We start from the raw sequence: 45,246 nt of genomic DNA, 5'->3' as shown, positions 1-45,246 counted from the left end.
GGTGACACTGCCCGACGCGCTGGACCGCACCGCAGTACCCGCCGGCACGGCACTGCGCCTGAGCGCCTGGGACGTACAGGTCTTCGTCGCCGGCGGAGAACTCGACCACCACCCCACACCCGACCACGGATACCTCCTCACCGCACGACTACCCTGGCCGAACCCCACCCACGAAAAGAGCGTATGAGTGGATACCGAGCGGGAGCCGGTGCGCGTCGTCATCGTCGACGACGACCAACTGGTACGCATGGCACTGCGGCTCGTCATCGACGGCGAACCGGACCTGACCGTCGTCGCGGAGGCCGCCGACGGGGACGCCGCGATCACCGTGGTCGACGAGCAGCGGCCTGCTCACACAGTCGCGGCAGGCCGGGCGGTGCGGGGACGGCCAGGCGGCGGTTGAGAGCCCCGGCGACCGTCACCACCTCGTCGCCGTCCTCGACCTCCGCCAGGGTCGACGACCGGCCCCGCTCCAGCAGCATCGCGAACCGCCCGTCGTCACGCTCATACAGCAGGACAGCGCCGCGCCCGCCCCAAGCCACGAATGCATCCGGCTCATGAACGTTGCCGGGATGCGGGAACGACACCTTCAGCACAGCGCTCTCCCCGGCCCGCCGCCGTACCGGGACGATGACGCCGACGCCCCCGTGCATGACCTCACCATCCGGCACGCACCCCCAACGCTCCAGCAACTCCTCCACGATGCCGGGCAGCTCGGCCAGCCACGCCGCCCCTGGCTCCCCCTCACGCTCAACGGTGCTCCGTGCGAACCCCTCCGGCGTCACGATCATCCCGGCACCCTACGCGCCGGCCCGCCGCAACCATCAAGCCCAAGCCGGCCACTGCCGCAGCCCGGCAGACCACCCACAGCGAAGCCGGCGCTCTGTAGGGACCCCGGTCACGCTTCGGCGGACCGGGGTTCCCTCTTTGCCGCGTGCTGCTCAGGGCTGGTTGAAGAAGATGTTCCTGCAGCTGTTGAAGTCGCGGTTGCTGTTGTAGTCGCACACCCAGGCGCTGATCAGGTCCTTGTCGTTGAAGTTCCAGGACGTTGTGCCGTCGCTCCCCGTACGCGATATGTAGGGGTCGACGATGTACCAGTAGCCGTCGCTTCTCAGCTCGTGGTAGGAAAGCACGAGAGCTGACCCGAGCCCGTTGTTGTTGATCACGTCCGTCAACTTGACGCTGGTGAACCTGCCGTCGTACTTCGGATAGCCGTCGGCGTCCGTGCCGTCCTGCCAGTACGAATAGGTACCTGTGATGTGACTGTTCCCGGAGTAGCTGTCATGGTTGAGGTTGATGGTGGTGACCGCCGGGGCGGAGGGCGCCGCGTGGGCTGACCCCGTCCCGGTAAGGGTTGCGGTCGCCAGCAGGCCCGCTGCCGCCAAGAATTTCGCTTTCATGTTTTCCTCTCGGGGTGGAATTCGGGAGTACGCCTCCGAGGCGTCTGGTCCACAAGGCTGGGCAGGAACCATCGGCGCGTCTAGGCACGTGACCTGTCCGGGACAGAGAAAACGCGACTGGCCTGGTCACAGAAGTGCGCCGTCCCTGTCCCGGACAGGGGCGTCCAGTGGCCGGGGCCGCCTCCGATATCGGCTCAGCGAACCGTCTGGCCGATGTGCACTTTCACGATCTCTCTACTGACGGCGAACTGCTCGGCCGCCTCCTGCGGGGAGCGACTCCTGCGGCTGCCTCCCGTCCCGTACGACGCGCCGTCCATCGGTCGTTGAAGGCCGTTCCGCGCGCATCTGGTGCGTGCGGAACGGAATGCCACTCTGTATGGCCCTCCCGCCCCTTCGCCGGCTCGTGGCCAGACAGTTCATCCGTTACGGGTACAACAGGCCCTGGGATACTGCTGTCATGGAGCAATCGAGGGGAAACACGCAGCCGACGCCGTGGTGGTATCGCGTCCCACCGGTCGCAGTAACACTCGTCATCTACGCCGTCACCGGACTGGTCATCTTCACCTTGGTGTCCGAAGCGGTCACCGCGTGGGCCCTGGGCGGTCTTGGACGCGGGCTGCTGGCCTCGTTCGCCTAGGGCGCGGTGAAGGCCGCATACGACGAGCGGAATCGGTAAGTCGGCCTGCTGCGAAGCCCTCTCGCCTGGCCGGGGTTGTCCAGCACCGTCATACGTTCCGGGCGGGATCGCTGAATCCGTCGCATGCCAGGGCAGTTGGCACCGTACGCTGCCGCGCATGACGGAGCAGCAGACCACCGCGGAACTCGTGCTGACCGCGCGGGCGGAGTACGACACCGACTGGCACATTTACGTCGACCACCCGCAGGAGGGGCCGCTCGGCTACTGCACCGGGATCGGCCCGGACGAGGCCTTCGACCCCGTCGCCGCCACCCAGACTCTAGAGAAGTAGGGCTGGCGGGTCCTTGGGCCCTGGACGGCCACGCCGCCGTCCGAGGTCGCCCCGTACACCACCACCATCACCCGTGCATTGACCTGACAGCCCAGCCCGGCATGGCCGAGCAGCGCAACTTCCCCTCCCACAGCCGCTGATGCCCCTGTGCTCGCTTTCCGGGGATCGTTACGGTGCCAGGCAGCAAGCAGCAGAACGAACAGGGGGAGTGGCCTTGCACCTACTACTCAGTCAACTCCTTTGCCAGGCACTATCGTTGCATGCCAAGTCTCAGGGAGATGGTAAGGAAGGACGCCACGGCGGTGGGGCCGGTGGTGGCGGTGGACACCGACGACATTGCGGTGCCGGACCGCTTCGGCTGGTGGAACGACATGGTCGGCCACGAGGTCATGCCTGTGTCGACCCGAAGTCCGCACGCAAACCGTTTCCGGGGATGGGTAGAGGCCGTGGGGCTCCCGCACAGCCAGGTCGCGGCCTTCGACTTCTCCCCCATGACCGCGCAGCGTTCCCCCGCCCACATCCGCCGTGGAGACCCCGAGGACTACTTCCTGCTGCTGGTCCGGGAGAGCGTGGTCCGCCTGGAGCAGGCCCGCGGCGTCGCGTGCCTCGGTCCCGGCGACATGGCCCTGCTCTCCAGTTCGAAGCCTTTGGCCTTCGACTTCCTGGACAATGGCGGCCCCGTCCGCCTAACCCTGCTGCGCCTCCCCCGCACTCTCCACCCCCTGGCCTACGGCCGCGCCGACCGCCTGCTGGCCGAGCCGCTGCCCAGCAAGTCCGGCTCCGGCGCCCTGCTTGGTCCCTATCTGACCTCCCTGCCGGAGGCCGCCCGCACCGCGGGCCCCGCCGAGCTTGCCCGGCTCTGCGCCATCGGGGCGGACCTGGCCGCGTCCCTTCTCGCGGCGGGGATAGGCGACCAACACTCGGTGCCCGCCGAGGCGCGCAGAACGGCACTCCTCGCCCGGATCAGCGCCTTTATCGACCACCACCTCACCGACCCGTTGCTGGACCCGGCGGCCATCGCCGCCCACCACCACATCTCGGTACGCACCCTCCACCACCTCTTCCGGGGCGAGCCGGAGTCCGTCGCCGCCACCATCCGGCGCCGCCGCCTGGAGCGTTGCCACGCCGATCTGACCGAGCCCCGCCTGCATCACCGCACGATCGGCGAGACCGCCCTGCGCTGGGGCTTCCGCCACCCTGCGGACTTCAGCCGAGCCTTCCGCAGGACCTACGGGGTCTCGCCGAGCGAGGTCCAGGCCACCGTGCGCTGAATGCACAGGATGTCTGCGCTCGCGGCTAAAGACCAGGCCGCCCGGCGGAGGTGACAGTGGAGCGTGCCACGCCGAATGTCGCGTGCATGGCGATAACGAAACCGGGGCGCGGAGCCTCGAGGGCGCCGAGCATCGGAACCGGGGGAGTGCATGGGGACATCTGAATTGGCGGCCATGGCCGTCGCGGTCATGACCGCGACGGCGACCGGAGCAGCGGGCGCGGTCGGTCAGAGCGCCGGAACCGCGGTCGCCGATGCCTTACACGCCCGGCTGGCCTCAACGGACCGGGGGCGGGTGGCACTGGACACGCTGAACCAGGCTCCGGAGGACCCGGCCGCACAGGACACGGCCCGGTCCGTGGTCCAGGAGGAGATCGAGGCGGACCCGGAACTGCGGCGTCAGCTGCAACTGCAACTGACCGCACCGGGAACCAACGCCACGGGCAGCCTGCTGATCACCGGCAGCCAGGTGACGCGCAGCTCCATCGCCCTCGGCCCGCTGACCATCAACAACACCCGGGGCGGGCAGGCACTCATCAGTCTGGGGGCCGCGCTGCTACTGGCCCTGGTCGTGCTGGCCGTGTACGGGGGCAAACAGCTGATCATTGTCGACGACTCCCCCGAATCATCGCAGGACGACAGTGCCCGCCATGCCGTGCGAGCCCTGAACGTCAGTGAGATCAAGCGGGTGGTTCCGGACCTGACGAGCATGCCGTCCGGCTGGGAGAGGTCCGGGCCTGTCAGGACAGGGAAAGACGAGGACAACGGGTGCTCGGGGGCCGATGCGAGATTCAACACGGCCTACGGGCGTGACAGTGAGGGAACGGTGGTCGCCGCTCTGTTCACCGTGTGGTCCTGCCCCAGCGTGACGCTGACCTCGAAGGGATTCGAGGAAACCCGGTCGGGCGTCGCCAACAACAAGGCGAAGGAGATCCCCCTTCCAGAGCTTGGCGACCAGCGCGCCGCGATCACCCACTACAACATCGACCTCGACGAGACGACAGCCCATGCTGTGCTCCGCGTCGGCACCGTCCTCGTCGAGCTGGAATACAATCCGGTGGTACCCGATGACCCGGAATGGAGCGCGGAGTTCGAGCAGCTGGCCTCGATGGTCGCCGCCCGCGCCCAGCAGGTTCAAAACGCCTGACCCGCCGAAGCCCTGGCTCTCGACCTGCCTCGCGAGCTTGTTCAGAACCTGTCTCCGAAGTCGGAGCATCGCGAACGATGCTCCGGCTTCGGTAGGGCGTGCCCGGCGGAGGTAAAGGGCCCGGACGACACACCCATGACGGCTCTTCCCTCTGATCGAAGAATCGTCCGACCACTCGAAGGACTGGGGGGCTCATGTTCGATGGCAGAAGCAGCAACACCAACGCAGCCTTAGGCGGCTGGAACGCCGGTATGAGCTGCAGCCCCGGTTGCGGATGTCTGTTCTGGTTGGTTCTGATCGGCATCTTCCTGTGGGGAATCTCAGCAGGGAAATGGTAACTGGGGCGCGAGAGCCTGTTCGAACTCCCCTGAGTGCCTATTCCCTCAGAATCCGCACCCGGGCGCCGGGCCGGTGGGCCGCTCGTTCTTGGGCGAGGGCCAGGCCCACCGCGCGCGCCGCCCAGTGCCCGACGAGGTCAACGGCCGGGTCCGGCAGGCCGCGGCCCATCGCACAGGACATCCCGTCCCACCGTCGCCGCTCGGGCCCGGGATCCAGCGAGGATAGCGCGAGCCAGGTCAGGGTCAGCCACAACCACATCCCGATCAGAGGATCGTCCGCGTCGACGGTCCCTGGATCGATGTCGACGGCCCCGGCCAGTTCGTCACCGACCACCCACCCAGCCAGCTCCCGCAGATGCGGCGCCGGCGCTTCCAGATGCCCCAGGAGCACCCCGGTCGGTACCCGCTCCGGGCCGCCGGCGCTCTGCCCGAGTGCCTGCAGGGCCACTGCGATCGAACTCGTTGATGGTGCCCTCGACTCCGGAGCGGACCGCGTAGCGGGTCTTCCAGTCGGGGGTCTGTTGCTCGGCGCGGACACGGATTTGCAGGTCGCGGAGTTCTCGTGGGGAAAACCCACGGTCCGGGCGCTGTCGGCGGTGCTGGTGCAGCGGGTGCGGACCGGGCAGGGGCGGCACTGGCTCTTGGTGAACCGCACCGCGATCAGCGGCGCGGCGGTGGGCGAGGACGTCGGGTAGGGGCCGTGCCAGCCCGCGCTGACCTGGCCCTGGGGGCAAGTGACCTGCTGGCGGTCGAAGTCGATGTGGAAGTCGTCCCGGTCGAAGCCCTCGTTCTGGCGGTGCCGGCGGGTGGGGGTTGTCCGGTAGTGGCCCGCTGACAGCGACCTGGTGTTCGTGCTCGCCTCGTTCCAGGTGGACCAGGGAGGTGGCCGTCGTTCGTGGCGGCAGAGGTGGTGGCCACGTCCGTGATCACGTTGGCGCTGTCGGAGGCACACGTCTCGGTGACATGCGCGGCGAACCCCTTCCAGCGGATGATGTGCCCGTGACGGACGTAGCGCGCCGTGGTGTCGTAAGGGGAGACGATCGCCGAGGAGGAGGGCGGCAGCCCACCGTCGTCGGCAGTCCGCCAGCGCAGTCGGCCTGCCGCGTCGCGGTAGTAGTTCTGCACGACTATCTGCCGCAGGGCCTCGGCCTGCGGGCCGGGCCGGTAGCCCGGTTCGTGCCGGTGGAGGCGTTCCAGCAGGTGGCAGGCGTCGTCGCCGGCGGCGAGGATCCTGGTTTTGGGCCGGGTGGGGTTCTTGCCCAGGCGGACCGGGCGGCCGTAGCGGCACCCCCAGTCTTCGTCGACCAGGACGGCCCAGGTGCCCGGCCGTGCGGGCGACTTCTTCCAGCGCGGCACGGACCGCCTCGGTGACCAGTTCCAGCCGGGTCAGGTCGCGCACCGCGGCCAGGACGTGGGTGGAGTCGGTGCGCTGCGTGGTGCGTTCGCGCACGAGTCCGGCCTCCTTCAGGCGGGCGAGTGCGAGGTCGAGGAGACGGTCGGCGCGGTCGCCCTGGGCGAGGCGCTCTCGGAAGGAATAGTCAGCGAAGTCCTCGTCGTGCCACAGCCCGTCCAACCGGTCCCGCACCCATACCGCCGTCGTACCGTCCGGATTGCTCGCCCGCGCGATCTGCGCGGTCAGAGACGGGACTTGCTCACCGGAACGGGGGCGAAGCGACAACGGACACCTCGACAACTGCATCGGCCTGCGGAACAGCCCCGAGCATGCCCGTTGATCATGCCGTTGCGCCGGGAAACTCCAAGAACCCCGACAGAGTCAAGCTCGGCACACGCATCTCCACTCCCCCGACGAGCCGGGCGGCTGGCGCCCGGCGGCGGAGGCGATCAACCGCTTCTACCGGCCCTTCGACGCGTGGTTCGGCAACAAGAGCGCCCCCCCCCGGAACGGGTTCCTCGACCCCAGTCCGGAGGCGAAGTTCGAGGACCGGCCGGAGTTCCGGCCGGAGTCGCTGCGCCGGACCTCGGTGATCGGGGCCCCGGCCGAAGTCGTCGAGCGGCTTCGCGCCTACGAAGAACTCGGGCGTCGACACGTACAGCTTCTGGATCGACACCAGCCTGCCGCACCACGAGAAACGCGCGTCGTTGGAGCTGTTCGTCAAGGAAGTCCTGCCGGCGTTCCAGTGATCGGTGGCGCTGCCCGGCCGCCCGCACCACGACGGCGTCAGTCCGGTACGGGTGAGTCCCCTCCGGACTCGCGCTCCGAGGGGTTCGCGGACGTGAGAAGCTCCCCGAGCTCGACCGGCGAGCGGTCCCGCGCCCGCGCCAGGGACCAGAACAGCAGCGCGACGCCCATCGCCCCGGGGTCCGGTGAGCCGAGGGCGCGCCGGCCGACGTAGGAGGCGCGGCCCCGGCGGGCGCGCAGGGAGGCGGTGACCCGGGCGCCGTTCAGGGCGGCGAGGGCGACGTCCCGCAGGTCCGCGCCGGCGTCCAGGGCGTCCCGGGCGGGGGCCAGGGCGTCCACCATCGTGCGGTCTCCGGGTTCGGCCTCCCCGACCCGTTGGATGGCGGCGAGTCCTTCGCGGACACCGGCGCGCCAGGCCTCGTGGTCGTCGTCGTGAGCGGCGAGGGCCCGTGCGATCTCCTGGAACAGGAGCCCCAGCAGGGGGCCGCTGGTGCCGCCGACCTCGTCGAGGAAGACCTCGGCGGCCACGGCGAAGGGTGGTTCGGCGGGGCGGGTGTCCAGCGCGGACGCGACGAGGTCGAGTCCTTCGCGCAGGTTGTCGCCGAAGTCGCCGTCGCCGGAGATCTGGTCGAGGGCGGTGAGCGTGTCGTGTGCGGTGCCTGCGGCCCGCGCGTAGGTGCGCAGGACGAGTCGCTGGTCGTTGCTCAATGGCGGGGCTCCAGTACGGGGAAGGCGGGCGTGCGGGCCGGGGCCTGCCAGAAGTCGGCCCAGTCGTCGCGCAGCGCGGTGAGGGTGAGGGAGAAGCCGCTCATGTCCAGGGCCGGAACGTAGGTCCCGACGAGCCTGCCGGCCACGTCCAGGCCGCGCCGCCGAAGAAGGTCCGACACCCGGGCGTGGACGGCGTGCAGTTCCAGCAGTGTGGTGGAGCCGAGTCCGTTGACCAGCAGGACGACGGAGCCCGTGGTCGCGGGCAGCGCGTCGAGGACCTGCCGGGTCATGCGGTCGACGAGTGGGTCGAAGCCGGGATGTGCCAGGGTCGAGGCGGCGCGCTCGCCGTGGATGCCGACGCCGTATTCGAGTGTTCCGTGAGGCAGCTCGAACGCCTCGCCGCCGCGGGACGGGGAGGTCTGGGCGCGTGCGGCAACGGCGACGCTGCGCGAGGCCGCCGCGAAATCGGTGCCCAGCGCGGCGAGTTCATCGAGGTCCAGTCCGGAGTCGGCGGCGCCGCCGAGTAGTTTCTCCACGATCACGGTGGCACCGGTGCCACGTCGGCCCGTGGCGGTCTCGGTGCTCTCGGTGGCGAGGTCGTCGTCGACGAGGACGCGGCGGACGGGGATGCCGTCGGCGCGCAGGCGTTCGGCTGCGATGCCGAAGTTGATGCGGTCGCCGGTGTAGTTCTTCACCACGTGCAGGACGCCGTCGTCTCCCGCGACGTCCCGGGACGCCTCGTGGACCTGGCGGTTGTGGGGCGAGGCGAAGACGCGGCCCGGGACGGCGGCGTCCAGCATGCCGCGTCCGACGAATCCGGTGTGCAGGGGCTCGTGGCCGGATCCGCCGCCGGAGACGATGCCCACGCGCCGGTCGGGGTGGCGGTCGCGGGCGGCGACGTACAGCGGGTCCTCGTTGAGGCGGAGGAGGCCGGGGTGGGCCAGGGTCAGGCCGCGCAGGGCCTGTTCCACGGGGTTCCGGTCGGGCAGGAACAGGCTGTTCACGAAACCGGGGTCCTTTCGGCCGGGTGCGGGGCCGGGCTGCCGGGCGGGTGGGCCTCGCCCGCCCGCAGCCGGGTGGTGGCCAGGGCGGAGACGAGGGCGACGCCCACGCAGTAGACGATCAGCCAGGCCCAGTGCCCGCCGGCGACCGACAGCAGGGCGGTTCCGATGAGCGGGGACAGGCCGCCGCCGAGGGTGGCGCCGATCTGCTGGGTGACGGAGAGGCCGGTGTAGCGGACGTTGACCGGGTAGAGGTTGGAGAACAGGGCTCCCTGCGCGCCGTACATCGCACCGTGTCCGACACCGAGGCCGAGGGTCATGCCCAGGACGTAGGCCCAGAACTGGCCGGTCTGGACCAGCAGGAAGAACGGCACCGCGAGGACCGCCTGGAAGAGGGCGCCCGCGATGTAGACCTTGCGGCGGCCGACGCGGTCGGAGAGCGCGCCGAAGTACGGCAGGGTGCAGCACTCGACGGCGCAGGCGATCAGCACGGCGAGGAGCACGGGGCCCTTGGGCAGGTCGAGTTCGGTGGTGACGTAGGTGATCGCCACCACGTAGTAGATGTTGAACAGGCCACTTTCCGCGATCTTGGCGAGGACGGAGAACAGGACCGTCATGGGCCGGCGGGTCAGCACTTCGCGGACGGGCAGGCTCTGGACCTCGCGGTCCTCGCGCATCTTGACGAATTCGGGGCTCTCCGTGACGTTCAGCCGCATCCAGAGGCCGACACCGACCAGGAGGATGCTGGCCAGGAAGGGCAGGCGCCAGGCCCAGGAGTCGTACGACCCGGCGGGCAGAACGGTGTCCAGTACGGAGACCAGGCCCACCGGGACGAGGACGCCGGCCGGAGTGCCGATGTGCACCAGGGAGGTGAAGAAGCCCTGCCGGGACGGCGGGCTGTATTCGAGGGCCATGAGCACTCCGCCGCCGTACTCGCCGCCCATGCCGATCCCCTGGAGCAGCCGGATGGCGACGAGAAGGAGCGGGGCGGCGACGCCGATGCTGTCGTAGGAGGGGAGCAGGCCGATCGCGAAGGTGCCCAGGCCCATCATCAGCATGGTGATGATCAGGACGTTCTTGCGTCCGAGGCGGTCGCCGAAGTGGCCGAAGAGGATTCCGCCGAGGGGGCGGGCCGCGTAGCCGACGAAGTACGTGGCGAACGCGGCGAGGGTGCCCACCAGGGGCGAGGCGTCGGGAAAGAAGATTTTGTCGAAGACCAGCGCCGCGGTGGTCGCGTAGAGGGTGAAGTCGTAGTACTCGACGGTGGTGCCCAGGGCGCTGGCGGTGACGACTTTCCGCAACGACGCCCGGGCGTCTGGGGTGGCGGCCGGTTCGGGCATGCTCGCTCCATTGCGATGGCGGCTCGGGCGACACGGTCGGCGCTGTCCTGCATGCTGCACGGATGCCGGCCGTGTCCGTTGTGAGTGGCGGCTCTCCTGCCGGAGAAGACCGCGTGCTAGCATCTGATGCATCAGACATTACATCCGCGCCATGGGTGCGGCAATACCCGGGAGGCCACGTGAAGGACATCCGGCTCGGCGGCATGATCTCGACCGTCGTCACGCCGTTCGACGCGAACGACGAGGTCGACCTCGACCTGCTGCGCGGCGAGGTCAGGTACCTCCTGGACCAGGGGGTGACGGCGATCTGCGCCTGCGGCAGCACCGGCGAGGGCCAGACGCTGTCGCTGGAGGAGAGCGCGGCGATCTGCGCCGTCGTCGTCGACGAGGTCGCCGGACGGGTCCCGGTCGTCGGCGGTGTGATCCAGAACAGCACGGCGCAGGCCAGGCGCTACTCCCTCGCGCTGAAGGAGGTCGGGGTCGACGCCCTCCAGGTCACCCCCGTGCACTACGTGTTCGCACCGTCCCCCGAGGAAACGGTCGCGCACTACCGTGAGATCGGCGAGGCCACGGACCTGCCGATCGTGCTGTACAACGTGGTGCCGTGGGCGCTGGTGCCGGTGGACACGATCGAGCTGCTGCGCGAGGTCCCGCAGGTCGTGGCCATCAAACAGTCCGGCGGTGACATCCACCTCCTCGCCGACCTGCTGCACCGTATGCGCGACCGGTTCACCGTCCTCGCCGCGCTCGACGACCTGCACTACCCGGCGTTCGTCATGGGCGCCCACGGCGCCCTGGCCGCGATCCCCACGGTCACCCCCCGGCTGAGCGTCGAGCTGTGGGACGCGGTGCAGGCCGGTGACCACGCCAAGGCCCTCGAACTGCACGAGCGGATCCTGACGGTCTGGCGGGCCATCGACGCGCCCAACCTGCCCGCCACGCTCAAGGCAGCGCTCGAACTGCAGGGCCGCTCCCCCGGTCTGCCGCGCCGCCCCTTCAAGCCCGCCACCCAGGCCGAGCGGGAGCGCATCAGCGGGGCTCTGCGTGCGGCTAACCTGATCGATTAGATGCTGTGTCGACAACGCCGGCCGCCGGGTCGGAACCGGCGGCGCGGCGACCGTTGGAGAAGAAGGGCGATCATGGCCACCCCGTCCGTCCGCAGCAGCCGCGGCACCACCCCCCTGGTCGTGGAGTCGATCTCCGAGCAGCTCCACTCGATCCTGTGCGAGCGGATCACGACGGGCGTCTACGCACCCGGGTCCCGGCTCGATCCGCAGGCGATCGCGAACGAGTTCGGCGTGTCCCGGACCCCGGTGCGTGACACGCTGCTGCGCCTGGAGCACGACCGGCTCGTCGAGACGCGTCCGCGCTCGGGCACGTTCGTCACCCGGCCGAGCCGTCAGGACGTCCACGAGGTGTGCCAGTTGCGCAAGGGCCTGGAGTGGCTGGCCACCGGAGTGGCCGCCGGGGCCATGCCGCTGGAGCAGATCGCCGACCTTCGGGACGAGGCCGTCGCCGCCATCCGCGCGGCCGAACAGGGCGACTACGAACCGTTCTTCGCCAGCGACACCCGCATTCATCGCGAGATCATCGCCAGCACCGGCAACAGCCGCCTGATCGCGGCCCGCGAGTCGGTCGAACCCTTCGTCTACTGGCTGCGCGTCCTCGGTGCCACCGGCCCGCACCGCCTCGCGGGGTCCACCCGGAGGCATCTCGAAATCCTGGACGCCATGGCGGCACGCGACACCGAGGCCGCCCAGGAGGCCGCCGCGCTGCACCTCACCGAGGTCGAGGAATGGACGCTGGCCGACATGGCCTCGCACGACATCGTCACCTGACCCCTGCCGCGGATTCCGAGGGCGATGCGCCCGAGGCGGCGGAGGACCCGCCCCCTTACCGCCGCTCCCCCGTCCCGCGCGGGCCCCGGCACCCGCCCCCGGCGGCTCACTCCGTGCTCGTGCGACCGCGGTCCCGGCGCCGGACGTAGAGGCGGTTGCCCCGCGGACCGGTCCATTCCAGCCGCGCGACACCGGGCACCGCGGCATCGGCGACGCGCGACGGGCCGGACCAGTGGCCGAAGTTCGGGTTGCGGAAGAACGTCGTCCACAGCCGGCCGCCGTGGTCCTCGAAGAAGTTGTTGTGGCCGGCCACGACACCGGCGGTCCACCGCTCGGAGTACGGTCCCTCGAACGTGTCCGAGACGGCGACCACCACGTCGTACTGGTACCGCACCCGGCCCGGCGCCGGCGAGTCGTAGGCCTGGCGCGTACCGCCGTCGGGATTGACGGACGTCCAGTCCCACGCGGTTTACTCGCGGACCTGAGCGTTCGCTGTGGGATGCACGTCACTGTGGTCCGCGCCCAGGCCCGCGAGCAGGCGCAGGCCGTCCTCGGCGGGGCTGCCGGGTGCCGCGGATAGCACCAGCAGCTCCATGCCCGATTCATCCGGTAGTGCGAAGTTCTCCTGGTGCAGTTCCAGCAGTCCGACCAGCGGGTGCTGGTACGCCTTGCGTCCATGGGAGCGGGCACGCACGTCCGCGCGGGCCCAGAGGCGACGGAAGCGCTCGCTGCCCATCGCCAGCTCGCCGATGAGCGAGGCCAGGTTGGAGTCCTCGGGGTACTTGCCGGCGGCCAGGCGCAGGTGCCCGACCACGTCGAGGGTGCAGTTCTCCCAGTCCCCGTAAAGGCCGTGCTCGGCCTCCTCCAGGAAGATGTGCCGGGCGATGTTCAGACCCGGCATAGGCCGGCCGTAGAGGAGCCCGGCGAGGCGGTTCCCGGCGAGCACGTTCAGGCGGTGGTCCATGATCAGCGCGGGTGCCTCGGCGACCAGGTCGAGGACGCGCAGCAGCTCCGGCCGGACTCGCCCGCCCGGCACCTTCGCGCGCCGGCGGCGCTGCCGGGAGAGCCGGTCAAGGTGCCCGCGTTCGGTCTCGTCGAGGCCGAGGACGCGGGCGAGCGCGTCGAGGACCTGCTCGGAGGGCTGGGTCGCGCGGCCCTGCTCCAGGCGTACGTAGTAGTCGACGCTGACGCCGGACAGGTGCGCGACCTCTTCGCGGCGCAGCCCTGCGACCCGGCGGCGGCTGTCGGTGGGGATGCCGACGGCCGCCGGGGCGACCCGGGAACGCCGGGTCCGTAAGAAGCCTGCAAGATCGTCCATGCCCCCAGTATCGCCTCGGCAGAGCCCTCGAAGGTGGCCCCGTCAGTACCAGGAAGTCCCGTCCGATGGAAGAGGCGTCCCTGAATGTCGGGCGCCGCAGCGCCCCAGGATCTGACACAACCGATCCGAAGGAGTCCCATGAAGACGTTCATCGTCCACGCCCACCCGGAGCCGCGGTCACTCAACGCCTCGCTGAAGGACCACGCGGTGTCCACATTGGAGAACGCCGGGCACGAGGTACGGGTGAGCGATCTGTACGCGATGCATTGGAAGGCGGTCGTGGACGCCGCGGACTACGGCTCCCAGGCTTCAAATCCGCTGGACGTCGCCCACGACTCCGGTCGGGCCTTTGACGCCGGGACACTCACCCCGGACGTCCTCGCCGAGCAGGAGAAGCTGCTGTGGGCCGACACGATCATCATGCAGTTCCCGATGTGGTGGTACACGATGCCCGCGATCCTCAAAGGCTGGGTGGACCGGGTGTTCACCCACCACTTCGCGTACGGCGTCGGCGAGCACAGCGACGCCAGGTTCGGCGATCGCTTCGGAGAAGGCACCCTCGCGGGCAGGAAGGCTTTGCTGTCGGTGACCGCCGGCGCCCCGGAATCGCATTACGCCGCCCGCGGGATCCAGGGCCCCATCGATGATCTGCTGTTCCCGATCCAGCACGGCATCCTCTGGTATACGGGCATCGAGGTGCTGCCGCCGTTCGTGCTGTACGGCACCGCCCGGATGACCAGCGAGGACTACCCGGACGTCGCCAAGGCCTGGAAGCAGCGCCTGCTCACCCTGGATTCGACCGAGCCGATCGCTTTCCGGCGGCAGAACTTCGGTGACTATGAGATGCCCTCGCTGCAGCTGAAGGAGGGACTGGAGCCCGCGGGCCGCACGGGCTTCGGGCTGCACGTGCGGGGCTGATCCTCCACCGTCGGACGCGCGTAGATCTGTTTCCGTGACCTGCGACGACGCATGCCCCAAGAGCTCGGCCACGACCTCGATGGGAACCTTGGCCCGCAGCAGCCGGGTCGCCCAGCTGTGCCGCAGCACATGCGGCGTGAAGTGCCCGATCCCCGTCCGCTTGCGCAACCGGGCCACCAGGTCCTCGACCGCGCTGCGGCTCATCGGCGCCCCCAGCGGCGGCCGGAACAGGTTCACGAACACGTATGGGCGCGGTGGCGATGCGGATCGGGCTGTAGGACTCCGGCCCCGGCCCGTGGCGACGGGTGTGCGCGAGCATCGGCACGTACCGGCCCATCGGCCGCGGCCCGGTCAGCTCCCCCAGCAGGGCCGGCACCGTCTCGTCTCGGCGGGCGTGGAACCGGTAGAGCCCGGCGAGTGCGGCCCGCTTGCGTACGAGCGTGGTGCTGCCGACCGCGGGCGGCATGCCCGGCAGCTGGTACACGCCGGGCTGACGCGCTGGGCGCGATCGCCGCAGCCAGGCGAAGAACTACGCGAGGTCCTCCAGGCCCAGGTGTCGGAAGTCGGCGTCGCGTTGACCGGTCCACTCGAAGAAGTCCCGCAGGTCGTGCGCGTAGGCCTCCACGGTGTACGGCGAACGTCCCGTCGCGGTGAGATGGCCCAGGTATACATCCGCCGCCTCGACGGGCAGTCCGCTGCCGTCGATGACGGTGTACGACACCCGATCGGAGTCCGGAACCCGCACCCGCTGAACTCGCACAGCTCCCCGCCCCGCGTCGACGACACGACCGCACCGGGTGTCCTCAACGGGCCCTAACCCACCGGACATGTAATCCGGAACGGCCCGCCGCGTTCGACGGAACGGAACGACCGTGCAGCTCGCGGGCGCTTCCTCCGTCGCCCACCGGCCGACGTCCGCGTCCCTGCCGCCGTCGCGGTCCTTGACGTCTCCCACGTGCGGTGCAATGGATGGGAACGCTCCCAAAAACCCGTGTGCGACAGCCATCAGGCACTCGATCCTGGAGAGACGATGAGACGGAACAGATTCCTGGCCGCCCTGCTGGCCGTACTGGCCGGCTTCTTCTGGACCGCGGGTCCCGGCCCGGCGGCCGCCCGGGCCGAGTCTCGCGAGCCACTGGCCGGCGGCCTGCACATCAGCGACGGCCGATTACGTGAGGCCAACGGGAACGACTTCGTCATGCGCGGGATCAACCACGCGCACACGTGGTACCCGGGCGAGACGCAGGCGCTGGCCGACATCAAGGCCCTCGGCGCCAATACCGTCCGCGTCGTCCTCTCCGACGGCCACCGCTGGTCGAAGAACAGTCCCGAGGATGTCGCGGGTGTCATCGCCCAGTGCAAGGCCAACCGGCTGATCTGCGTACTGGAGGTGCACGACACCACCGGCTACGGCGAGGACGCCGCGGCCGGAACACTCGACCACGCGGCCGACTACTGGACCGGCCTGAAGAGCGTGCTCGCCGGGGAAGAGAACTACGTCGTCATCAACATCGGCAACGAGCCCTGGGGCAACACCGACCCCGCCGGCTGGACCGCTCCCACCATCGCGGCCGTGCGGAAGCTGCGCGCCGCGGGGCTCGAGCACACGATCATGGTGGACGCGCCGAACTGGGGCCAGGACCTGCAAGGTGTCATGCGCGCCAACGCCCGGTCCGTCTACGATTCCGACCCCACCGGTGACCTGATCTTCTCGATCCACATGTACAGCGTCTACGACACCGCACAGGAGATCACCGACTACCTGAACGCCTTCGTCGACGCCGGGCTGCCCCTTCTCATCGGCGAGTTCGGCGGGCCGCCCGACCAATGGGGCGACCCCGACGAGAACACCATGATGGCCACCGCCGAGCGGCTCCGTCTCGGCTACCTCGCGTGGTCCTGGAGCGGCAACACCGATCCCATCCTGGACATGGCCACGGACTTCGACCCGGATAGGCTCACGGACTGGGGCAAACGCGTCATCAACGGGCCCGACGGCATCGCCGAGACCTCCCGCGAGGCCACGGTCTACGGCGGCGGTTCCGGCGACAGCCAGGCCCCGACCGTCCCCGGCGCCCCCGTCGCCTCCGCGGTGACCGCCACCTCCGCCACCCTCACCTGGCCGGCCGCCACCGACAACGTCGGCGTCACCGCGTACGACGTCGTCCGCGTCAGCGGCGGCACCGAAACCAGGATCGCCACCTCCACCGGCACCACGGCGACCCTCACCGGCCTGACCGCCGGCACCTCCTACACGTTCGGCGTCTACGCGCGGGACGCGGCCGGCAACCGGTCGGCCCGCTCGGCCACGGTCGGCGTCACCACCAAGGAGGGCGGTGGCCCCGGCTCGGGCTGCGCGGTCGGCTACCGCGTCGTCGGCGAGTGGAACGGCGGCTTCCAGGGCGAGATCACCATCCGCAACACCGGCACCGCCGCCATCACCGACTGGTCGTTGGCGTTCGCCTTCGCGAACGGCCAGGTCATCACCACCATGTGGGGCGGCACCCCCCGGCAGACCGCCGCCGCGGTGACCGTCACCCCCGCCCCCTACACCGCCACCATCCCCGCCGGCGGCTCGGTCGTCCTCGGCTTCCTCGCCAACAGGACCGGCACCAACTCCGTGCCGACCGCCTTCTCCCTGAACGGCGGCGGCTGCGCCGTCAGCCCGTAGGACGTCCGTTCACCGGGCGGGCGGCGCCGTCACCGTGAGCCGGGCCGCGCGGGTGCGGCCCGAGGACGGACCCGTCTCGATCGCGAACTCCCCCGGCTCCACCGCCCGCTCGCCCGAACGCGTGACGGAGGCCAGGGTCCGCGCGACCACCGGGAAGGTCACCTCGGTGCTCTCGCCCGGCGCGAGCTCCACCCGGACGAACCCGCGCAGTTCGCGTACGCGCGGCCACGACGTCCCGCCGAGCACCCGGCGCACGTAGAGCTGTACGGTTTCGCGGACGGGCCGGCCGCCGGTGTTGGCGACGCGGACCGTACAGCTGACGGGCCCCGCACCGCCGCCCCGTGTTCCTTCGCCCGCCGGGACCCCGTCCGTCGCGATCCCGTCCGTCGCGATCCCGTCCGCCGTGGCGCCGTCGGGGTCGGCCGCCTCCAGGTCGGCCATCGTGGCGGACGGGTGGGACAGCCGGGGCGGGCCGTACTCGACCGTCGTGCAGGACAGACCATGACCGAACGGATGACGCGCCGTGGCGGGCTGGTCCACATACCCTCGGTACGTGTGGTCCTTCCCGTTGTAGTAGACGGGCAGTTGGGCAGCCGACCGGGGTACGGAGACGGGCAGCCGGCCGCTGGGCTCCGCCACGCCGAACAGCACGTCCGCCACCGCGCGCCCGCCCCACGGGCCGGGGTACCAGGCGCTGAGGACGGCGGCCGTCCGGTCGGTGAGGTCGGGCAGTGCGTGCGGACGGCCCTGCACCAGGACCAGCACCACGGGCACCCCCGCGGCGGCGACGGCGTCCAGCAGGGCCGACTGCCCTGCGGGGAGGGAGAGTTCGGCCAGGTCCACGCCCTCCCCGCAGGTCATCTCCACCGGCTGGGCCGAAGCGACGACCGCCGCGCCGTTGGAGTCGAAGCGCGTGGTGGACTCCCGTGCGCTCGAACCGCCGAGCACCACCACCGCCACATCGGCCGCGCGGGCGAGCGCCACCGCCTCGGGGAGGCCCGTCGTGTCCCCGCCGACGAGGCCGCTCCCCCGGGCGTACGTGACCTCGGTGCCCTCGGGCGCGGCGGCCCGGATTCCGTCGAGCACGCTGACGCCCGTGCCGGGTCGCCGGGGCGCGGTGTAGTCGCCGATCTGCCCCGCTACGGAGTCCGCGTTCGGCCCGATGACCGCGATCGTCCCGACCTGTTGTGTGAACGGCAGTGTCACACCGTCGTGTTCGAGGAGGGTGAGTGACTCGCGGGCGAGGCGCTCGCTGAGCCGCTCCGGAGCCGCGACGGCCGGGCGCGCTCCCGTGTACGGCTGCTCGAAGAGACCGAGCCGGAACTTCAGCGCGAGGACCCGTCCGGCAGCCGTGTCGAGCGTGCCCTCGTCGACGAGGCCCCGCCACACCGCTTCCGCCAGCCGTGGGAAGCACCCGTCCCACAGGCTCAGGTCGGTGCCCGCCCGAAGCGCCAGGGCGCCGGCCGCCACCGGGTCGCCGGCCAGTCTCACGAGGCGGTCCAGGGCGAGTCCGTCGGCCATCACCAGCCCGGTGAACCCCCACCGTTCGCGCAGGATCCCGGTCAGCAGATCACGGTTGCCGGCGCACGGAACGCCGTCGAACTCGTTGTACGCGGCCATGACGCCCGCCGCGCCGGCGCGTATCCCCGCGCGGGCGGCCTCCAGGTGGATCTCGTGCAGCTCTCTGGCGCCCAGCTCGGTGGCCGCGCTGTTGCGACCGCCGACGGTGGCGCCCTGTCCCGCGAAGTGTTTGAGGACGACGGCGGCCCGGTCCGGTCCGATCCGGTCGCCCGGCGGTCCCTGGACGCCGCGCACCAGCGCCTCGGTGAACCGTGCCGCGAGGTACGGGTCCTCCCCGAAGCACTCCTCGGTGCGGCCCCAGCGCGGATCACGCACCAGGTCGAGCGCGGACACGAGGGCGACATGACCGCCGCGCGCCCGGAGCTGCGCGGCGGCGAGGGCCGCCGCCTCCCCGTAGAGTTCCGGGTTCCACGTGGCTCCGACCGCGAGGTTGACCGGCAGCACGGTCCCGTCCAGCGCCTGGTGGCCGTGCGGCATCTCCTCGACCATGAGGACGGGGATGCCGAGGCGGGTGTTCTCCACGACATGGCGCTGCACGGCGTCGGAGACCCGCGCGCCGTCCGCCGATCCGATCCCCGTGGCAGCCGTCACGCCCGACCACGGGTCGGCGCGCTGCAATCCGTACAGCGCGCCCATCCCGTCGAAGGCGGCCACCTCCGTGCGGAACGCGTCGGTGAGCCGGTGGCCCTCGGTGGTGCGCTCGTACGCGTCCCATCCGTACATCCGCTGGTTGACCTGGCCCACCTTCTCGGTGAGGGTCATCCGTGCCAGCAGATCGCGGACCCGGTCGGCGACGGGCGCGGCGGGGTCGCGGAACAGTGGTTCGGACATGGGATGGCTCACCTCGCGGGACACGTCGGTGCGATGGATGGTGCGGGTGGTGCGGGTGGCTCGGGGTGGTCAGCGCAGCGCGAGGACGCGGACCCCGTACGGGGCGAGCACCACGTCCTGTACGGGCTCCCCACCGGTCAGCTCGGTCAGCTCGCCGTCCGCGGCCGGGCGTACGGTCAGCTCCTCGTCGGACTGGCTCACCAGCCACACGAAGCGGGAGCCGTCCTCGCGGACGAGTGTGTCGGCGGCGACGTAGGGCGTGTCGACCGTCACCGTCCGGGCGGCTCCGGCGAGTTCGGCGAGTGCCGCGTACAGCCGGTGCGTCTGTTCCGGGTTGACGCGGGCCGTCCGCGCGGCCATGTGCTCCAGCGGGTAGGTGGCCAGTACCGTACGGCCCTCGCCCGTCTCGTGGCACAGCAGTGCGGGGCGGCCGTGGGCGTCGGTGGCGACGACCCGCGCGCCGGCCGGGACGACCGGCAGGTAGGCGCGGCTGTCCTCGTTCCCGGCGACGGGGAAGGTCAGGGTCTCGCCCGCGGCGATCGCACCGAAGTCCTCGGTGAACGTCATCTCCAGGACGTCGTCCTCGATGGGCTCGGCGACACCGTAGGAGAGTTGGAGTTCCACCCCGAACAGGCCGTCGAGGTCGTGGAACCACGGACCGCGCGTCGTCGGGTGTTCGCCCGAGCAGAACGACAGGTAGACGGTCGCCCCTTCCCGGGCCCTGCGCTCCAGGGTCCGGCGGGTACGGGTCGTCAGCTGCCGTGTGGAGGGCAGCAGATACAGGCGGGCGTCGTCCGGCAGCCCGTCCGCCTCCCGGGCGAACGCCACGGGCAGGTCGGCGCCGCGCGCGGCCACGTACCCCTGGTGCAGCGAGGTGAAGATCAGCGGTCGGTCGGCGGGCCGGCTGTAGGGGTAGCCACGCTCCAGGAAGGCGGGCACGACCAGTGCGGCGTCCGCGTCCGTGCGGCGGCAGCGCGCGAAGTCGACGCGGCGCAGCACCTGGGCGAAGTCGGCGAGTTCGCGCAGCGGTTCCTTCGGACGTCCGGTGTGGTCGGTGATCCCGAAGTGCATCTCGAAGGGGTGGTGGTCGTAGGGCGAGCGGTCCCACAGGTCGTCGTAGTCGGTGTTGTTCCAGGCGATCCAGCCGGTGGCTCCCCCGAGCAGTGAGTTGTGCAGGGTCTGCCGGTAGAACACGCCCGCGTTCGCGGCCGAGACGGTGTCGGTGGAGAGCCCGAATTCCTCCAGTACGACCGGCCGGCCCGCGACGGCGGCGAGTTCGCACTCGAAGGCGGCGCGGTAGTGCTGGCGTGGCCGGTCCGTGTCGGAGCGGTAGACGTGCGGGCCGACGAAGTCGACGTACTCGGCGGTGTCCCGCAGGGAGAAGCCGTTGTCGCGGCCCGTCACCTCGATGCCCCAGGCGCCGTCGCCGAGTGACACCGGCTGGGTGCCGCCCGCCGCGCGGACCGCGTCGCACATGAACTGCGCCCAGGCGGTGACGACGTCGGGTGAGGGCGGGTCGACCTGGTAGATCCGTCCGTAGCCCGGCATCTCGTTGGTGATCAGCCAGCCGGTCACGGCGGGGTGGTCCTTGAAGCGCCGGGTCATCTGGGAGACGAACCACGCCTGCCGCCCGACCAGCCACACGTCCTCGTACAGGTCCCGTCCGCCGCGCCAGGCGGGGTCCCAGTTCTCGCCCGACATGTGGCCGACGATGAAGGTGGGGATCGTGCCCATGCCCGCCTCGGTGTGGGCGTCGAGGAAGTCGCGGAAGCGGTCGCAGAGTTCCTCGTCGACACGGCCGGGCTCGGGGTGGAAGTCGGGCCAGTAGAAGAAGGAACGGGTCATGTTCAGCCCGTGGTCCCGCAGGACGGCCAGCTCCTCGCGTACCGTCTTCGGCTCGTAGTCGCGCCACATCAGCGGACCGCCGGCGCGGGACCAGAAGTTGGCGCCGAGCCAGGGAAGAACGGCGGAGTCATGGGTGAGCTGGGCGCTGTGGCGTCGCATGGTCTCTCTGGCCTCTTCGAGTGCGGGGGTGTGTCGGCGCGGCTGTCGGTGTGGAGGGTTCACAGGTGCGGGTGGGCCCCGGATGGCCGGAACGGGGCGCACGGTTCAGGCTCCCGTCGGGAGGGGGCCGGTGGATTCCCGTACGACCAGCCGCGGGCGTCCGTCGAGGACGGCCGGGGACACGTCCTCGCCGCACCGGGCGAGCAGGGTGAGGGCGGCGGCGGCGCCGACGCGCTGCACCTGCTGGTCGACGGTGGTCAGGCGGGGGTGCAGCCAGCGGCCGAGCGGGAGGTTGTCGTACCCCACGACCGACAGGTCCCCGGGCACCCGGAGCCCGGCGCGCTGGGCGGTGCCGATGCCGCAGACGGCCATGGAGTCGTTGGGGAAGACCAGGGCGGTCGGCCGGTCGGGCAGGGCGAGCAGGTCCTTCGTGACGGCGACGGCCGCCTCCTCCGTGAAGTCGGTGTGCCGGACGGCGACCGGCCGCAGTCCCTGCTCGGCGAGGGCCTCCTCGAACGCGGTACGGCGCAGCCGGGTGTGCAGCAGTTCGGCCGGGCCCGCGACGTAGGCGACGCGGGTGTGGCCGAGTTCCAGCAGGTGGTCGACGGCCTCGCGGACGCCGGCGCCCTGCTGCCCGAGTCCCACGCCGGGCACCGCCGAGCCGCGGGCCGGTGCGCCCAGCAGGACGGCGGGCAGTCCGAGGCCGCGCAGCAGCCTGGGGCGCGGGTCGTCCGCGCGTGCGTCGGTGAGGACGGCACCGTCGATGCGGCCTTCGGCGACCAGCCGCTCGTACAGCGTGCTCTCCTGCGGCATGTCGGCGACCAGGTGGAGCAGCAGACCGTAGCCTCGCGGGGACAGCTCCCCCTCCAGACCCGTGATCAGTTCGCTGAAGTGCGGGTCGGCGCCCAGTACGTCCGTGGGGCGCCGGACGACGAGGGCGATCGTGCGGGTGCGCGCCCGGCGCAGTGCCGTCGCGGAGGCGCTGGGCGACCAGCCCAGCCTGGTGGCCGCTTCGAGGACGCGGCGCCGCGTGGCGTCCGAGATCCGGCCGGTGCCGTTGACGGCCTGGGAGACCGTCGCGGTGGAGACTCCCGCCTCGGCGGCCACGGCCTTGATCGTTGGGCGCGCGGCGCCCTCGGGACGTTCCTTCACATCTTCACCGCCCCGCTGACGAGCGCCTGCTGCATGCGCTTCTGGAGCACGGTGTACACCACCCAGACCGGGACCAGTGTCAGGAGCGTGCCCGCCGTCAGGATGCCGTAGTCGGTGCCGGTCAGGGACTTCAGGGTGGGCAGGGCGACCTGCACGGTGCGCTGCTCGGGGTCGGGGCCGATGATGACGAGCGAGTAGAGGTACTCGTTCCAGAAGGTCAGGAAGTTCAGCAGCAGGATGGTCGCGATCCCCGGCATGCACATCGGTGTGTAGACGTGCCGCAGGACGGCGAAGGTGGACGCGCCGTCGATGCGCGCGGCCTCCTCCATCTCGCGCGGGATGGTCCGCATGAACTGCACCAGGATGACCACGGAGAGGGGCATCGCGGTGGCGGGCAGGAACAGCACCATGAAGGCGCGGGTGTGGAACAGCCCGGTGCCGGCGGCGAGCAGGAAGGTGGGGAAGAGCGCGGCGAACGTGGGTACCAGGAACCCCAGCGAGAACACCCGCTCCACCAGGGCGCCCAGCCGCCCCTCGGAGCGGGCGATCGCGAAGGCCGCGGGGACGGCGAGCGCCAGGGTGAGAGCGAGTGCCAGTGCCGTGACGAATGCCGAGTTGACGACGGCGGGGCCGAGGTGGGCGGAGGAGAACGCCTCCCCGAAGTTGTCCGGGGAGAGCGAGGCGGGCGGGGAGAAAGGGCTGCCGAAGATCTGGTCGTTCGTCTTGAAGGCGGAGACCAGCAGGTAGTAGAGGGGGACGACCAGCAGCGCCGCGTACAGCCACGCGAGGATGTGCGCCGGCAGCCAGGACCTTCCGAACTTCATGGAACCGCTCCGATCAGTAGTTCTGGCGGAAGACGCGACGGATGGTCAGGAGCCCGGCCAGGCCGGCCAGGAACAGGACCACACCGACGGTCTGGCTGTAGCCGAGATCGGCCGCGATGAAGGCCTTCTGGTAGACGAGGAAGGACAGCGTCGTCGACGAGCTTCCGGGGCCGCCCTGGGTGAGCAGCAGCACGTTCTGGGCGGAGCCGAACAGGGTCCACAGGAACTGGAGCATCGTCACGACCCCGACGAAGTCGCGGATGACGGGGAAGTGGATGCGCCACATGGCGCGCCAGTGGCCCGCGCCGTCGAGTTGGGCGGCCTCGCCGATCTCGTCCGGCACACTGCCCAGGCGGGCCGCGAACAGTACGGCGGTGAAGCCGATGCCGCTCCACACGTCGAGGAGGATGAGGCAGGCCAGCGCGGTGGAGGGCGAGGCGAGCCAGGCGTCGGTCAGCGAGCCGAGACCGGTCTTCTCCAGTCCGCCGTTGAGCAGTCCGTCCGGGGAGAGGACGGCGTAGAACACCATCGCCTTGGCCGGGGTGGAGATCAGGCCGGGTATGAAGAGCAGGTACCGCAGCGCGCGGTGGCCGGGCGGGCGCTGGGCGACGTAATACCCGAGCATGTACGCGGCGACGATCATCAGCGGGAGCGCGACGACGAGTTGGGTGGCGGTGTTGCGCGCCGCGTCCCAGAAGACGGGGTCGTCGAGGACGGTCCGGACGTTCCCGAGCCCGGCGAAGGAGATCGGCTGGAGCATGCCGGGCCAGTGCAGGGCGGCGATGACGAAGATGGCGACCAGCGGACCGACCATGAAGACGAGGTACCAGACCAGCGCGGGCACGGCGAGGACGACCCCGCCCTGGGTGCGGCGGGTCGCGGCGGCGGGCCACGGCGTGGGCGGAGCCGGCAGGCGGACCGAGGTGCCGTCGGGGGCGGGCGAGAGCGTCGGCATGAGTGACTCGCAGAGGGCTCGGGCGCGCGGATCAGGCCGTGCGGTAGGCGGATTCGAGGGCGGAGCGGACGGATGCCGCGCTCGTCCCCCGGGTGAAGGCAGTGCTGGTCGCCGTGATCAGCGGCTGGGTGGCGGTCGGGGGGACGTACAGATCGGGCAGGAGCGCCTGGTCGACCCGGTCGCCGAGTTGCTGGGCCTTGGCCACCAGGGGGAACTCCGTGCTGACCGTGTCCGTCACGAGCGCCATGTCCCGTCCGCTCTCGGTGATGAAGCGCGACACCACCTCCGGCCGGTACATGAAGCGCAGGAACGTCTCGACGGCAGGCAGCTTCTTCACGCCGTTGGGGCTGATCCAGAATCCGATGAGGGTGAACGAACGCAGGATCGTCGGCTTGTCGTGCGCGGCTCCGGGCGCGAGCGGCCAGCCGCCGACCTCGGTGTGACCGGCGGTCTTCGGCGGCACCTTCGCGAGGGCGGAGGACATCGCGGACTGGACGGCCGCGGCTTCGGTGTTGTACTGCGTGGTCATCGTGTCGGAGGTGAGGCCCTGGGCCTTGTCGGCGAAGACGCCGGCGTCGCGCAGCGCGACGAAGTAGTCGATACCCTCGCGGGCGCCCCTGCCGCTGAAGTCGCCGGTCGAGTAGACGACTCGGGCCTCCTGCGGGGTGAGGAAGGTCTGGATGATCTGGGCGAGCAGCTTCTGCCCGGTCCAGTCGTTGCCGCCCACGGTGACGGGGGCGATGCCCTTGGCCCGGAGCTTGCGGGCCGCGCCGATGAGCTGGTCACCGGTGGTGGGCACGGAGTCGACGCCGGCCCGTTCGAGCAGGACGGTGTTGTAGGCGACGGGCCAGTTGGCGGCGAAGTACGGGAAGGCGCGCAGCCTGCCCTTGCCGTCGGTCCACTCCGTCAGGGCGGCGGGCAGGACGCGTTCGCGCAGCCCCCAGTCGTCGAGGTAGTCCCGCACGTCGACGGTGGCGCCGACGTCGGTCCACGCCAGCGTCTTGTCGTACAGGTTGACCATGACCACGTCCGGCTCCTTGCGGGCCAGCCGCGAGGTCTCGTACACCTGGGCCAGGTCGTCACCGTTGACGAGGTTCTTGATGCGGAGCCCCGGGTTCTCCCGGTGGAACTCCTTGACGACGGCGGTGTACGTGGCGGAGCCGGGTGCCACGGTGCCGAGCTGGGTGTGCACCACCAGGGTGCCGGGATCGGAATCGGCCGAGGCGAGCGAGGAACAGCCGGACACAGCGGGGATCGCGGCAGCGGCGGCGAGGCCGGAGCCTGCGGCGAGGAAACCGCGCCGACTCAGAGGTGAGCGCACAGGGGGATGTCTCCAACCAGGACGTCAACCATGTTGGTTAAACGATGTACCAGTGGGTTGCGAGAAACCTAGGGGCGCGTCCACGAATGGTCAACCCCTTGCGCGCGTCCGGTGGTGCACCGCTCGGACGAGGGGATCGGTTGGGGGCGGTGGGGTCGGTACGGTACGGCTCATCCGCTCGACGCAGACCGCTGGTCAGCTCGACGCGGTCCGCTCGTCAGCTCGACGCGGTCGGTTCGTCAGTTCAAGGCGGTCCGCGCCCGCTTCAGGAACTCGTCCCGCACGTCCTCCGAGGTCTTCAGACATTTCATCCACACGCCGCTGGCGAAAATACCGAGGCTTTTGGTCGTCCCCTGGTCACGAGCGTCGCGGACGACGGCCTCCAGTTGGTCGACCTGTCTCTGCGCGGCGATACGGACGTCACGTGCCGCCTCGGTCACGGAACAGGGTCCCTCCATGTCCAGCACGTGGAATATCTCCCGCAGTCTCATCAGCCTGGCGCGGTGTTCCTTGAAGACCGACTCGCAGTCCTGGGACAGTGGCTGATCCCAGGTCTGGATCAACGCGCTCTCCAACGCTGCGGCCACGTTGAGGAATTGCACGTACACCTCACGGCGCATCTCTCGCTTCCGGACCTTCCGCTGCTCCTCGTGGTCCCTTCGCTTCTGCCTCTCCTGGGCTTCCACCTGACGTGCCGTGGTCCGTAACGCGACCCGCCCGGTGAACCACACACCGAACAACGTCGACAGCGCCGTGACCAAGGCAACCGCAATTGTGTCGCTCACATCTGAACGGTCCCCGCCGCGCGCCGCGGCTACACCGTCCCCGCACCACGGAAGGCCGCCCCCGGGCTCCTTCGCGTGTCTCCCGCGCGAGAGGTGTCCGGCGCCGGACCGACGGGCCGAAGCTGTCCTCGACGCGCGCCGGGGCGCGGATCACGGCGTCCCGTCCGTCGGTGCCCTGGCCGGCGGCGACATGGTTCACAGGGCGCGGGAGTCGACCGCGCCCCGTGATCCGCGGGCGCGGTCAAGCACGCTCAGGACGCGTACGCGCGAGGTCGCGTTCGGCCGTCCCGTGGTAGCCGGCGAGCAACGGCCGGGGAAGCGGCCCCTTGATGCGCGCTCCGCTCTCGGTCTCCTCCCAGGCGTGGGCCAGGATGCCCACGCTGCGGGAGAGCACATGAACAGTCCGCGGCCCAGTTGGGGCGGGAAGCCGAGTTCCGCGTAGATGATCGCGGTGGCTCCGTCGATGTTCATGGGCACCGGCCGCTCGCGGCCTTCGGCGAGTGCCGCCTCCAGCGCGAGTCCGGCCTCCAGGGCCCGGCCCGGGACCTCCCCCGCCTCGATCGCTTCCCGGACCAGGGCGAGGAGGGGGTCACGGCGGGGGTCGCGCGGGTGGAAGCGGTGTCCGAAGCCGGGTATGTAGGCGCGACGCCGGCGGTATTCCGCCACGATCTCGAGGGGGGCCCGACGAACCCGTCGGGTCGACGGTCTACCGTCGGGGCATGAGGCCCCGTCCCGCGGCGGGGTTCCGCGCCCCCGGCCGGGGGCGCCGGCCCGCTCGCCGAGTTGTTCACCCCCGCGGCCTGACGCCGGTCCGGTCCGTCGCAGCCCCTCCCGAGGAGTACGTACGTTGTCGCAGTCATCCGGCCCGGTCGCGGCCATGGAACGCCGCCAGGTCGCCGTCTACGTGGGGGCGCTGGCCGCCGGCGGACTGGTGGGCTGGGCCGCCCCGGCCGTGGGAGCGGGCCTTGAACGCGCCATCAACCCGGTCCTCGCCGCCCTGCTGTACGTGACGTTCTTGCAGGTGCCGGCCGCCGAGCTGGTCCGCTCGCTGCGGGCGGGCCGGTTCCTGGCCGCCGCGCTGGTGGTGAACTTCGTGGTGGTGCCCCTGGTGGTCGCGGCGATGTTCGCCTTCCTCCCCGGCGACCGGGCAGTGCGGCTGGGCGTGCTGCTGGTGCTGCTGGCCCCGTGCGTGGACTACGTGATCGTCTTCAGCGGTCTGGCCGGTGGCAGCAGCCGGCGGCTGCTCGCGGCGACTCCGCTGCTGCTGCTCGTCCAGATGGTGCTGCTGCCCGGCTATCTCTTCGTGTTCCTGGGCTCGGGCCTGGCCGATGTCGTCGAGGTGGGACCGTTCGTCGAGGCGTTCCTCGTGCTGATCGTCGTCCCGCTGGCACTGGCCTGGCTCACGCAGGCGTGGGCCGCCCGGCACCCGGCCGGCCGGAGGACCGCGGACGCGATGGGCACGGCCATGGTGCCGCTGATGGCCGCCACCCTGCTGACCGTGGTCGCGTCCCAGGTTCCCGGACTCGGCGGCAGCCTCGTCGACGTGGCCCGCGTCGTGCCCTTCTACGTCCTCTTCCTGGTCGTGATGGCGTTCGCCGGGCTCGCCGTCGCCCGGCTGTTCCGTCTCGACATACCGGAGAGCAGGGCGATCGTGTTCACCGGCGCGACGCGCAATTCCCTGGTCGTCCTCCCCCTCGCCCTGGCCCTGCCCGGCCAGTTGGCCGTCGCCTCGGTGGTGGTGGTCACCCAGACCCTGGTCGAGGTGGTCGGCATGGTCGTCTATGTGCGAGCGGTGCCCCGGATGCTTCCCGCTTCCTGAGGGCCCGCACCCGGTGCGGGCGGCGTCGATGGCTCCCACGCGACCCACCGGGGCGTCGACGGCCTGCCCGACGGCCTGCTCCACCCCGGCGGGGGCCTCGCCGGACACCTCCGGTGTCTAACCCGCGGCGACGGTGAACGCGTTCTTCACCGTCTGCGTCACCGCGTTGCCGTCCGCGTCGGTGGCGGTGACGCGCAGGGACGCGTCCCGGCCCGCCGCGGAGTCCGGGATGGTCCACTTCGCACGGAACTGCCCCTGGCGAGGGAGGCGGTGGAGGCCGCTGTCCACCCCTCGCCGTCGTCGAAGGACACCTCGACCGTCGCCCTGGTGACCGCCGGCGGGGCCACCACGCCCGGCACGTGCCCGAAGGTGACGACGAACTGGTCGTCACCGGTCGGCCCCGCGGAGGTGCGCGGCTTCGGGCACAGCGATCACCCGCCCGCGATGGGCCAGGATCCCTCGGCCGCGCCACCGCAGGTACGCTCCGGCGAGGCGGCGGCCGACATCGACGCCGCCGTGTCACTCGTCCGTCGGCGCCGGCCCGGGCCCCTGTCCGCCTTCGGCTGGGCCACCGGCGGCCATTGGCTCGCCGCACACGCCGCGTGGCGGCCCGGGCGGAACGCGACTCCTGGTCCCGCCCGGGAAACGGTGACCGACTCGCCCGGCGACTGGTCAACGCCCGGGACGTACGGGTGCGGCCCCTGCCCGAAGCGAACCACCATGCGCATCTGGAACGCCCCCGGTACGGCCGGGACATGCTGCTGGACGAGATCAGGGAGTTCCTCGGCCACTGACCGGACACACGGCCGGCCGTCGGCGTCAGGACTGTTCCCCGGCCAGCGGGAAGTGGCACAGCGCCGCGTGGGGTTGGCCGGGCCTTCCGGGGTCCCCCGCGTCCGCTCGGGAGACGGCCGGAGGTGCCAGGTCGGCGCACCGGTCCTCGGCCTGCCAGCACCGGGTGCGGAAGCGGCAGCCGGAGGGGATGTCGTACGGGGAGGGGATCTCGCCGCGCAGCCGGATCTCCGCGTCCTCGGCGGCCCGGGACGCGTCCAGCACGGGCGCGGCAGACATCAGGGCAGCGGTGTAGGGGTGCAGGGGGCGGTCGAAGACGTCCTCGGTGCGGCCGTGTTCGACGACCTTGCCGAGGTACATCACCGTCACCCGGTCGGCGACGTACCGGACCACGGACAGGTCGTGGGAGATGAACACGTAGGAGACGCCCAGGCGTTCGCGCAGCTCGGACAGGACGTTGAGCACCTGCGCCTGCACTGACAGGTCCAGGGCGGACACCGGCTCGTCGCACACGATGAGGTCGGGGTCGAGCGCCAGCGCGCGGGCTATGCCGATGCGCTGCCGCTGGCCGCCGGAGAACTCGTCGGGGTAGCGGTGGGCGTCGCTCTCCCGCAGCCCGACCAGGGAGAGCAGTTCACGGACCCGGCGTTCCCTGGCCTGTGCCGTGGGCACGACGTCCCGGTGCGTGCGCCACGGTTCACCGATGAGGTCGGCGGCGGACATCCGGGCGTTGAGCGAGGCGAACGGGTCCTGGAACACCATCTGCACCCGGCGCCGCCAGGCCAGCAGTGCCTTGCCCCGCAGGGTGAACGGGTCGGTTCCGTCGAAGCGCACGGTGCCCGCGTCGGGCCGCTCCAGCCCGAGCAGGACCCGGGCCAGGGTCGACTTGCCGCAGCCGGACTCGCCGACGAGCCCGAGGGTCTCGCCGCCGCGCAGCCGCAGGTCGACGCCGTCCAGGGCGGTCAGACGCCGCCGGCCGTGGCCGAACGTCTTGGTCACGCCGGCGACCTCGAGCAACGGCGGGGCGTCGGCCCGGCCGTCAAAACGGCGGCCCGGCACGGAGGTCCCGGTCGCGGAGGTCCCAGGCGCAGGAGTTCCGGTCGCGGAGGTCTCGGTCGCAGGCGTCTCAGACACGGTGGAGTTCCTCCGAGAAGTGGCAGGCTGCGGAACGGGAGGCTCCTACGGACCGCAGAGGAGGACGCTCCCGCACACAGCGTTCCCGTACGAGGGGGCAGCGGTCCTGGAACACGCATCCGGACGGCACCGCGCTGAGATCCGGCGGGCTGCCCGGTACCGCGGGCAGCGGACGGCCCCGGACGGCGTCCTCCGGAACGGAGTCGAGCAGTCCTTTGGTATACGGGTGGCGGGGGTGGGAGAAGACCTCCCGTACCGTCCCGTTCTCCACCACGGTGCCCGCATACATGACCACGACATCGTCCGCCCGCTGGGCGACCACCGCCAGGTCATGGGTGATCAGGACGACCGCCATGTCCCGCTCCGTCTGCAGGTCCCGCAGCAGCCGCATGATCTGCGCCTGCACCGTGACATCGAGCGCGGTGGTGGGCTCGTCGGCGATCAGGACGTCGGGGTCGAGCGCGACGGCCATCGCGATCAGCAGCCTCTGCCGCATGCCGCCGGAGAACTGGTGCGGGTACGCGCGGGCCCGCAACCGCGGCTCGGGAATACCGACGCGGGTCATCAGCCGGACCGCTTCCTCCTCGGCCCGGCGCCGGGAGAACCCGCGGTGGATACGGAACGGTTCCCCGAGCTGCCGGCCGACCGGCTGCACGGGGTTGAGGGCGGTCAGCGCGTCCTGGAAGACGATGGACAGCACGGGGCCGGCGAGCTTCCTGCGCTCCGCCCGGCTCAGCCGCAGTGTGTCGGTGCCGCCCACGCGGACGGCCCCGCCGGTCACCTCGGCCACCGGGTCGAGCAGGCCCACGACGGACAGCGCGGTCATCGACTTCCCGCAGCCCGACTCGCCCAGCAGGGCGAGGGTCCGGCCCCGGTGCACGCCGAAGCTGACGCCGTCCACCGCGCGAACCGTGCCGGAGGGGGTACGCAGGTCGACGCACAGGCCCTCGACATCCAGCGCGGGGCGGTCGGGATCGAAGGGTGAGGGCTTCACTGGATCATCTCCGTGGGAACGGCCGTGGCGCCGCGGCGCTTCCTGGGCAGCGTCAGACGCCAGCGCTGGGCGGGGTCCGTGGCCAGGCGTGCCCAGGCGGCGAGCACGGTGGCGGACACCGTGGTCAGGACGATCGCGACGCCGGGCAGCACGGCGATCCACCACGCCGTCCCGAGGTACTGACGGCCTTGAGCCACCATCAGGCCCCAGCTGACGTCGGGCGGCTGGATGCCGATGCCCAGGAAGCTCAGTGAGGACTCGGTCAGCATCACGAAGCAGAAGTCGAGGGTGGCCACCGTCAGCAGCGTCGGCAGCACGATGGGCAGGACATGCCAGTAGATGATCTTCCGGCTCGGTGTGCCGAAGGTCCGCGCCGCGTCGACGAACAGCCGGCTCCTGAGCTCGGCCGACTCGGCGCGGGCGGTGCGCAGGTAGACGGGGACCCGCGTCACCGCGAGGATCAGCACGATGTTCATCGCGCTCGGCGCGAAGACGTACAGCACGACGACCGCGATCAGCAGGGAGGGGAAACTGAGGATGACGTCGGCCACCCGCATCGTGACGCTCTCCCGCACGCCACCGTGGTACCCGGCCCACAGTCCCAGCGCGGAGCCGATCACCAGCGAGCACAGCACCGCCGGCACCGCGACGGACAGCGTCGTACCGGCGGCGTCCACCAGCCGGGCGAGCACGCTGCGTCCCAGCACGTCCGTGCCGAGCAGTCCGTAGACGCCGTGGTCGAGGGAGGGCGGGCGCAGCGAGGCGCGCAGGTCCTGCCGTTGCGCCCGGTCCCCGATGAACAGGCGGCCGGAGAGCGCGACGAGGACGACCAGGGTGAGGACCGCGGACGCGACGGCGGCGAGCCGGTCCCGGCCGAGCAGCAGCCACCAGCGGGGCGGACGGGGGGCGGGTGGGGTGTCCGCGGCCGAGGGCGGCTCGATCCGGTCGGTCATCGTGGCTCCTTCCCTCATGCCGGCACCGCCTGGCGTACCCGGGGGTCGAGCAGCGCGTGGCAGACGTCGACGAGGATGTTCAGCGCGAAGATCGTCACCGCGGTCAGCAGCACGGCCGCCTGCAGCACCGCGAAGTCGCGCTGGAGGATGGAATCGATCATGAGCTTGCCGATCCCGGGCCAGCCGAAGATCGTCTCCACGATCACCGCGCCGTTGACCAGAGCCACGGTGAGGTCCCCCGCGACGGTCAGGACCGGGGTGACGGCGTTGCGCAGCGCGTGGCCGAAGACGACTCGCCGGGCATCGGCGCCCTTACTGCGGGCGATCTTGACGTAGGGGGCGGACAGCGCGCCGACCATGCTGCCGCGGACCACTTGCACCAGCACACCGAACGGGCGGATCAGCAGGGTGGCGACGGGCAGGATCCACACCTCCGGGCCGCCCAGCGTGCCGGACGTCGGCAGCAGGTCCAGGCTCACACCGAAGACCAGCACTCCCACGATCGCGAACCAGAAGTCCGGGATGCTCGCCGCGGTCATCGACAGCAGGCCAGCGATCCGGTCGATCGCCGAGCCCGGCCGGTACGCGGCGAGGCTGCCGACCAGCAACGCGCCGCTGATCGCCAGGAGCATGGTGACACCGGCGAGTTGGAGGGTGACGGGAAACGCGTCCAGCACCATGGTGGCGGCCGGCTGTCCGGTGCGCAGGGAGGTTCCGAAGTCGAGCTGTACGGCACCGGTGAGGTAGTGCCACAGCTGTACCGGTACGGAGTCGTCGAAGCCCTGGGCGGCGGAGAAGTCCGCTCGCTGCTCGGGGGTGGCGCTCAGCGGAAGGTAGAGATCGACCGGGTTGCCGGTCATACGGGCCAGGAAGAACACGCCCAGCACCACGAACAGAAGGGGGATCGCGCTGGATACGACGCGCTTGCGCAGGAACGGGACCATGTCAGTGCCGCACCTCCTTCGCCGCCCTCGCTGGTTCCGCCGCCTTCGCCGCATCCGCCGCGTCCGCGGCCTTCGCGGGGCTGACGTCCGCCAGCCGCATCTCGTCTCCGGTGGCGGAGTTCGGCCGGTACCGTACGGACGGTGACAGGCCGAGCAGTCCGCGCATGTGGGCCAGGTAGGCGTACTGCGCCACCGACGCGTTCTGGTGCGCGAGCAGGCCGGCGAAGGCCCTCTGGCGCGCCGCACCGGACAGGCCGCCCGCGGCGGCGATGCGCCGGTCGAGTTCCGCCGTGCCGAAGGTGGACTGCGGGCCGTCGCTCAGCAGGTACTGGCTGGTGGTGAACGCCGCGTCACCGGCCTGGTTCCCGTGCATGATCAGCAGGGCGATCGGTCCTACGCCGCGCGGCAGCGGCCGCAGCTGATACTGGAGTTGGGTGGCGGTGTCGGCCATGCGGACCTTCACCTTCAGCCCGATCCGGCCCAACTCGTACTGCAGGGCCTCGGCCGTCTCCGCGATTCCGGCGAACTGGCCGTTGCGTGCGACCAGTGTGATCTCCCGGCCGGTCGGCACGCCGTCGGCCGCCGCCTCCTCGATCAGCGCGCGGGCGGCGTCCACGTCGTACGGGGTGGGCTCGAGCGCGTCGTTGTGGCCCACCACGCCGGGCGGGACCAACTGGGCCGCCGGCTCGGCCAGTCCGCCCAGCAGGGCGTCGGCGATGCCCTCGCGGTCGACGGCCATGCCGATCGCCCGGCGCACCCGCAGGTCGTCCAGCGGCGCCTCGCGTCCGTCCAGCCGCAGGGCGGTCGTCTCGTTGTTGGGGTAGTCGACGGTGGTCTTCTTCTCCGCGTCCATCGGGTCCAGCGACATCGCGATGTCGGCCTCGCCCTTGTCGATCATGGCGGCGCGGACGCTCGCGTCGCCGCGCCAGACGTACCGGGCCCGGGGGTAGGCGGGGGCCTCGCCCCAGTAGTCCTCGTTGCGGGTCAGGGAGATCGCGGAGCCCGCCTGCCAGGACTGCACGGCGTAGGGGCCGGTGCCGACCGGTATGCGCACCTTGGCCTCGGTGTCGGTGGTGCGCGGCACGATCTCGACGAAGCTCAGCCGCAGCGGGAGGATGGGATCGGGCTTCTCGGTGGTGACGGTCAGCCGGGTCGGGCCGACCACGCGTACGTCCAGTTCCTCGTCGCCGAAGACGTATCCGTCCACGTTGCAGGCGAGGTCGGAGTTGACGGCGCGGTCGATGGAGAAGGCGGCGTCCTGCGCGTCGAACCGGTCGCCGTTCTGGAACGTCACCCCCGGGCGGATGTCGAAGGTCCAGGTCGTGGGCCGCGTCTGGGTCCAGCCGGTCGCCAGCAACGGCCGCAACTCGCCCGAGGTGGGGTCGCGTTCGACGAGCGGTTCGGTGATGTTGGAACGGACGACGACACCGGTGGCGGTCAGGGACGACTCGCAGGGCTCCAGCGTCGGCGGTTCCTGGGTGAGCACCACGCGCAGGGTGCGGCCGTCCGCGCTGCCCGCGTCGCCGGCGCTGTCGCCGTTCGCCACGGCACACCCGCCGGACAGCAACATCGTGCCGGAGAGGAGCAGAGTGAGCAGGGTGCGGGACCGGCCCCGGCCCGGGCGCGCATCGGAGGAAACAGAGGGAGCGGAGGAAGCGGAGGACTTCATCGTCGGCGTGTCTCCGGGAGTGCTGTTGTGGTGCGTTCCGAGTCCGCACGGCCGCCATCGCCGTCCACATACACATACTCGGTCTGCATCTGTAGACGCCGAAGCTAGACCCGGGGTGCAGCAGCGTCAAGACATGCGACGTGCGCGACGTTCCCCTGCGCTCCTCGATCCGTACTCCCTACGTCGTAAGCCCAGGGCACCGACATAAGGAGTACGCCCCTGTCCTTCCCCGGCCATCGGGGGGAACCCACCCTGGGCGCCCGGTCACCACCGTGCCCTGTTTTCGCCCTCGTGAACCGCGGCCCTCTGGCAACCCTCGGCTGGCGGCTGTGACCGGCACTTCGAGCACGCTCCCGCGCCGTCCCGGCGGCCCGACCGCGGTGATCGTACGGTTGTGGCAGCGCACTCGGTCCGGCAGGATGCGGCCATGCCGACCTCACCCTTTGTCCGCCGCTACCGCCCCGGGGACCGCGCTGCCGTGTTCAACGTCTGCGTGCGCACCGGGTACGAGGGGGGTGACTCCCGGGAGATCTACCCCGATCTTGAACTCCTGCCGAACATCTTCGCCGCGCCGTACCTCGAACTGGAGCCGGACCTGGCGTTCGTGCTGGACGACGGCCGGGGCGAGGCCGTCGGCTACATCGTGGGGACGGCCGACACGCCCCGGTTCACCGAGGCGTTCCGGGACGAGTGGCTGCCTCGGCTGACGGACCGGTACCCCGCTCCATCGACGCCGCCCACCACGCCCACGGAAAAGATGCTCGCGCTCATGCACACCCCGGAGCGGATGGTCGTGCCGGAGCTGGCCGACCACCCGGCGCACCTGCACATCGACCTGCTGCCGGGACAGCAGCGCCGGGGACACGGGCGCACCCTGATGAACGCCCTGCTGGCGGCCCTGCACGCCAAGTCGGTGCCCGCCGTCCACCTGTGCATGTCCACGGCCAACCGCCCGGCCCGCGCCTTCTACGACAGGGTGGGCTTCCGGGAGCTCGACGTCCCCGGCTCCGGCTCGTCCACCTACCTCGGGCGTCCCACCGAGCCCGGTCCGCTCCCCGAATGAGTCAGGTCCCCGCACGGTGTCCGGGCACGAGACACCGCGCGGGGCCCGAGCGGCGCGCCGTGCGGTGCGTCGCGATCCTCGTCCGGGCCCTTACCCAGGCGGGGTAGAGCGCAACGCCGCCGAGGTCGCACAGTGGTGACCATGCTGAACCGAGTCGCCGTCCTGTCCGACATCCACGGGGTCCTGCCGGCGTTGGAGTCCGTCCTCGCCGAACCGGACGTCGACGCCGCCGATCGCATCGTGCTCACCGGTGACATCGCGGCCGGCCCGCAACCGACGCGGGTCCTCGATCTGCTCACCGGTCTCGGCGACCGGGTCGTGTGGATCCGCGGCAACGCCGACCGCGAACTCACGGAATACCGACGGGGACTGCGCGACACGATCCCCGACCCCATCGCTCCCTGGGCGGCGGAACAGCTGCGCGAGGACCATGTGGTCCTTCTCGACTCGTTGCCGCCCTCACGTTCCCTGTCCGTCCGCGGCCTGGGAAAGGTGCTGTTCTGTCATGCCACCCCCCGCGACGACGAGGAGGTCGTCCTGGTCGACTCCCGTTCCGACCGCTGGAAGGAGGTCTTCTGCGGCCTCGATACGGACATGCGCACCGTGGTCTGCGGGCACACCCACATGCCGTTCGTCCGCCTCGCCGAAGGCCGGCTCGTGGTCAACCCCGGGAGCGTCGGCATGCCGTACGGAAGGGCCGGAGCGCACTGGTGCCTCCTCGGACCCGGCGTCGAACTGCGCACGACGCACTTCGACATCGAGGCGGCCGTGACTCAGGTCCGCCAGGACTCGTCCTACCCCCGAGTCGGCGAGTGGGCGGACTACTTCCTGCGCGCTCGGGCGACCGACGTGGAAGCCCTCGCGACCTTCGCCCCACGCGACGGGCGCGGCCACACGCCGTGAACACCCCGTTACCTTCACGAACGGCGGCAGTCGGCCGGCCGGCGGACCGTGGTGCCGAGCGTGCCTCGATCCGCGCTACCGCGTCAGCGTCTCGTACATGTCGGCCAGTTCTCCGGACAGTTTCGACTTGACCCAGCGTGAGACATCGTCGGCCAGCACCTCGTACGCTCCCGCCTCGACGCCGTCGAGTGCGGCCGAGGCGACGTCGCGGGGGTCGGACTTCGGAGCATCGACGCCCGTCGTCATCCCGGTGTCGACGTAGCCCACGTGAAGGCCGGTGACGGCGATGCCGCGTGACCGCAGCCGCAGGCGCAGGGAGTTGGTCTGGGACCACAGGGCGGCTTTGGAGGCGCTGTACGACGTGCCGTCTGCGAGCCAGGAAAGGGCCGAGTGGATGTTGAGGATGTGTCCGCCGCCGTTGCGTTCGAGGACCGGCACGAACGCCCGGGTGACGAGCAACGGGCCATAGAAGTTGATCTCCAGGTTCCGCCGCACGTCCTCCATCGGAGAGTCGAGATAGGAGGCTCCGACGGCGACGCCGGCGTTGTTGATCAGGAGGGTGACGTCCTCGGCCCGCGCGGCTGCCGCCGCCACGGACGACGACCCGGAACAGCCGAACCGGCCGGCCGGAAGATCAGTCATGAGACACCCGCTCAGCCCAGCACCCGCCCGAGGAAGCCGCGCAGGTAACCCGCGACGACGTCCAGGTGACTCTCCAGCAGGAAGTGGCCGCCGTTGATCAGGTGCACCTCCGCATCCTTGGCGTCGCGGGCGAAGGCTCGCGCGCCGGCCGGGCCGAAGATTTCGTCGTTGCGTCCCCACACCGCGAGCACCGGAACCTCGCCGGCGCGCAGGAATTCGTGCAGCAGCGGGTAGAGCGGGCGGTTGTTCGGGTAGTCGCGGAACAGCGCCAGCTGGACCTCGTCGTTGCCCTCACGGGAGACGAGGGCGAAGTCGTGCTCCCAGGTGTCCGGGCTGACCAGGCTCGGGTCGGGCACGCCGTGCACGTACTGCCAGCGGATGGCGTCGATGCTCAGCGCGGCGCGGACGGCGGGTTCGGTGTCGGGACCGGGGTTCGCCCCGTAGGCCCAGACGTCGCTCCAGAAGGACTCGACGAAACCGTCCTCGTAGCCGTTGCCGTTCTGGGTGACGAGGGCGGAGATCCGTTCGGGGTGCCGGAGCGCGAGACGCCAGCCGATGGGAGCACCGTAGTCCTGGACGTAGAGGGCGTAGCGGCCCAGTCCCAGCTGGTCGAGCAGCCCGGAGGTGAGTTCGGCGAGGGCGTCGAAGGTGTAGGTGAACTCCCCCACGCGGGGAGCGTCGGAGTGGCCGAAGCCCAGGTGGTCCGGCGCGATGACGTGGTAGTCGTCGGCCAGCAGCGGGATCAGCTCGCGGAACATGAACGAGCTGGTCGGATAGCCGTGCAGCAGGACGATGGTGGGGGCGTCGGCCGGGCCGGCCTCCCGGTAGAAGATCTCGTAGCCGTCGACGGTGGCGGTCCGGTGGTGCACCGAGCTCATTTCTAACCCCTTTGAATGTCTGATCCGGTTAGTTCACTGTCACGCAAGCACGGAAGGGACTAACCTGTCAAATGATTCGATCTGGTTAGATGGAGAGTGGCACCCGATGGACACGCTGCTGGACCTGCTCAACAGCAGGCCACTGGTCAACGGCGAGGAGCGGGACGCGCTCGGCGACCCGGCCGGCGGCAGACGCTGGGCACGGGAGCACGGCGGCGAAGGCAGCCTCGCGGAACTGGCGCTGCTGCGCGACACACGAGACATCCTGCGGGACGTGGTGCGCGGAGAAACCTCGCCCGACGCGTTGAGCCCGCTGCTCGAAGGGGTCCACCAGATCCCGGAGATCACTTCGGATGGTCTTCAGTGGACGGTCAGGACTCCCCCGCACGCCCGGCTGGCCGTCGAGGTGATCCTCGCCTGGGCCGCCGCCGAGAAGCACACGCCCGGGCGGCTACGCCCCTGCGCCAACGACGAGTGCCAGTTGTTCCTGCTCGACCGCAGCCGCGCCAACCGCGCCCGCTGGTGCTCGATGGCTGTCTGCGGCAACCGCGAGAAAGCACGCCGCCACTACGAACGCACCCGATGAGCTCGTTCCGGGTCCGACGGCGCTGAACCGTGGGAACGCCGATGCGCCGCGGCTGCGGCAGGTGCCGGCCGGGCTGCCGCAGCGGAAGGCCGCCGGCGGCCGGTCCTGGCGGTGGACGTCACCCACCGGCTCCCGCCGGACGCGCCGACCAGTCGGACCGCTTGGCCGGGCGGCCCGAGACCATCGCCGAACGTGACCGGATCGGACCATGAAGAACACGCTGAGACACGCCGGACGGTTGGTCCGCGGCGCGTGTTCGGGGCTCGGAGGCGTACTCGCGGCGGCGTCGGTCCCTCGGGAGCGGTCAGCGCATACCGGCGGCGTCGAGGAGGGAGGCCACCGTGGGCCGGAGAAGTCCGGCCGAGGTCTCGGCCCGGATTCCGAAGCGGGCGCTCGCACCGTCGAAGACAAGAATCAACTGCCGGGCCAGCAGGCCGGGATCGCCGGCCCCGCCGCGTTCCGCCTCCGCGTGGAAGAAGGACTGCAGCTCGCCCTTGACCCGTTGCGCGATCCGGCTCGCGGGATGGTCCGGATCCTTGACCTCGACCTGGACAGCGAGGTACGGGCAGCCTCGGTACGTCGCCGCGACGGCCTGCGTCTCCACCTGCTCGAAGACGTGCAGGATCCGCTCACGAGGCGGACGCCCGTCATCCGACGGCGGCAGGAGGCGGGCCGCGAAATCGGGGGCACGCCGCTCCAGGCTCGCCGCCAGCAGCGCGTCCTTGCTTTCGAAGAGCTGGTACATCGACCGCTTGGACACACCCGCCGCCCTGCAGAGCGCCTCGACACCCACATGGACGCCGTCGAGGTAGGAAAGCGTGGCCGCGGCGTCCAGCAGTCGGTCGCGGGAACTCGGCTTCGCCTCTGCGCTCATGCTCAGAGACTAACTCCATCGGTGCGGCGGGAAGAACGGTCGGTTTCCCTCGAGGACACACATCCCGGGGAAACGCCGGCCGGCTCGGCGCGGACCGGCGGGGGGGGTGGGGCCGCGCTCTCGGAGTGCCAACGGGCGGAACGGGTGGTGTGGTCGGAGGTCCAGTGAATCGTGGACATCTCGTACTCCTCGTGATCGAACGTGCGGGGCACGAAGAGCACTTCGACGAGGAGCCCGCGGAATCGGCCCGCGCTACGGCACGGGCCCGAGCGTCAGGCAGGCAGGGCTACCGCTCCCGCGTCGAAGCGCGAGAGGAGACATCGCCGAGAACCATACCGAGCGTCATGACCAGCCCTTTCGGAGAGGTGACGTAAGAGATTCGCCCAACGCGCTCGCGATGAGCAAACGCGTGCGGAGGTCCCGATAGGGCAACGAGCGGCAGGTACCGGGCGGTTGTCGCGGTCAGGCGGCCGAGAAGCCGTCCACGCCGAGGCGAGCGCCCGGGCGGGAGACGTCCGCGGGAGCGTCTCGCCGGGGGCCCACGCCCCGTGCCGGGCCCCGGCCGCCGGCGGGCCCTCACGGCCCAGCCCCTCGGCAGTACAAGCCCCGCGTCCGTTTCGTTCATAAAGAACCTCCGGCGACGATGCGCGCCGCACCGCCGCCGCTCCCCCTGCACACCGCCGGTGAACCCGCACGCGACCTGCGGGGTTTACCCGTCCTTGACTCGTGAACGCCCCTGCCACGAACGATGATTCGGATTTAAATATGTTGATACCGTGATTTCGCGGGGTGCCACCCACCCCGCGAACCGCATCACAGCAAGGAACAACGAGCAGCAATGAAGAGCGACCCTCCTGAAGCGAAGGACTCCGGCCCGTCATCGTCCGTCTCCCCGGCCACCCGCTGGAACAGTGCGGACGGCTCCTGGGAGACCACATCCCGCGGGCGCGCCGTACTCACCGATCCGCGCCTGAACAAGGGAACCGCGTTCACACGTGAAGAGCGCCGCGACCTCGGGCTGACCGGCCTGATCCCCGCCCAGGTGATGACCCTGGAGCAGCAGGTGACCCGCGCGTACGCCCAGTACCGGGCGAAGGCGACGGACCTGGACAAGAACGTGTACCTCCGGTCCCTGCAGGACCGTAACGAGGTGCTGTTCTACCGGCTGCTCGGGCAGTACCTCAGCGAGATGCTCCCGATCGTCTACACCCCCACCGTCGGTACCGCGATCGAGCGCTACAGCCATGAGTACCGGCGCTCTCGCGGCATCTACCTCTCCGTGGACGCCCCCGAGGACATCGAGCCGGCACTGCGCGCCGCCGGGCTCGGCCCCGGTGATGTGGATCTGCTCGTCGCCACGGACGGCGAGGCCATCCTCGGCATCGGCGACTGGGGCGTCGGCGGCATGGACATCTGCATCGGGAAGCTCGCCGTGTACACCGCCGCGGCCGGTATCGACCCCGCCCGCGCGCTTCCGGTCGTTCTCGACGTCGGCACGAACCGCCGGGAACTGCTCGACGATCCGCTCTACCTCGGCAACCGCCATCCGCGCGTGGACCGTGAGACGTACGACGCCTTCGTCGCCGAATACGTCGCCGCCGCCGGCCGGGTCTTCCCCGAAGCGCTGCTGCACTGGGAGGACTTCGGCTCCTCGAACGCGCGGCGCATCATCGACACGTACGGCGACAAGGCCCTCACCTTCAACGACGACATCCAGGGCACCGGCGCGGTGAACCTGGCCGCCGTCCTGTCCGGCGCCCGGGTCACCGGCGCGCCGCTGCGCGACCACCGCGTCGTGATCTTCGGCGCCGGGTCGGCCGGGCTCGGCATCGCCGACCAGCTGCGTGACGCGCTGGTGGCCGACGGCCTCTCGCCCGACGAGGCATCGGACCGGTTCTGGTGCGTCGACCGGTACGGTCTGCTCACCGACGCCGACACGGGCCTGGACGGACACCGGCTGCGCTACGCCCGCCGCGCCGACGAGGTCGCCGGCTGGGACCGCGACGAGCGGGTCGGCGGCATCGGCCTCGCCGAGGTGGTCCGCCGTGCCCGGCCGACCATCCTGATCGGCACCTCGGGCCAGGGCGGTGCCTTCACCGAAGAGATCGTGCGCGAGATGGCCGCGCACACCGAACGGCCGGTCGTCCTTCCGATGTCGAACCCGACGCCGCTGGCCGAGGCCACGCCGCAGGACCTGATCGAGTGGACCGACGGGCGCGCGCTGGTCGCCACCGGCAGCCCGTTCGCCCCGGTGACCCATGGCGCCGTGACCCACGTCATCGGCCAGGCCAACAACGCCCTGGTCTTCCCCGGGCTCGGTCTGGGCGCCATCGTGGCCCGCGCCGACCGGATCACCGAGGGCATGCTCCTCGCCGCGGCGCGGCAGATCGCCGCCATGGTCGATCCGACGACCCCCGGCGCACCGATCCTTCCCCTCGTGGACCGGCTGCGGGACACGTCCGCCGCCGTCGCCGTGGCCGTGGCCCGCGCGGCCGAGCGTGACGGCGTCGCCCGCACGGCTCTTGACGACGATCTCGACACGGCGGTGCGAGCCGCCATGTGGAGCCCGGACTACCGACCGGTGAAGTCGGTCTGATGTCCGCGCCGGTGAAACAAGGGACAAGACTGTGAGCTTCTCTCATATCTTCACGATCGTCGTGCCCGTCTTCCTCGTGATCGCACTCGGTTACGGGGCGGGCCGCGGGCAGTCGTTCGCCGGGGAGCGCGGCGGTGCGCTCACGGTGCTCACGATGCAGTTCGCCCTTCCGGCGTCGCTGTTCCTGAGCATCATGAACACCCCGCGCCACACCCTGCTCAGCCAGGGGCCGCTCGTAGGCATGCTCGCCCTCGGGCTGCTCGGCCTCTACGCCCTCATCCTCCTGGGGCTGCGGACGATCGGCCGGCTGCCGCTCGACCGGGCGGCGATCGTGGCGCTGGCCTCGGTCCAGCCGCAGTACGCCTTCATGGGTGTGACGATCCTCGGCAACCTCTTCGGAGGCGCGACGGCGGCGATCCCGATCGCCATCGCGGGCATCCTGGTGAATGTCGTCCTCGACCCCGCGGTGCTGATCCTGATCAGTTTGGACCGGGGCGGGGACAAGGCCAGGACCGCCGCCGTTCCCCGGCCCCGGGTCGCGGCGCACGCGCCCGGGCTCCTACCCGCCACGGCGGGCGCTCCGGTCGGCTCCGGCGCGGGTGGCGGGTTCGGCCCGCCGGACATCGCGGGACCGGACGCCACGGACCCCGACGCCGCCGAGAAGCCGCACGGCCCGGACACCGGCCCGGCCGGCGCGGGGGCGCGCAAGCCCACCTGGCTACGGATCGTGCAGCCGCTGCGCAAGCCCTTCGCCTGGGCCCCGCTGCTCGGCCTGGTCTTCGCGCTGGTCGGGATCCACCCGCCCGGGATGGTGGAAAGCTCGCTCACACTGGTGGGACAGGCCGCCTCGGGCGTGGCGCTGCTGTCGGTGGGTGTGACGCTGGCCCGGGTCGGCCGGCCGCAGCTCAGTGCCGGCGCGTTCGCCGTCGCGCTGTGCAGTGTGGTGGTGCTGCCGCTGAGCACCTACGGGATCGGGCTGCTGCTGACCTCGCAGCAGGTCGCGGCGCAGGCCGCGCTGATCGTGGCGTTCCCCGTCTCCCCCGTGCCGATGATGCTCGCCTCGCAGCACGTCAAGAGCGAGGAACACCGCATCGCCTCGGCGGTGATCATCAGCATCGTGCTGGCGTTCGTCACGCTGCCGCTGATGATCAACCTCACCAACTGACCGAGCGATTCGACCCCGGCGGGGACAGTGCGGAGGGCGAGCCGGATGGCCGGCTCGCCCTCTTCGGCGTACGTGTCCGCCGGTCACCGGGCACGGTGCGCGATGTGCTGGTACACCTCACGGAACGGACGGTGTTCCTCGCCCCGGGAGGTGGTGCCCGTGCCCGGCCGTTCCCGCGTCGTCGTGGCCCCCGGCGGCCTGCGGCGGGAGCCCTTGCAGCGGCTGTTGTTCGGCTGTGTGTACGGGACGGTGCTGGCCAGTGTGCTGGCGGCGGCGCTCGGTCACAACGGCGGTGCGCCTGACCCGGGCTACGACGCGGTCTGGGTGCTGCTGGCCGCGCTGGCGGCGGCCACGGCACACGGCTACGCCCACGCCATCGCGCACCGGACCCACCTCGCCGGACCGGCCACCGCGGGCACCTTGTGGTCGATGCTGACCGAGTGGCCGATCGTCGCCGCCTGTGTGCCGACGGTGGCTGCGCTGCTCGGAGCGCGGGCCGGGTGGTGGTCCGAGAACGACGCGATCGAGTTCGCCCTGGTCCTCAACACGGTGGCGCTGTTCGGCTGGGGGTACTGGGCCGCGCGGGCGGCCGGGCGCGGCCGTCCGGAGGCCTGTCGGGCCGGGGCCGTGGACATGCTGTTCGGGCTGTTCATCGTGGCGGCGAACGTCCTGAGCAAGTAGACGGGAGCGCGTGGCCCGGCTCCGGCCCGCCGAACCGCCGGCCGTCGAACCGCCGGCCGTCGAACGGCCGGACCCGTCGGGCCGGGTACGTCCGGGGCGGGTCCGGCGGGTCCGGTGACACCTTCAGCCGTCGTCGCGGTCACCGTGCGTGTGGTGGTGGACCCATGGGTGACGTACCCGGATCCATACGTCCCTGGCCCGTCGGCCGGCCTCGGTGCGGCTGCGGGCCACCAGTTCCTGGGCCTGTTCCTCGCTCTCCACCATCGGCCCCGAGCCCCTGAGCGGCTTGCCCGCCGTCTCGTGCAGGAAGAAGGTGGCGATCAGTCCGACGACACCGGCGGCCATCAGGTAGTAGGCGGGGACCATCGTGCTGCCGGTCGCCTCGACCAAGCTGGAGACCACCAGCGGAGTGGTGCCGCCGAACAGGGAGACGGAGATGTTGAAGGAGATCGACAGGGCTCCGTAGCGCAGCCGGGTGGGAAAGAGCGCGGGCAGGGTCGAGGCGGACGTCCCGGCGAAGCACACCAGCAGCAGGCCGAGGATCAGACAGCCGAGGGCGGGCAGCAGGATGCCGCCGGCCCTGATGAGCAGGATCGCGGGCGCGGCCAGCGCGATCAGTGCGAGGCTGCCCGCCATGAAAACGGGCCGCCGGCCCCAGCGGTCGGAGGTCCGGCCCACGGTGGTGATGGTGAGCACCACCACGATCATGGTGCCCAGGACCAGCAGCTGGGCGGTGAGGGCATCCTCGCCGAGGGTCTCGGTCATGAACGTGGGCAGGTAGGAGGTCACCATGTAATTGGTGACGTTGTAGAGCAGCACCAGCCCCATGCAGATCAGGACGGCTTCCCAGTGCCGGGTGAAGATCTCCTTGAGCCGTCCCTTGCCGGACTGCCGGGCCTCTTCGGTGGGGTCCTCGGCGCCGGGCTGCTGCCTGGCCTGCTCCGCCTGCTCGGTCGCCTGCTGGAAGGCGGGGGTCTCCTCCAGCCGCAGTCGCATGTAGAGGCCGATGAGACCGAGCGGTCCGGCGATCAGGAAGGGCAGCC

General features: G+C 71.0%; 43 protein-coding genes and 5 pseudogenes (1 of these 48 only partly in view). 19 read left to right on the top strand and 29 right to left on the bottom strand.

From position 1 onward, the window contains the following. Together IG02_RS0106815 and IG02_RS42590 are read left to right on the top strand one after the other, a co-directional pair. Positions 1-187, top strand: a pseudogene (locus IG02_RS0106815) (hypothetical protein); the annotation flags it as partial. After that, a pseudogene (locus tag IG02_RS42590) lies at positions 188-349 on the top strand (response regulator transcription factor); the annotation flags it as partial. Here the strand turns inward: IG02_RS42590 and IG02_RS38860 are convergent. After that, a pseudogene (locus tag IG02_RS38860) lies at positions 342-791 on the bottom strand (aminoglycoside phosphotransferase family protein); the annotation flags it as partial. The pseudogenes IG02_RS42590 and IG02_RS38860 overlap by 8 nt on opposite strands. A 150-nt stretch (positions 792-941) precedes the next feature. Next, entirely contained in the window at positions 942-1,400 is a 459-nt protein-coding gene (locus IG02_RS0106805; RefSeq protein ID WP_030743039.1) for a hypothetical protein, read from the bottom strand. A 457-nt stretch (positions 1,401-1,857) separates the two neighbouring features. On the opposite strand from IG02_RS0106805, the gene IG02_RS0106795 reads away from it, so the two are divergent. The 4 genes from IG02_RS0106795 (at position 1,858) to IG02_RS0106780 (ending at position 4,785) form a co-directional block, all read left to right on the top strand. Then, on the top strand, positions 1,858-2,037 hold the full coding sequence (locus IG02_RS0106795) for a hypothetical protein (protein ID WP_158712250.1): 180 nt from the start codon (positions 1,858-1,860) through the stop codon (positions 2,035-2,037). A 157-nt stretch (positions 2,038-2,194) separates the two neighbouring features. Continuing rightward, positions 2,195-2,368, top strand: coding sequence for a hypothetical protein (locus IG02_RS41400; protein ID WP_158712249.1), 174 nt, complete (start codon positions 2,195-2,197; stop codon positions 2,366-2,368). A 260-nt stretch (positions 2,369-2,628) separates the two neighbouring features. Beyond that, the gene (locus IG02_RS0106785; protein ID WP_234314629.1) at positions 2,629-3,639 is read left to right on the top strand and encodes a helix-turn-helix domain-containing protein; all 1,011 of its coding nucleotides are present in this window, start codon (positions 2,629-2,631) and stop codon (positions 3,637-3,639) included. A 150-nt stretch (positions 3,640-3,789) separates the two neighbouring features. Continuing rightward, positions 3,790-4,785, top strand: a complete 996-nt coding sequence (locus tag IG02_RS0106780; protein WP_234314628.1) for a hypothetical protein — start codon at positions 3,790-3,792, stop codon at positions 4,783-4,785. Between the two features lie 375 nt (positions 4,786-5,160). Here the strand turns inward: IG02_RS0106780 and IG02_RS0106775 are convergent, their stop codons facing one another. Beyond that, positions 5,161-5,571 carry a hypothetical protein gene (locus tag IG02_RS0106775; protein ID WP_030743032.1) on the bottom strand — a complete coding sequence of 137 codons (411 nt, stop codon included), beginning with the start codon at positions 5,569-5,571 and terminating at the stop codon, positions 5,161-5,163. Positions 5,572-5,665: 94 nt separating this feature from the next. On the opposite strand from IG02_RS0106775, the gene IG02_RS41395 reads away from it, so the two are divergent. Next, positions 5,666-5,818, top strand: coding sequence for a hypothetical protein (locus IG02_RS41395; RefSeq protein ID WP_158712248.1), 153 nt, complete (start codon positions 5,666-5,668; stop codon positions 5,816-5,818). 1,038 nt (positions 5,819-6,856) lie between these two features. Here IG02_RS41395 and IG02_RS41390 read toward each other — a convergent pair. From IG02_RS41390 to IG02_RS0106750, 4 genes are all read right to left on the bottom strand, one after another. Further along, positions 6,857-7,240: a hypothetical protein gene (locus IG02_RS41390; RefSeq protein ID WP_158712247.1), complete on the bottom strand. Its 384-nt coding sequence runs from the start codon at positions 7,238-7,240 to the stop codon at positions 6,857-6,859. Positions 7,241-7,302: 62 nt separating this feature from the next. Then, complete coding sequence (locus tag IG02_RS0106760) at positions 7,303-7,971, bottom strand: DAK2 domain-containing protein (RefSeq protein ID WP_030743030.1); 669 nt, start codon at positions 7,969-7,971, stop codon at positions 7,303-7,305. Further along, a complete protein-coding gene (locus IG02_RS0106755; protein ID WP_030743029.1) occupies positions 7,968-8,975 on the bottom strand; it encodes a dihydroxyacetone kinase subunit DhaK in 1,008 nt (335 codons plus the stop codon). The genes IG02_RS0106760 and IG02_RS0106755 overlap by 4 nt, the downstream gene beginning before the upstream one ends. Continuing rightward, positions 8,972-10,312, bottom strand: a complete 1,341-nt coding sequence (locus tag IG02_RS0106750) for an MFS transporter (RefSeq protein ID WP_037802425.1) — start codon at positions 10,310-10,312, stop codon at positions 8,972-8,974. The genes IG02_RS0106755 and IG02_RS0106750 overlap by 4 nt, the downstream gene beginning before the upstream one ends. A gap of 179 nt (positions 10,313-10,491) precedes the next feature. Here IG02_RS0106750 and IG02_RS0106745 point away from each other — a divergent pair, with 179 nt between their 5' ends. Together IG02_RS0106745 and IG02_RS0106740 are read left to right on the top strand one after the other, a co-directional pair. Further along, complete coding sequence (locus IG02_RS0106745) at positions 10,492-11,379, top strand: dihydrodipicolinate synthase family protein (RefSeq protein WP_030743027.1); 888 nt, start codon at positions 10,492-10,494, stop codon at positions 11,377-11,379. 72 nt (positions 11,380-11,451) lie between these two features. Beyond that, positions 11,452-12,150 carry a GntR family transcriptional regulator gene (locus IG02_RS0106740; RefSeq protein WP_030743025.1) on the top strand — a complete coding sequence of 233 codons (699 nt, stop codon included), beginning with the start codon at positions 11,452-11,454 and terminating at the stop codon, positions 12,148-12,150. Positions 12,151-12,256: 106 nt separating this feature from the next. Here IG02_RS0106740 and IG02_RS0106735 read toward each other — a convergent pair. Continuing rightward, a pseudogene (locus IG02_RS0106735) lies at positions 12,257-12,616 on the bottom strand (hypothetical protein); the annotation flags it as partial. 3 nt (positions 12,617-12,619) lie between these two features. After that, entirely contained in the window at positions 12,620-13,468 is an 849-nt protein-coding gene (locus IG02_RS0106730) for a helix-turn-helix transcriptional regulator (protein WP_030743021.1), read from the bottom strand. A 138-nt stretch (positions 13,469-13,606) separates the two neighbouring features. Here IG02_RS0106730 and IG02_RS0106725 point away from each other — a divergent pair, with 138 nt between their 5' ends. Then, on the top strand, positions 13,607-14,386 hold the full coding sequence (locus tag IG02_RS0106725) for an NAD(P)H-dependent oxidoreductase (protein WP_030743018.1): 780 nt from the start codon (positions 13,607-13,609) through the stop codon (positions 14,384-14,386). A gap of 90 nt (positions 14,387-14,476) precedes the next feature. Here IG02_RS0106725 and IG02_RS42585 read toward each other — a convergent pair. Together IG02_RS42585 and IG02_RS42580 are read right to left on the bottom strand one after the other, a co-directional pair. After that, positions 14,477-14,590: pseudogene (locus IG02_RS42585) on the bottom strand (tyrosine-type recombinase/integrase); the annotation flags it as partial. Between the two features lie 325 nt (positions 14,591-14,915). Then, a complete protein-coding gene (locus IG02_RS42580; protein ID WP_030743016.1) occupies positions 14,916-15,107 on the bottom strand; it encodes a site-specific integrase in 192 nt (63 codons plus the stop codon). Positions 15,108-15,416: 309 nt separating this feature from the next. Between IG02_RS42580 and IG02_RS0106715 the strand changes: the two genes are divergently transcribed. Continuing rightward, positions 15,417-17,057, top strand: a complete 1,641-nt coding sequence (locus tag IG02_RS0106715; protein ID WP_030743014.1) for a cellulase family glycosylhydrolase — start codon at positions 15,417-15,419, stop codon at positions 17,055-17,057. Between the two features lie 9 nt (positions 17,058-17,066). Here IG02_RS0106715 and IG02_RS0106710 read toward each other — a convergent pair whose 3' ends face one another. The 8 genes from IG02_RS0106710 to IG02_RS36020 form a co-directional block, all read right to left on the bottom strand. Beyond that, a complete protein-coding gene (locus IG02_RS0106710; RefSeq protein WP_030743012.1) occupies positions 17,067-19,469 on the bottom strand; it encodes a glycoside hydrolase family 3 N-terminal domain-containing protein in 2,403 nt (800 codons plus the stop codon). Between the two features lie 69 nt (positions 19,470-19,538). Then, entirely contained in the window at positions 19,539-21,473 is a 1,935-nt protein-coding gene (locus tag IG02_RS0106705; protein WP_030743010.1) for a glycoside hydrolase 5 family protein, read from the bottom strand. A 105-nt stretch (positions 21,474-21,578) separates the two neighbouring features. After that, the gene (locus IG02_RS0106700; protein WP_030743009.1) at positions 21,579-22,625 is read right to left on the bottom strand and encodes a LacI family DNA-binding transcriptional regulator; all 1,047 of its coding nucleotides are present in this window, start codon (positions 22,623-22,625) and stop codon (positions 21,579-21,581) included. Further along, a complete protein-coding gene (locus IG02_RS0106695) occupies positions 22,622-23,449 on the bottom strand; it encodes a carbohydrate ABC transporter permease (protein WP_030743008.1) in 828 nt (275 codons plus the stop codon). Before IG02_RS0106695 ends, IG02_RS0106700 begins: the two co-directional genes overlap by 4 nt. Before the next feature lie 13 nt (positions 23,450-23,462). Beyond that, positions 23,463-24,404, bottom strand: a complete 942-nt coding sequence (locus IG02_RS0106690) for a carbohydrate ABC transporter permease (protein WP_030743007.1) — start codon at positions 24,402-24,404, stop codon at positions 23,463-23,465. A gap of 31 nt (positions 24,405-24,435) precedes the next feature. Further along, entirely contained in the window at positions 24,436-25,725 is a 1,290-nt protein-coding gene (locus IG02_RS0106685; RefSeq protein WP_030743006.1) for an ABC transporter substrate-binding protein, read from the bottom strand. Between the two features lie 239 nt (positions 25,726-25,964). Then, complete coding sequence (locus IG02_RS0106680; protein WP_030743005.1) at positions 25,965-26,510, bottom strand: hypothetical protein; 546 nt, start codon at positions 26,508-26,510, stop codon at positions 25,965-25,967. A 195-nt stretch (positions 26,511-26,705) separates the two neighbouring features. Further along, positions 26,706-27,176 carry a citrate/2-methylcitrate synthase gene (locus IG02_RS36020; protein WP_234314627.1) on the bottom strand — a complete coding sequence of 157 codons (471 nt, stop codon included), beginning with the start codon at positions 27,174-27,176 and terminating at the stop codon, positions 26,706-26,708. Positions 27,177-27,387: 211 nt separating this feature from the next. Between IG02_RS36020 and IG02_RS0106670 the strand changes: the two genes are divergently transcribed. Further along, positions 27,388-28,329: an arsenic resistance protein gene (locus IG02_RS0106670; RefSeq protein ID WP_030743004.1), complete on the top strand. Its 942-nt coding sequence runs from the start codon at positions 27,388-27,390 to the stop codon at positions 28,327-28,329. A gap of 117 nt (positions 28,330-28,446) precedes the next feature. Here the strand turns inward: IG02_RS0106670 and IG02_RS41385 are convergent, their stop codons facing one another. Further along, positions 28,447-28,617: a hypothetical protein gene (locus tag IG02_RS41385; protein WP_158712246.1), complete on the bottom strand. Its 171-nt coding sequence runs from the start codon at positions 28,615-28,617 to the stop codon at positions 28,447-28,449. A gap of 293 nt (positions 28,618-28,910) precedes the next feature. On the opposite strand from IG02_RS41385, the gene IG02_RS0106660 reads away from it, so the two are divergent. Beyond that, on the top strand, positions 28,911-29,123 hold the full coding sequence (locus IG02_RS0106660; RefSeq protein WP_158712245.1) for a hypothetical protein: 213 nt from the start codon (positions 28,911-28,913) through the stop codon (positions 29,121-29,123). A gap of 25 nt (positions 29,124-29,148) precedes the next feature. Here the strand turns inward: IG02_RS0106660 and IG02_RS0106655 are convergent, their stop codons facing one another. Genes IG02_RS0106655 through IG02_RS0106635 form a run of 5 tightly spaced genes read right to left on the bottom strand, consistent with a single transcriptional unit; the run spans position 29,149 to position 34,815 of the window. Beyond that, a complete protein-coding gene (locus IG02_RS0106655) occupies positions 29,149-30,255 on the bottom strand; it encodes an ABC transporter ATP-binding protein (protein ID WP_107055549.1) in 1,107 nt (368 codons plus the stop codon). Further along, entirely contained in the window at positions 30,248-31,249 is a 1,002-nt protein-coding gene (locus IG02_RS0106650; RefSeq protein ID WP_030742999.1) for an ABC transporter ATP-binding protein, read from the bottom strand. The genes IG02_RS0106655 and IG02_RS0106650 overlap by 8 nt, the downstream gene beginning before the upstream one ends. Further along, positions 31,246-32,202 (bottom strand): ABC transporter permease, encoded by a 957-nt coding sequence (locus IG02_RS0106645; protein ID WP_051764590.1) that lies wholly within the window; start codon positions 32,200-32,202, stop codon positions 31,246-31,248. Before IG02_RS0106645 ends, IG02_RS0106650 begins: the two co-directional genes overlap by 4 nt. Before the next feature lie 14 nt (positions 32,203-32,216). Next, entirely contained in the window at positions 32,217-33,146 is a 930-nt protein-coding gene (locus IG02_RS0106640; protein ID WP_030742995.1) for an ABC transporter permease, read from the bottom strand. Position 33,147: 1 nt separating this feature from the next. Continuing rightward, entirely contained in the window at positions 33,148-34,815 is a 1,668-nt protein-coding gene (locus IG02_RS0106635) for an ABC transporter substrate-binding protein (protein WP_078854254.1), read from the bottom strand. Between the two features lie 427 nt (positions 34,816-35,242). Between IG02_RS0106635 and IG02_RS0106630 the strand changes: the two genes are divergently transcribed. Beyond that, the gene (locus IG02_RS0106630; RefSeq protein ID WP_030742991.1) at positions 35,243-35,878 is read left to right on the top strand and encodes a GNAT family N-acetyltransferase; all 636 of its coding nucleotides are present in this window, start codon (positions 35,243-35,245) and stop codon (positions 35,876-35,878) included. 141 nt (positions 35,879-36,019) lie between these two features. Continuing rightward, positions 36,020-36,781, top strand: a complete 762-nt coding sequence (locus tag IG02_RS0106625; RefSeq protein ID WP_030742989.1) for a metallophosphoesterase family protein — start codon at positions 36,020-36,022, stop codon at positions 36,779-36,781. A 75-nt stretch (positions 36,782-36,856) separates the two neighbouring features. On the opposite strand, the gene IG02_RS0106620 is transcribed toward IG02_RS0106625, so the two are convergent. Both IG02_RS0106620 and IG02_RS0106615 read right to left on the bottom strand, forming a co-directional pair. Beyond that, entirely contained in the window at positions 36,857-37,423 is a 567-nt protein-coding gene (locus IG02_RS0106620) for an SDR family oxidoreductase (RefSeq protein ID WP_078854253.1), read from the bottom strand. A gap of 11 nt (positions 37,424-37,434) precedes the next feature. Then, positions 37,435-38,301: an alpha/beta fold hydrolase gene (locus IG02_RS0106615; RefSeq protein WP_030742985.1), complete on the bottom strand. Its 867-nt coding sequence runs from the start codon at positions 38,299-38,301 to the stop codon at positions 37,435-37,437. Between the two features lie 106 nt (positions 38,302-38,407). Here IG02_RS0106615 and IG02_RS0106610 point away from each other — a divergent pair, with 106 nt between their 5' ends. Beyond that, positions 38,408-38,887, top strand: coding sequence for a CGNR zinc finger domain-containing protein (locus IG02_RS0106610; protein ID WP_030742983.1), 480 nt, complete (start codon positions 38,408-38,410; stop codon positions 38,885-38,887). A gap of 304 nt (positions 38,888-39,191) precedes the next feature. On the opposite strand, the gene IG02_RS0106605 is transcribed toward IG02_RS0106610, so the two are convergent. Continuing rightward, positions 39,192-39,761: a TetR/AcrR family transcriptional regulator gene (locus tag IG02_RS0106605; RefSeq protein WP_030742981.1), complete on the bottom strand. Its 570-nt coding sequence runs from the start codon at positions 39,759-39,761 to the stop codon at positions 39,192-39,194. An 838-nt stretch (positions 39,762-40,599) separates the two neighbouring features. On the opposite strand from IG02_RS0106605, the gene IG02_RS0106600 reads away from it, so the two are divergent. The 3 genes from IG02_RS0106600 (at position 40,600) to IG02_RS0106590 (ending at position 44,203) form a co-directional block, all read left to right on the top strand. Next, entirely contained in the window at positions 40,600-42,357 is a 1,758-nt protein-coding gene (locus IG02_RS0106600) for an NAD-dependent malic enzyme (protein ID WP_030742979.1), read from the top strand. A gap of 31 nt (positions 42,358-42,388) precedes the next feature. Beyond that, the gene (locus tag IG02_RS0106595) at positions 42,389-43,522 is read left to right on the top strand and encodes an AEC family transporter (protein WP_030742977.1); all 1,134 of its coding nucleotides are present in this window, start codon (positions 42,389-42,391) and stop codon (positions 43,520-43,522) included. A 159-nt stretch (positions 43,523-43,681) separates the two neighbouring features. Further along, positions 43,682-44,203, top strand: coding sequence for a hypothetical protein (locus tag IG02_RS0106590; RefSeq protein ID WP_030742975.1), 522 nt, complete (start codon positions 43,682-43,684; stop codon positions 44,201-44,203). 123 nt (positions 44,204-44,326) lie between these two features. Here the strand turns inward: IG02_RS0106590 and proP are convergent, their stop codons facing one another. Beyond that, positions 44,327-45,246: the 3' portion of a glycine betaine/L-proline transporter ProP gene (proP, locus tag IG02_RS0106580; RefSeq protein WP_037802421.1), read on the bottom strand. It continues 691 nt past the right edge of the window; the window shows 920 of its 1,611 coding nt (coding positions 692-1,611); the start codon falls outside the window, past its right edge; it ends in the stop codon at positions 44,327-44,329.

Origin of the sequence: Streptomyces sp. NRRL F-5135, from assembly GCF_000719775.1 — a bacterium.
Lineage (GTDB): Bacteria > Actinomycetota > Actinomycetes > Streptomycetales > Streptomycetaceae > Streptomyces > Streptomyces hebeiensis.
Note: the sequence above shows the minus strand (reverse complement) of the source record. Positions and strands in the feature narration are given on the sequence as shown.

What these genes read in the sequence shown, in the direction of transcription:
- IG02_RS0106805 (WP_030743039.1), bottom strand. Translation starts at nt 1,400, where the DNA reads ATGAAAGCGAAATTCTTGGCGGCAGCGGGCCTGCTGGCGACCGCAACC.
- IG02_RS0106795 (WP_158712250.1), top strand. Translation starts at nt 1,858, where the DNA reads ATGGAGCAATCGAGGGGAAACACGCAGCCGACGCCGTGGTGGTATCGC.
- IG02_RS41400 (WP_158712249.1), top strand. Translation starts at nt 2,195, where the DNA reads ATGACGGAGCAGCAGACCACCGCGGAACTCGTGCTGACCGCGCGGGCG.
- IG02_RS0106785 (WP_234314629.1), top strand. Translation starts at nt 2,629, where the DNA reads ATGCCAAGTCTCAGGGAGATGGTAAGGAAGGACGCCACGGCGGTGGGG.
- IG02_RS0106780 (WP_234314628.1), top strand. Translation starts at nt 3,790, where the DNA reads ATGGGGACATCTGAATTGGCGGCCATGGCCGTCGCGGTCATGACCGCG.
- IG02_RS0106750 (WP_037802425.1), bottom strand. Translation starts at nt 10,312, where the DNA reads ATGCCCGAACCGGCCGCCACCCCAGACGCCCGGGCGTCGTTGCGGAAA.
- IG02_RS0106740 (WP_030743025.1), top strand. Translation starts at nt 11,452, where the DNA reads ATGGCCACCCCGTCCGTCCGCAGCAGCCGCGGCACCACCCCCCTGGTC.
- IG02_RS0106730 (WP_030743021.1), bottom strand. Translation starts at nt 13,468, where the DNA reads ATGGACGATCTTGCAGGCTTCTTACGGACCCGGCGTTCCCGGGTCGCC.
- IG02_RS0106725 (WP_030743018.1), top strand. Translation starts at nt 13,607, where the DNA reads ATGAAGACGTTCATCGTCCACGCCCACCCGGAGCCGCGGTCACTCAAC.
- IG02_RS0106715 (WP_030743014.1), top strand. Translation starts at nt 15,417, where the DNA reads ATGAGACGGAACAGATTCCTGGCCGCCCTGCTGGCCGTACTGGCCGGC.
- IG02_RS0106710 (WP_030743012.1), bottom strand. Translation starts at nt 19,469, where the DNA reads ATGTCCGAACCACTGTTCCGCGACCCCGCCGCGCCCGTCGCCGACCGG.
- IG02_RS0106705 (WP_030743010.1), bottom strand. Translation starts at nt 21,473, where the DNA reads ATGCGACGCCACAGCGCCCAGCTCACCCATGACTCCGCCGTTCTTCCC.
- IG02_RS0106695 (WP_030743008.1), bottom strand. Translation starts at nt 23,449, where the DNA reads ATGAAGTTCGGAAGGTCCTGGCTGCCGGCGCACATCCTCGCGTGGCTG.
- IG02_RS0106690 (WP_030743007.1), bottom strand. Translation starts at nt 24,404, where the DNA reads ATGCCGACGCTCTCGCCCGCCCCCGACGGCACCTCGGTCCGCCTGCCG.
- IG02_RS0106670 (WP_030743004.1), top strand. Translation starts at nt 27,388, where the DNA reads ATGGAACGCCGCCAGGTCGCCGTCTACGTGGGGGCGCTGGCCGCCGGC.
- IG02_RS0106645 (WP_051764590.1), bottom strand. Translation starts at nt 32,202, where the DNA reads ATGACCGACCGGATCGAGCCGCCCTCGGCCGCGGACACCCCACCCGCC.
- IG02_RS0106640 (WP_030742995.1), bottom strand. Translation starts at nt 33,146, where the DNA reads ATGGTCCCGTTCCTGCGCAAGCGCGTCGTATCCAGCGCGATCCCCCTT.
- IG02_RS0106635 (WP_078854254.1), bottom strand. Translation starts at nt 34,815, where the DNA reads ATGAAGTCCTCCGCTTCCTCCGCTCCCTCTGTTTCCTCCGATGCGCGC.
- IG02_RS0106630 (WP_030742991.1), top strand. Translation starts at nt 35,243, where the DNA reads ATGCCGACCTCACCCTTTGTCCGCCGCTACCGCCCCGGGGACCGCGCT.
- IG02_RS0106625 (WP_030742989.1), top strand. Translation starts at nt 36,020, where the DNA reads ATGCTGAACCGAGTCGCCGTCCTGTCCGACATCCACGGGGTCCTGCCG.
- IG02_RS0106620 (WP_078854253.1), bottom strand. Translation starts at nt 37,423, where the DNA reads ATGACTGATCTTCCGGCCGGCCGGTTCGGCTGTTCCGGGTCGTCGTCC.
- IG02_RS0106615 (WP_030742985.1), bottom strand. Translation starts at nt 38,301, where the DNA reads ATGAGCTCGGTGCACCACCGGACCGCCACCGTCGACGGCTACGAGATC.
- IG02_RS0106610 (WP_030742983.1), top strand. Translation starts at nt 38,408, where the DNA reads ATGGACACGCTGCTGGACCTGCTCAACAGCAGGCCACTGGTCAACGGC.
- IG02_RS0106605 (WP_030742981.1), bottom strand. Translation starts at nt 39,761, where the DNA reads ATGAGCGCAGAGGCGAAGCCGAGTTCCCGCGACCGACTGCTGGACGCC.
- IG02_RS0106600 (WP_030742979.1), top strand. Translation starts at nt 40,600, where the DNA reads ATGAAGAGCGACCCTCCTGAAGCGAAGGACTCCGGCCCGTCATCGTCC.